The sequence below is a fragment of the Rhodococcus sp. IEGM 1307 genome (assembly GCF_030056915.1).
GTDB lineage: Bacteria > Actinomycetota > Actinomycetes > Mycobacteriales > Mycobacteriaceae > Rhodococcus_F > Rhodococcus_F opacus_D.
Genome location: NZ_JASHKW010000009.1, coordinates 114,273 through 170,190, shown reverse-complemented (window position 1 = coordinate 170,190; position 55,918 = coordinate 114,273). Strand labels below are relative to the sequence as shown.

The 55,918-nt window shown below is 67.3% G+C and carries 58 protein-coding genes (3 of these 58 cut by a window edge); 31 read left to right on the top strand and 27 right to left on the bottom strand.

Going from position 1 to position 55,918, the window contains the following annotated elements; translation table 11 throughout:
* Positions 1-3, top strand: the final stretch of a protein-coding gene (locus QM841_RS19515) for a sensor histidine kinase (protein WP_283333188.1). The gene continues 1,443 nt to the left of window position 1, outside the view; only the last 3 of its 1,446 coding nucleotides appear in the window; its start codon lies off the left edge, out of view; the stop codon is at positions 1-3.
* Positions 1-922 carry the 3' portion of a TAXI family TRAP transporter solute-binding subunit gene (locus QM841_RS19510; protein ID WP_283333187.1) on the top strand. It extends 5 nt beyond the left edge of the window, so the window shows 922 of its 927 coding nt (coding positions 6-927); the start codon falls outside the window, past its left edge; the stop codon is at positions 920-922. The genes QM841_RS19515 and QM841_RS19510 overlap by 8 nt, the downstream gene beginning before the upstream one ends.
* Before the next feature lie 117 nt (positions 923-1,039).
* Positions 1,040-2,230, top strand: coding sequence for a CaiB/BaiF CoA transferase family protein (locus QM841_RS19505; protein ID WP_283333186.1), 1,191 nt, complete (start codon positions 1,040-1,042; stop codon positions 2,228-2,230).
* A 9-nt stretch (positions 2,231-2,239) separates the two neighbouring features.
* Positions 2,240-3,019 (top strand): alpha/beta fold hydrolase, encoded by a 780-nt coding sequence (locus tag QM841_RS19500; RefSeq protein ID WP_283333185.1) that lies wholly within the window; start codon positions 2,240-2,242, stop codon positions 3,017-3,019.
* Between the two features lie 30 nt (positions 3,020-3,049).
* Here QM841_RS19500 and QM841_RS19495 read toward each other — a convergent pair whose 3' ends face one another.
* Complete coding sequence (locus QM841_RS19495; RefSeq protein ID WP_283333184.1) at positions 3,050-4,033, bottom strand: zinc-binding dehydrogenase; 984 nt, start codon at positions 4,031-4,033, stop codon at positions 3,050-3,052.
* A 512-nt stretch (positions 4,034-4,545) separates the two neighbouring features.
* Between QM841_RS19495 and QM841_RS19490 the strand changes: the two genes are divergently transcribed.
* Together QM841_RS19490 and QM841_RS19485 are read left to right on the top strand one after the other, a co-directional pair.
* The gene (locus QM841_RS19490) at positions 4,546-5,976 is read left to right on the top strand and encodes an MFS transporter (RefSeq protein ID WP_283333183.1); all 1,431 of its coding nucleotides are present in this window, start codon (positions 4,546-4,548) and stop codon (positions 5,974-5,976) included.
* A gap of 69 nt (positions 5,977-6,045) precedes the next feature.
* Positions 6,046-6,981 carry a LysR substrate-binding domain-containing protein gene (locus QM841_RS19485; RefSeq protein ID WP_283333182.1) on the top strand — a complete coding sequence of 312 codons (936 nt, stop codon included), beginning with the start codon at positions 6,046-6,048 and terminating at the stop codon, positions 6,979-6,981.
* A gap of 11 nt (positions 6,982-6,992) precedes the next feature.
* Here QM841_RS19485 and QM841_RS19480 read toward each other — a convergent pair whose 3' ends face one another.
* Positions 6,993-8,144, bottom strand: coding sequence for an acyl-CoA dehydrogenase family protein (locus QM841_RS19480; protein WP_283333181.1), 1,152 nt, complete (start codon positions 8,142-8,144; stop codon positions 6,993-6,995).
* Between the two features lie 52 nt (positions 8,145-8,196).
* Between QM841_RS19480 and QM841_RS43195 the strand changes: the two genes are divergently transcribed.
* Positions 8,197-8,727, top strand: a complete 531-nt coding sequence (locus tag QM841_RS43195) for a WhiB family transcriptional regulator (RefSeq protein WP_349307411.1) — start codon at positions 8,197-8,199, stop codon at positions 8,725-8,727.
* 41 nt (positions 8,728-8,768) lie between these two features.
* Here QM841_RS43195 and QM841_RS19470 read toward each other — a convergent pair whose 3' ends face one another.
* Genes QM841_RS19470 through QM841_RS19460 form a run of 3 tightly spaced genes read right to left on the bottom strand, consistent with a single transcriptional unit; the run spans position 8,769 to position 10,415 of the window.
* Positions 8,769-9,971 (bottom strand): fatty acid desaturase family protein, encoded by a 1,203-nt coding sequence (locus QM841_RS19470; protein WP_283333180.1) that lies wholly within the window; start codon positions 9,969-9,971, stop codon positions 8,769-8,771.
* Between the two features lie 42 nt (positions 9,972-10,013).
* Entirely contained in the window at positions 10,014-10,169 is a 156-nt protein-coding gene (locus QM841_RS19465) for a DUF6131 family protein (RefSeq protein ID WP_009476302.1), read from the bottom strand.
* 51 nt (positions 10,170-10,220) lie between these two features.
* Positions 10,221-10,415, bottom strand: a complete 195-nt coding sequence (locus QM841_RS19460) for a CsbD family protein (protein ID WP_280779476.1) — start codon at positions 10,413-10,415, stop codon at positions 10,221-10,223.
* A gap of 225 nt (positions 10,416-10,640) precedes the next feature.
* Here QM841_RS19460 and QM841_RS19455 point away from each other — a divergent pair, with 225 nt between their 5' ends.
* The 6 genes from QM841_RS19455 (at position 10,641) to QM841_RS19430 (ending at position 15,322) form a co-directional block, all read left to right on the top strand.
* A complete protein-coding gene (locus tag QM841_RS19455; RefSeq protein ID WP_283333179.1) occupies positions 10,641-11,348 on the top strand; it encodes a TetR/AcrR family transcriptional regulator C-terminal domain-containing protein in 708 nt (235 codons plus the stop codon).
* A gap of 144 nt (positions 11,349-11,492) precedes the next feature.
* A complete protein-coding gene (locus QM841_RS19450) occupies positions 11,493-11,864 on the top strand; it encodes a YciI family protein (RefSeq protein ID WP_283333353.1) in 372 nt (123 codons plus the stop codon).
* Complete coding sequence (locus tag QM841_RS19445) at positions 11,861-13,096, top strand: RNA polymerase sigma factor (protein ID WP_283333178.1); 1,236 nt, start codon at positions 11,861-11,863, stop codon at positions 13,094-13,096. Before QM841_RS19450 ends, QM841_RS19445 begins: the two co-directional genes overlap by 4 nt.
* Complete coding sequence (locus tag QM841_RS19440) at positions 13,093-13,977, top strand: carboxymuconolactone decarboxylase family protein (protein WP_283333177.1); 885 nt, start codon at positions 13,093-13,095, stop codon at positions 13,975-13,977. Before QM841_RS19445 ends, QM841_RS19440 begins: the two co-directional genes overlap by 4 nt.
* Before the next feature lie 113 nt (positions 13,978-14,090).
* Complete coding sequence (locus tag QM841_RS19435; protein ID WP_283333176.1) at positions 14,091-14,621, top strand: pyridoxamine 5'-phosphate oxidase family protein; 531 nt, start codon at positions 14,091-14,093, stop codon at positions 14,619-14,621.
* 53 nt (positions 14,622-14,674) lie between these two features.
* Complete coding sequence (locus tag QM841_RS19430) at positions 14,675-15,322, top strand: CG0192-related protein (RefSeq protein WP_283333175.1); 648 nt, start codon at positions 14,675-14,677, stop codon at positions 15,320-15,322.
* Between the two features lie 185 nt (positions 15,323-15,507).
* Here QM841_RS19430 and QM841_RS19425 read toward each other — a convergent pair whose 3' ends face one another.
* Together QM841_RS19425 and QM841_RS19420 are read right to left on the bottom strand one after the other, a co-directional pair.
* Entirely contained in the window at positions 15,508-16,311 is an 804-nt protein-coding gene (locus tag QM841_RS19425) for an oxygen-binding di-iron domain-containing protein (RefSeq protein WP_283333174.1), read from the bottom strand.
* Between the two features lie 11 nt (positions 16,312-16,322).
* Positions 16,323-16,793 (bottom strand): grhN, encoded by a 471-nt coding sequence (locus QM841_RS19420; protein ID WP_280779483.1) that lies wholly within the window; start codon positions 16,791-16,793, stop codon positions 16,323-16,325.
* A gap of 102 nt (positions 16,794-16,895) precedes the next feature.
* Here QM841_RS19420 and QM841_RS19415 point away from each other — a divergent pair, with 102 nt between their 5' ends.
* Positions 16,896-18,026: a helix-turn-helix transcriptional regulator gene (locus QM841_RS19415; protein WP_283333352.1), complete on the top strand. Its 1,131-nt coding sequence runs from the start codon at positions 16,896-16,898 to the stop codon at positions 18,024-18,026.
* 58 nt (positions 18,027-18,084) lie between these two features.
* Here the strand turns inward: QM841_RS19415 and QM841_RS19410 are convergent, their stop codons facing one another.
* The 3 genes from QM841_RS19410 to QM841_RS19400 form a co-directional block, all read right to left on the bottom strand.
* Entirely contained in the window at positions 18,085-18,321 is a 237-nt protein-coding gene (locus QM841_RS19410; protein ID WP_005254663.1) for a hypothetical protein, read from the bottom strand.
* An 87-nt stretch (positions 18,322-18,408) separates the two neighbouring features.
* Positions 18,409-18,738: a branched-chain amino acid transporter permease gene (locus QM841_RS19405; protein WP_280779484.1), complete on the bottom strand. Its 330-nt coding sequence runs from the start codon at positions 18,736-18,738 to the stop codon at positions 18,409-18,411.
* Positions 18,731-19,474 carry an AzlC family ABC transporter permease gene (locus tag QM841_RS19400; protein ID WP_280779485.1) on the bottom strand — a complete coding sequence of 248 codons (744 nt, stop codon included), beginning with the start codon at positions 19,472-19,474 and terminating at the stop codon, positions 18,731-18,733. Before QM841_RS19400 ends, QM841_RS19405 begins: the two co-directional genes overlap by 8 nt.
* Before the next feature lie 77 nt (positions 19,475-19,551).
* Between QM841_RS19400 and QM841_RS19395 the strand changes: the two genes are divergently transcribed.
* Positions 19,552-19,992, top strand: coding sequence for an Lrp/AsnC family transcriptional regulator (locus QM841_RS19395; protein WP_005254660.1), 441 nt, complete (start codon positions 19,552-19,554; stop codon positions 19,990-19,992).
* A gap of 1 nt (position 19,993) precedes the next feature.
* Here QM841_RS19395 and QM841_RS19390 read toward each other — a convergent pair whose 3' ends face one another.
* Genes QM841_RS19390 through QM841_RS19355 form a run of 8 tightly spaced genes read right to left on the bottom strand, consistent with a single transcriptional unit; the run spans position 19,994 to position 27,461 of the window.
* Positions 19,994-21,073: an MSMEG_0565 family glycosyltransferase gene (locus QM841_RS19390; RefSeq protein WP_283333173.1), complete on the bottom strand. Its 1,080-nt coding sequence runs from the start codon at positions 21,071-21,073 to the stop codon at positions 19,994-19,996.
* 1 nt (position 21,074) lies between these two features.
* On the bottom strand, positions 21,075-21,923 hold the full coding sequence (locus tag QM841_RS19385; RefSeq protein WP_283333172.1) for a carbon-nitrogen hydrolase family protein: 849 nt from the start codon (positions 21,921-21,923) through the stop codon (positions 21,075-21,077).
* A gap of 5 nt (positions 21,924-21,928) precedes the next feature.
* The gene (locus tag QM841_RS19380) at positions 21,929-23,185 is read right to left on the bottom strand and encodes an MSMEG_0569 family flavin-dependent oxidoreductase (RefSeq protein WP_283333171.1); all 1,257 of its coding nucleotides are present in this window, start codon (positions 23,183-23,185) and stop codon (positions 21,929-21,931) included.
* Positions 23,185-23,487 carry an MSMEG_0570 family nitrogen starvation response protein gene (locus QM841_RS19375; RefSeq protein ID WP_283333170.1) on the bottom strand — a complete coding sequence of 101 codons (303 nt, stop codon included), beginning with the start codon at positions 23,485-23,487 and terminating at the stop codon, positions 23,185-23,187. The genes QM841_RS19380 and QM841_RS19375 overlap by 1 nt, the downstream gene beginning before the upstream one ends.
* Positions 23,480-24,436 (bottom strand): carbon-nitrogen hydrolase family protein, encoded by a 957-nt coding sequence (locus tag QM841_RS19370; RefSeq protein ID WP_283333169.1) that lies wholly within the window; start codon positions 24,434-24,436, stop codon positions 23,480-23,482. Before QM841_RS19370 ends, QM841_RS19375 begins: the two co-directional genes overlap by 8 nt.
* Complete coding sequence (locus QM841_RS19365) at positions 24,433-25,866, bottom strand: MSMEG_0567/sll0787 family protein (RefSeq protein ID WP_283333168.1); 1,434 nt, start codon at positions 25,864-25,866, stop codon at positions 24,433-24,435. The genes QM841_RS19370 and QM841_RS19365 overlap by 4 nt, the downstream gene beginning before the upstream one ends.
* A 1-nt stretch (position 25,867) precedes the next feature.
* Complete coding sequence (locus tag QM841_RS19360; RefSeq protein WP_283333167.1) at positions 25,868-26,926, bottom strand: MSMEG_0568 family radical SAM protein; 1,059 nt, start codon at positions 26,924-26,926, stop codon at positions 25,868-25,870.
* A 10-nt stretch (positions 26,927-26,936) separates the two neighbouring features.
* On the bottom strand, positions 26,937-27,461 hold the full coding sequence (locus QM841_RS19355; protein WP_009476287.1) for an MSMEG_0572/Sll0783 family nitrogen starvation response protein: 525 nt from the start codon (positions 27,459-27,461) through the stop codon (positions 26,937-26,939).
* A 417-nt stretch (positions 27,462-27,878) separates the two neighbouring features.
* Between QM841_RS19355 and QM841_RS19350 the strand changes: the two genes are divergently transcribed.
* The 4 genes from QM841_RS19350 (at position 27,879) to QM841_RS19335 (ending at position 32,477) form a co-directional block, all read left to right on the top strand.
* The gene (locus QM841_RS19350; RefSeq protein WP_283333166.1) at positions 27,879-29,246 is read left to right on the top strand and encodes a hemolysin family protein; all 1,368 of its coding nucleotides are present in this window, start codon (positions 27,879-27,881) and stop codon (positions 29,244-29,246) included.
* On the top strand, positions 29,239-30,273 hold the full coding sequence (locus tag QM841_RS19345) for a CNNM domain-containing protein (protein ID WP_283333165.1): 1,035 nt from the start codon (positions 29,239-29,241) through the stop codon (positions 30,271-30,273). Before QM841_RS19350 ends, QM841_RS19345 begins: the two co-directional genes overlap by 8 nt.
* Positions 30,270-30,800, top strand: coding sequence for a hypothetical protein (locus QM841_RS19340; RefSeq protein WP_283333164.1), 531 nt, complete (start codon positions 30,270-30,272; stop codon positions 30,798-30,800). Before QM841_RS19345 ends, QM841_RS19340 begins: the two co-directional genes overlap by 4 nt.
* A 216-nt stretch (positions 30,801-31,016) precedes the next feature.
* On the top strand, positions 31,017-32,477 hold the full coding sequence (locus QM841_RS19335; protein WP_283333163.1) for a PepSY-associated TM helix domain-containing protein: 1,461 nt from the start codon (positions 31,017-31,019) through the stop codon (positions 32,475-32,477).
* A gap of 30 nt (positions 32,478-32,507) precedes the next feature.
* Here the strand turns inward: QM841_RS19335 and QM841_RS19330 are convergent, their stop codons facing one another.
* Together QM841_RS19330 and QM841_RS19325 are read right to left on the bottom strand one after the other, a co-directional pair.
* Positions 32,508-33,176 carry an AIM24 family protein gene (locus tag QM841_RS19330; protein WP_283333162.1) on the bottom strand — a complete coding sequence of 223 codons (669 nt, stop codon included), beginning with the start codon at positions 33,174-33,176 and terminating at the stop codon, positions 32,508-32,510.
* 21 nt (positions 33,177-33,197) lie between these two features.
* Entirely contained in the window at positions 33,198-33,674 is a 477-nt protein-coding gene (locus QM841_RS19325) for an Lrp/AsnC family transcriptional regulator (RefSeq protein ID WP_280779499.1), read from the bottom strand.
* A 135-nt stretch (positions 33,675-33,809) separates the two neighbouring features.
* Here QM841_RS19325 and pdhA point away from each other — a divergent pair, with 135 nt between their 5' ends.
* The 6 genes from pdhA to QM841_RS19295 all read left to right on the top strand — a co-directional run bounded on the left by pdhA (position 33,810) and on the right by QM841_RS19295 (position 39,581).
* Positions 33,810-34,946 (top strand): pyruvate dehydrogenase (acetyl-transferring) E1 component subunit alpha, encoded by a 1,137-nt coding sequence (gene pdhA / locus QM841_RS19320; RefSeq protein WP_283333161.1) that lies wholly within the window; start codon positions 33,810-33,812, stop codon positions 34,944-34,946.
* 4 nt (positions 34,947-34,950) lie between these two features.
* The gene (locus QM841_RS19315; protein WP_283333160.1) at positions 34,951-35,955 is read left to right on the top strand and encodes an alpha-ketoacid dehydrogenase subunit beta; all 1,005 of its coding nucleotides are present in this window, start codon (positions 34,951-34,953) and stop codon (positions 35,953-35,955) included.
* Positions 35,952-37,184, top strand: a complete 1,233-nt coding sequence (locus QM841_RS19310) for a dihydrolipoamide acetyltransferase family protein (protein ID WP_283333159.1) — start codon at positions 35,952-35,954, stop codon at positions 37,182-37,184. Before QM841_RS19315 ends, QM841_RS19310 begins: the two co-directional genes overlap by 4 nt.
* Entirely contained in the window at positions 37,184-38,557 is a 1,374-nt protein-coding gene (lpdA, locus tag QM841_RS19305) for a dihydrolipoyl dehydrogenase (protein WP_283333158.1), read from the top strand. The genes QM841_RS19310 and lpdA overlap by 1 nt, the downstream gene beginning before the upstream one ends.
* 74 nt (positions 38,558-38,631) lie before the next feature.
* On the top strand, positions 38,632-39,048 hold the full coding sequence (locus QM841_RS19300) for a TIGR03667 family PPOX class F420-dependent oxidoreductase (RefSeq protein ID WP_283333157.1): 417 nt from the start codon (positions 38,632-38,634) through the stop codon (positions 39,046-39,048).
* A gap of 98 nt (positions 39,049-39,146) precedes the next feature.
* Positions 39,147-39,581, top strand: a complete 435-nt coding sequence (locus QM841_RS19295) for a VOC family protein (RefSeq protein ID WP_283333156.1) — start codon at positions 39,147-39,149, stop codon at positions 39,579-39,581.
* Positions 39,582-39,593: 12 nt separating this feature from the next.
* On the opposite strand, the gene QM841_RS19290 is transcribed toward QM841_RS19295, so the two are convergent.
* On the bottom strand, positions 39,594-40,430 hold the full coding sequence (locus QM841_RS19290; RefSeq protein ID WP_283333155.1) for a nucleotidyltransferase domain-containing protein: 837 nt from the start codon (positions 40,428-40,430) through the stop codon (positions 39,594-39,596).
* 39 nt (positions 40,431-40,469) lie between these two features.
* On the opposite strand from QM841_RS19290, the gene QM841_RS19285 reads away from it, so the two are divergent.
* Positions 40,470-40,865, top strand: coding sequence for a VOC family protein (locus QM841_RS19285; RefSeq protein ID WP_283333154.1), 396 nt, complete (start codon positions 40,470-40,472; stop codon positions 40,863-40,865).
* 8 nt (positions 40,866-40,873) lie between these two features.
* Here QM841_RS19285 and QM841_RS19280 read toward each other — a convergent pair whose 3' ends face one another.
* The 5 genes from QM841_RS19280 to QM841_RS19260 form a co-directional block, all read right to left on the bottom strand.
* Complete coding sequence (locus QM841_RS19280; RefSeq protein ID WP_283333153.1) at positions 40,874-42,019, bottom strand: FUSC family protein; 1,146 nt, start codon at positions 42,017-42,019, stop codon at positions 40,874-40,876.
* A 181-nt stretch (positions 42,020-42,200) separates the two neighbouring features.
* Positions 42,201-43,850, bottom strand: a complete 1,650-nt coding sequence (locus QM841_RS19275; RefSeq protein WP_283333152.1) for a dipeptide ABC transporter ATP-binding protein — start codon at positions 43,848-43,850, stop codon at positions 42,201-42,203.
* Positions 43,851-43,864: 14 nt separating this feature from the next.
* Positions 43,865-44,797, bottom strand: a complete 933-nt coding sequence (locus tag QM841_RS19270) for an ABC transporter permease (RefSeq protein ID WP_283333151.1) — start codon at positions 44,795-44,797, stop codon at positions 43,865-43,867.
* Complete coding sequence (locus QM841_RS19265) at positions 44,794-45,753, bottom strand: ABC transporter permease (protein ID WP_283333150.1); 960 nt, start codon at positions 45,751-45,753, stop codon at positions 44,794-44,796. Before QM841_RS19265 ends, QM841_RS19270 begins: the two co-directional genes overlap by 4 nt.
* Before the next feature lie 43 nt (positions 45,754-45,796).
* Positions 45,797-47,401 (bottom strand): ABC transporter substrate-binding protein, encoded by a 1,605-nt coding sequence (locus tag QM841_RS19260; protein WP_283333149.1) that lies wholly within the window; start codon positions 47,399-47,401, stop codon positions 45,797-45,799.
* 346 nt (positions 47,402-47,747) lie between these two features.
* Between QM841_RS19260 and QM841_RS19255 the strand changes: the two genes are divergently transcribed.
* Complete coding sequence (locus tag QM841_RS19255) at positions 47,748-50,120, top strand: arylsulfatase (protein ID WP_283333148.1); 2,373 nt, start codon at positions 47,748-47,750, stop codon at positions 50,118-50,120.
* Between the two features lie 51 nt (positions 50,121-50,171).
* Here the strand turns inward: QM841_RS19255 and QM841_RS19250 are convergent, their stop codons facing one another.
* The gene (locus QM841_RS19250; RefSeq protein WP_283333147.1) at positions 50,172-51,254 is read right to left on the bottom strand and encodes a M48 family metallopeptidase; all 1,083 of its coding nucleotides are present in this window, start codon (positions 51,252-51,254) and stop codon (positions 50,172-50,174) included.
* Between the two features lie 334 nt (positions 51,255-51,588).
* Here QM841_RS19250 and QM841_RS19245 point away from each other — a divergent pair, with 334 nt between their 5' ends.
* The 4 genes from QM841_RS19245 to QM841_RS19230 all read left to right on the top strand — a co-directional run.
* Positions 51,589-53,928, top strand: coding sequence for a thiamine pyrophosphate-binding protein (locus QM841_RS19245; RefSeq protein ID WP_502943278.1), 2,340 nt, complete (start codon positions 51,589-51,591; stop codon positions 53,926-53,928).
* A 189-nt stretch (positions 53,929-54,117) separates the two neighbouring features.
* Positions 54,118-55,032: a 5-dehydro-4-deoxyglucarate dehydratase gene (gene kdgD, locus QM841_RS19240; protein ID WP_283333146.1), complete on the top strand. Its 915-nt coding sequence runs from the start codon at positions 54,118-54,120 to the stop codon at positions 55,030-55,032.
* 35 nt (positions 55,033-55,067) lie between these two features.
* Complete coding sequence (locus QM841_RS19235; protein ID WP_283333145.1) at positions 55,068-55,481, top strand: heme-binding protein; 414 nt, start codon at positions 55,068-55,070, stop codon at positions 55,479-55,481.
* Positions 55,482-55,636: 155 nt separating this feature from the next.
* Positions 55,637-55,918, top strand: partial view of an NAD(P)/FAD-dependent oxidoreductase gene (locus QM841_RS19230; protein ID WP_283333144.1) — the 5' end (the start) only. It continues 906 nt past the right edge of the window; the window shows 282 of its 1,188 coding nt (coding positions 1-282); its start codon is at positions 55,637-55,639; the stop codon falls past the right edge of the window.

The following is a 55,918-nucleotide window of genomic DNA, read 5'->3' as shown; positions in this document are numbered from 1 at the left end:
TAGCCGGCGACAGTTCATCGGTGGTGTGGCCGCAGCGGTCGCACTGTCGGGATGCGCTCGTGCCCAGCCCACGGGGACGTACGACATCGCGTCGGGTGAGCGCGACGGATTCCAGTCCGAGTTCGCCGAGTTGCTTGCGGACGTCCCGCCCGCCTCGGGTGGGGATCTCCGGTTGACGGTGCGCTACACCACCGGTTCCCTGGAGAACCTGTCGCTGCTGGCGTCAGGTGAGGTACTCATCGGGCTGACCCTGGCCGACTCCGCTGTCGAGTCGGCCACCCCGATCGTGGCCATCGGCCGGGTGTACGAGAACTATCTCCAGTGCGCGGTGCCGGCCCGCTCACCCTTTCACACGATGAAAGATCTTCGGGGCCAGACGATCAGCCTCGGCGCCCCGGGCTCCGGAACTGCGCAGACCGGAAGGCGGGTCCTCGAGGCGAGCGGTCTGACCCTCGACGACGTGACGGTGCGCCCGGTCTCACTCACCACCGTCCTCGACTCCCTCCGCGACGGCACGGTCGCCGCCGCACTGTGGGCCGGTGGCGTGCCCACCCCGGCGGCGATGCCGCGGCCCGGTCACGGTCCGGACGGCGGAATCCGGCTACTCGACCTGTCCGCCGAGTACGTCGAGATGCGCAAGACCTACGGGCCCATGTACGAACCGGTCTCGGTCCCTGCCCGGACATACGGTGACACTGCCGAGACCGCGACGGTAGGGGTTCCCAGCCTGCTCGTCGCCTCACCGCAACTGCCCGACGCCGTGGCCGGTGCCCTCGTCGACCTTCTCATCGATCGAGCCCAGGACCTGATTCCCGCCGACACCGTCGGCGCGCAGTTCCTCGACGCCCGATCACTGATCCAGACAGCTGGCGTCCCTCGCCATCCGGGGGCTGTCGAGGCGTACCGCCGTCACCACGGTTAGAAGGCGGACGGGTACCGCCGGCAACCTCAAGTACGTGTAAAACCTGGCCCCCACCCGATTGACTATGGCGCGTACATAGAGGCAAAATGGCCGTACATTTCGAGGAAGGCTGGCTCCATGGCATCGCAGACCGCCCTACCGCTCGCGGGGATCACCGTCGTAAGCATCGAACAAGCAGTTGCTGCACCCTTCGCGACCCGGCAACTGGCCGACCTCGGTGCCCGCGTCATCAAAGTGGAACGTCCCGACGCCGGCGACTTCGCGCGGCGTTACGACGAGACCGTGCACGGCGAATCGAGCTACTTCGTCTGGCTCAACCGCTCCAAGGAGTCGCTGACGCTGGACCTGAAGTCCGACGAGGGCCGCGACATCCTCGAAAAGCTGTTGTCCACAGCGGATGTCTTCGTGCAGAACCTTGCGCCCGGCGCCGCAGCCCGAATGAACCTCGACGCCCAGTCGCTCCAGCAGCGGTATCCCGCGCTGATTCCGTGCGACGTGTCCGGCTACGGCAACACCGGTCCCTGGTCCGATCGCAAGGCCTACGACATGCTCGTCCAGGGCGAATCCGGTCTGATGTCGCTGACCGGCCCCGACGAGTGCCCGTCCAAGGTCGGTGTGTCGATCGCCGACATCGCGGCCGGCATGTACGCCTACAGCGGGATCCTGTCCGCGCTGTACACGCGTGCAACCACCGGCACCGCCCGCGCGGTGGAGGTCGCTCTGTTCGAGGCGCTCGGTGAATGGATGGGATCGCCCGCCTACTACACCGAATACGGTGGCACGCAGCCCAGCCGGGTCGGGGCCGAACACGCGACGATCGCCCCGTACGGCCCGTTTCCCACCGCCGACGGCACGGTCCTGCTGTCGATCCAGAACGACCGCGAATGGTCCGCCTTCTGTTCGGAGGTGCTCGGCGACGAGTCGATCGCCACCGACCCACGTTTCTGCCGCAACTCCGCGCGGGTGGTGCACCGTGAGGAATGCAACGCTCTGATCTCCGCGCGGACGCGTCTGCTCAACACCGACGACGCCCTCGCCCTGCTCGACAAGGTGTCGATCGCCAACGGCAGGCTGGGCTCCGTATCGGATTTTCTGTCCCACCCATCCCTGGCCGGCCGTGACCGCTGGCGTGAGGTGGAGACCCCGGGCGGCCCGGTGCGAGCGCTGCTGCCGCCGGCGAACCTCAGTGGTGTGGAACCTCGATTCGATCCGGTTCCGGCTCTGGGTGCGCACACCGATGCCATTCTGGGGGAACTCGGTTACAGCGGCGCGGCGATCTCCGAACTGCGTACTGCCGACTCGATCTGAGGCTGGGCAGTGCCCCACGCAGTGGCGTCCGATGGAACTCGAATCGCGTACCAGGTCAGCGGCGAAGGACCGCCGCTGCTGCTGCTCGCCGGTCAGGCCAACAATCACCATTGGTGGGATCGTGTTCGCGCGGACTTCGACACGCACTTCCGCACCATCACGGTGGACTACCGCGGCACCGGAGCAAGCGACAAGCCCGAGACCGGGTACAGCACAATACTGTTCGCCGACGACGTGATCTGCGTGCTGGACTCCCTCGGAATCGGGAGGGCGCACGTCTACGGCACGTCGATGGGAGGCCGGGTGGCGCAGTGGGTCGCCGCGCGTCACCCGGAGCGTGTCGACGCCCTGATCCTCGGTTGCACCTCGCCCGGTGGAACGCACGCGGTGGAGCGCAGCCGGGAAGTCCGAGCGAGCCTGGCGCAATCCGATCCCGACCGGTCGCGCCGCGCCCTGCTGGAGTTGATGTACACGCCGGAGTGGCTCGGTCGAAATCCCGGTCCCTACAACACTCTCGGGGACCCGGACATGCCCGCGCACGCCAAGCTCGCCCACCTGCGGGCAAGCAACGGTCATGACGCGTGGGATGCGCTGCCGTCGATCAGTGCGCCGACCCTCGTCCTGCACGGGACCGACGACCTTCTGTCCCCGGCCGACAACGCACCCCTGCTCGCCGAACGGATCCCGAACTCCCGCGTGCACTTGCTCCCGGGCGCACGGCACGCGTACTTCGAAGAGGAGTGCACTGGCGCGGGCGCCGCGGCGATCGGCTTCCTCGTCGAACAGTAAGAGCGCGTTCGCGAGTGGGGTCGAGGCGCGCTAGTTGCCGGATCCGGGCATGACGATGCCGACCTTCGCCGCACCGAGGCCGTGGTCGCGGGCGGCGTCGAGTGCGGCGGGAGTGTCCTCGAGGTCGAACATCGTCTCGAGACAGTGGTCGACCTCGATCGTCCCGTTCTCGATGGCCTCGACTGCCGCCCGGAACGACAGCAGCCCGCCCTCGGACTGCGTACCGTTGACCCACTCCATGGTCAGGGACTTGCGGAATGAACGCTCCACGGGGAACGGGGAGTTGCCCGTCGATTCGGGGTAACCGAAGAATCCGATCGTTCCGCGAACGCGCGCGGCTTCGACCGCTGCGGCACGGGCGAGATCGTAGCCGGCGGCCTCGATCACCAAGTCCGCACCGACGCCGCCGGTCGTATCGAGGACGACCTCGGCGATCGACTCGACCGGTTCGAGGACGGTCCGCGCCGCGCCGAGCCGTTCGGCGACGGCGAGGCGATCCTTGTTCAGGTCTGCAATGGTGACCTTGAGGCCCCGAGCAATCAAGTGCTGCAGGTAGAACAATCCCGAGGAGCCGGCGCCGATGATCGCCGCCGTCCGCGGCATCCGCTCGACCGGTGTGTCGGCAGGTAGAAACTTCTTCATCCCGAAGAGGGTGGTACCGAGTTGCTGGGCGAGCAGCATGCGCCGAAGGTCTACGCCCTCGTTCAACGCGATCACGTGACTGGCGTCGACGGCCTGGAACTCGGCGAAACAACCACCGCGCTGACCGTGGGGGACGGTAAGCACCGGACGTCCGACTTCGACCCTCGAATCCTCGCTTCGAACAACGATTCCCACGCCTTCGTGGCCCGGATATCCGGGTCTCCCGAGGAGTACCGGGTCATGGAATCCGTCGAAGACGATGTGGACGTCGGAACCGCAGATCGAGGCGTATCGCATCTCCACGAGCACTTGGTTTGGCTCCGGGACCGGCCGGGGGAAGTCGCGAACTTCGACGACGCCGGGTGTGGTCACGCATGCTGCACGCATTCAGGCCTCGCTTGGGTGAGTCGGTGCTGGGAGTTGGAGGACGCATCGGATAGCCGCTCGGCGCGCCTTCCTGGATGGCGGTCACCGTATCGCACGCAGCCGGCGGCGGCAAGAGAAATCGCGTACGGGGCTGCCGGACAAATAGCGTCCGAACAATGTGCGGCGCAGTCGGTTTCACTCTGCTGGTAGCCATGCCTGCTCGTAATCAATCCATCAGAATTTGGCATTATCGCGCCAGGTCCATCAGGTAGCAGAATCACCAGAGTCACGACAACGAAGTGAGACCCAGATAACTACTTCGGGGTGAAGTATCGCAGGCTACAGAGGGCGTGGTGCATGGTCGATGTGCCTTCCTCGACGCCGAGCAATCACGGAACGTAGTGCATACCAATGGGTGTCGAAGTCCTGAGCCCCTGACGCGGTTCGTGACGGACCGGACCGTCGATCGGTGAAGCCCGCAGCCATTGCAGGATCCATTCCCACCACAAGGAGTCGCCATGACCCCCTCCACACCGCCGCACGCTCACAGAACCGATGATCGATCCGAGGAGCCGCCTCGCTCGCGCGGTCACTACGTCAAGTCGGTGCTGGTCGGTTCCATCGGCAACATGATCGAATGGTTCGACTGGTTCGTGTATTCGACTTTCGCAATCTATTTTGCCGGACAATTCTTTCCGAGCGACGACCGCACCGCGCAGCTCCTGAACACGGCGGCCATCTTCGCCGTCGGATTCCTGGCGAGGCCTCTCGGCGGCTGGTTGCTCGGGCGTCTGTCGGACCGCAACGGCCGTAAAGCCGGCCTGACGGTGTCCGTCGGAATGATGTCTGCGAGCGCCTTGATGATCGCTCTCGCGCCGAACTACGAGACGGCCGGCAATCTGGGAGCCTGCCTGTTGGTCACCGCGCGCATCCTGCAGGGACTGTCGGTCGGTGGCGAGTATGCCGCGTCGGCGGCGTATCTGACCGAGGTATCCAAGAAGGGCTGGCGGGGTCTGGGGGCGAGTTTCCAATACATCTCCGTCACCCTGGGGCAGCTCGCCGGCCTGCTGGTCCTCATCGTCTTGCAGTTCTCCTTGTCCGACGAACAGCTGACGTCGTGGGGTTGGAGAGTGCCGTTCGCGATGGGTGCCATCGGTGCCGTCGCGGTCTTCTACCTGCGGCGCGGAATGCACGAGACGACGGCCTACTCGGTTGCCGAAACGGTCGATACCGAAGATCGCCGGGGAACACTGGCCGAGGTATGGCGCAACCGGCGCGCCGCCGTCGTCGTCTTCACCCTGACCCTCGGGGGCACCGTCGCCTACTACACCTACACCACCTACCTGACCAGCTACTTCGTGAACAGCGTCGGCCTCGAGAAGTCGCAGGCCTCGACGATCAGCTTCATCGGACTGGTGGTGTTCCTGGTCCTCTTGCCGATCGGTGGGTACGTCTCCGACCGCATCGGCCGGCGGCCCGTCCTCATCTTCTTCGGCATCGGCACCACGATCGGAACGTATCCGATCCTGCAGGGAATGCAGAACAATCCCACGTGGCTCACCTGCCTGGTGCTCACCGTCCTCGGTCTGGTATTCGTGGTCGGGTACTCGTCGGTCAACGCGGTGGTCAAGGCCGAACTGTTCCCCACCGGGGTGCGGACGGTCGGTGTTGCCATCCCGTACAGCATCGCCACCGCCGTGTTCGGAGGAACTGCCCCATACATCGCTCTGGCGTTCCGCGACGCGGGCCGGGAGAGTTGGTTCTTCATATACGTCTCGATCTGCGCGGCCATCTCACTGATCACCTACGTGTTCATGCGTGAGACCAGGGACGTCAACCTCATCGACGAGACGGTCGCCCCGGGACCACACGACCGCGCGCAGCACTCGGCCTCGAACGGGACACCGATCAAAACCGTTCAGGTTGACCATTGCTATTCTTCGTTGTGATCGATGTCGCTCTTGCATATCGCCTGCTGATGGTGCGGGACGGCGGTAGCTCGGGAAGGTGGTCGTCCGGTGGACGTCAAGCAGTTGACCGCACTCGTTGCGGTGGCGGACGCCGGGAGCGTGACCCGCGCAGCCGAACTACTCCACTTGGTTCAGCCGGCGGTGACACGCCAAATTCACACGCTCGAGCAGGAACTGGGTGTCCCGCTGTTCGAACGTAGCCGTGCGGGAATGGAATTGACGGAGTCCGGCCGGCTCATGCTCGAGCGCGCCCGGAGGGTGCTGTCCGAACTCGAGCGTGCCCGGGCCGAGATCCGCCCGAATCCGGGGGTGCTGCAAGGGATCGTGACGGTCGGACTTCTGTCCTCCACCTCCGAACTGCTCGCCGAACGACTCGTCGCGGCCGTGTTGCAGGAGCATCCGGCCGTCCGGTTGCGAATAGTGTCCGGGTACGCCGGACACGTGCGGCAGTGGCTCGATGCCGGTGACATCGACCTCGGTCTGCTCTACAACCTGAAATCCACGTCGTCGCTCAACGTGCGAGCATTGCTCGCCGAAAACCTGTGGGCGGTTGCCCCGCCCGACGGCGGGCTCGACACCGGACGACCGGTCACCCTCGAGGAAGTGGCGACCCACCCGGTCGTGATGCCCAGCGCGCCCCACGGAATTCGCACATTGGTTGCGGAGGCGTGCGCGAGACTCGACATCGGTCTGAACATCGTCGTCGAGACCAACGAGGTGAGCATCCAGAAGAGACTCGTGCGAGCCGGTCACGGCTGGACGATCCTGCCGGGCATCGCCGTTGCCGATGATGTCGCCGGCGGTCTGCTCAGTGCGGCGCCGCTCCATTCCCCGGCGGTCGAGCGCACCGTCGTGCTCGCGTTACCGAGCGCCCCCCGGATCCCGCCTGCCGTCCATGCGGTGGCCGATCTGCTCGTCCGCCAGATGCGCGACGCCGTCGAGCGCGGTGAGTGGCCGTCCGCTCACTGGAAGCCGGACAACTAGTCGCACGCGAATCAGAGCCCTCCGCGCGACACGAGTTGCGAGACGATGACGTTGCGCTGGATCTCGTTGGTGCCCTCACCGACGATCATCAACGGAGCATCCCGGAAGTACCGCTCGACGTCGTACTCGGTGGAATAACCGTAGCCGCCGTGGATGCGCACCGCGTTGAGGGCGATGTCCATCGCCACCTCGGACGCGTACAGCTTCGCCATCCCGGCCTCCATGTCGCACCGATCACCGCTGTCGTACTGCTCGGCCGCATGCCAGGTCAGCTGCCGGGCCGCGGTCAGCTTGGTCGCCATGTCGGCGAGGTAGTTGCCGATCGACTGATGCTTCCAGATCGGCTTGCCGAAGCTCTCCCGCTGCTGTGCGTAGGCGAGGGAGTCCTCGAGTGCCGCCGTGGCCACACCCAGCGCCCGGCAGGCCACCTGGATGCGGCCGGTCTCGAGGCCCTTCATCATCTGCGCGAACCCCTTGCCCGGGGTACCGCCGAGGATCGCCGTGGCCGGGGTCCGGTAGTTGTCGAACGACAGCTCACAGGTTTCGACACCCTTGTAGCCGAGCTTGGGCAGATCCCGTGACACCGTCAGACCGGGACCGTGCTCGACCAGGACGATCGAGATGCCCTTGTGCTTGGGGGACGCGGCCGGATCGGTCTTGCACAGCAGCGCGATCAGCCCGGACCGGCGGGCGTTGGAGATCCACGTCTTCGACCCGGTGATCACCAGGTCATCGCCGTCGGACTTGGCGTTGGTGGACATCGCCTGCAGATCCGACCCGCCGCCGGGCTCGGTCAGCGCCATCGTGGCCCGGATCTCACCGGTCGCCATCTTCGGCAAATACTGCCGCTTCTGCTCCTCGGTGCCGTACAGCGACAGCAGCTTCGCCACGACGGTGTGCCCGCCCATCGCCCCGGCCAGGCTCATCCACCCGCGGGCCAATTCCTGGGTCACCTGCGCATAACAGGGCATCGACACCGGTGATCCGCCGTACTCCTCCGGAACCGCCAGACCGTAGATCCCGATCTGCTTCATCTGCTCGATCCACTTCTCGGGGTACTCGTTGGCGTGCTCCACCGCCTGCACCGTCGGCATCACGTCGCGGTCGACGAAGGCGCGCACCGTCTCGACCAGGTACGCCTCTTCCTCGTTCAGCTTGCCCATCACTCCACCTCGCACTCGCACAACATTTGTACGGCCATATTCTCGGATATGTATGCTTCCGTCAAGTCCCGCATTGACATTCACCCGCGATCGGTGCCACCATCTAGTCCGGATCGGCACCATCTCCGCTGTTCAGAGGCTAGGAACGCGACTACAGGCGTCGACCGACCTAATGGCCGTATTTACCGTCCCTTCACATACTGAAGGGACGCAAGTACCCCAGCGGTCGCCAACACCTCGCGTCGAGCGAACACCGTTTCTCACGAAAGAGGCGACCAGGATGTCTCAGCACAGGTTCGAACTCCGGCCGGTCGCGCCCTCCGCGTCGAACTGGGATTGGCGGATGCACGCGCGTTGCCGGTCCATGGACACAGAGCTCTTCTTTCCGTGTGAGGGGGAAGGGCAGGGCGCACGCATTCGGCGAGAACGAGCCGCAAAGCATGTCTGCGAGCCCTGCCCGGTGCTGACCGAGTGCCGAAATCACGCATTGATCACCGGTGAGCAGTTCGGCGTCTGGGGTGGCACGACGGAGAAGGACCGCCGGTATCTTCGACCGCCCCGACTCGGTCGATACCGTTCCTGACGGCGTAATGCCCGCGGTGTCACCGCTCGTCCCGTATCGGCTCATCGGCGGTGCGCGCGCAGCGCGGTGCGGAGTCCTTTGCGGCGCCCGGTGGCTCCGTCGGCGGGCGTGGTGGATGCGGTGCGGAATCTCAGTTCGGACGCGGTCTCGGGAGCATCGTCGGCGGTCGCGGATAGAAACCGGTCCGGGAGTGCCAACTTGTGGATGGTGCGCAGGGTCAAAAGGTATTGCCTGGCTAGCGAACCGGTGGTGTAGGGCAGATCGTACTTCTCGCACAGTACGCGGACCCGCGTCGCGATTTCCGGGTAGCGGTTGCTGGGGAGGTCCGGGAACAGGTGGTGCTCGATCTGGTAGCAGAGGTTGCCGCTGAGGAATGCGAGCACCGGGCCGGCTCGGAAGTTGGCGGTGCCGAGCATCTGGCGTAGATACCATTCCGCCCGGGTCTCGTTTTCCAGTTCGGTGGGGGTGAACTTCTCTGCGCCGTCCGGGAAATGTCCGCAGAAGATCACGACGTAGGCCCACAGGTTACGCAGTAGGTTGGCGGTGAGGTTCGCCTTCAGCGTCCGTCGCCACCGCCGCCCGCTGACGGCGGGAAAGAGTACGTAATCCTTGCCGGTCTGCCGGACGATCTTGCCGATCAGCGCTCGGGTGTGGCCGGACTTCTCGGCGGCGGTGCCGGCACGCTCCTGTTCGGAATACAACCCGTGCAGGGCGATGCCCCATTCGAACGTGGTCGCCAGCAACAGGTTCCGCAGCGGTTGCAGCAGGTTGTCCGGTTTCCACGGCTGGTCGCGGGTGATGCGGATGACGCCGAACCCGAGGTCGTCGTCCATCCCGATCACGTTGCTGAACACATGGTGGCGATAGTTGTGGGAGTACTGCCACTGGGACGACAGACCCGCCATGTCCCACTCCCAGGTGCTGGAGTGGATTTCCGGGTCGTTCATCCAGTCCCACTGGCCGTGAGACACGTTGTGCCCGATCTCCATGTTCTCCACACTCTTGGCCACGGCGAGAGCCGTGGTCCCGAGTGCCCATCCGACGCGCGTCCGGCTTGCGTGGATCACCAGCCGCGCAGCGGCATCCAACCCGCGCTGGAAGGCGATCGTGCGGTGGATGTAGGTGGCATCGCGCTCACCGAGTGAATCGGTGATGTCCCGCCTGATCGCGTCGAGTTCGGTGCTGAGCGCCTCGACGTCCTCCGCTGTGAGGTGCGCATATTCCTTGATGTCGGATATCGCCATGGTCTACTCCAGATTCCGGACCCACCCTGGACCGGCTGTGCGTCAGTAGTAGTGGCGTCGGCCCGCGACCGCGTGCCCGGCCATCCCCATGACCTCGAGCACCACTCCGATGATGATGAGCGCAATCCCGATGTACAGGAGCGCTGGGACGCTGAGGACCAAGCCGACTATGGCGAGGATGATGCCGAGAATGATCATGATGAGGCCTGATTTCGGGACGGGGGTCGAGATTCGGACTGGTGTGGAGGGTCAGCGTGTGAAGATTCTTTTGATCTTCCGGCCTGCCTGCTTGATCTGGTCGCCGGCTTGCTTGGCTTTGCCCTTGGCTTCCTGCGCACGTCCCTCTGCCTCCATGCGCTCGTTTCCGAGCGCCTTCCCGACGGTCTTCTTGGCGGCGCCTTCAGCGGTTTCAGCTTTGTGCCGAAGCTTTTTCCCGATACTCATGGCGATGCTTCTCGTTTCTCGGTTACGCGGCGGGTGCGGATCAGGCGTCGTTCGTGAGCGGGAATGCGTCGCCGCTGGAGTTCAACACGCTTGCGCCTCCGACGATCTCGGACGATCATGACGGCCTCCTGTGGCCCACGGTGCATAATCAAGTCAACGCCGGATTCCGTCGCAAGTCAACACTGTAGATCTACGGTTTAGGCCTACAGTTGAACGCGAGGGAAGGTGGCGAAGATGCCCGAGCGTCGTTCGATCCACTCCGACGATGGCCCGATCACCCGTGAGCGGATACTCGAGTGCGCGCTCGGGATCATCGACGGTGACGGCATCGACGGCCTGTCCATGCGCCGCCTCGGCAAAGCACTCGGCCGCGACCCGATGACCCTGTACCGCCACGCCCCGAACAAGGCCGCGCTGCTCGACGGGGTTGCCGAGCGTGTCCTCGAAGAACTCGAGGTCGACACCGACGACGGCGACTGGGCGACGCAGCTGCGGGAGGTCGCGCGGGGCTTTCGCCGGTTGGCCCTCGCTCATCCTCAGGTGGTCCCGCTATTGGTCACCAGGCCGCTGTCGACGCCGCTCGGGCTCAGGCCGCTCGGCACCCTGCGTCCACTCGAGGACATCCTGACCCTGCTCACCAAGGCGGGCTTCACCGACGCCGATGCCTTGCACGTCTATCGGGCATTGTTCGGCTTCCTCTACGGCCACGTCCTCAACGAACTGCAGGAACTCGTCGAGCGTCCCGACGAGTCCGACGACCTTCTGCGCCTCGGCCTTCACCGCCTGCCGATCGCCGAGTTCCCTCTGATCCGGGGCCTGGCGCCGGTGCTGGCGTCCTACGACGGCGCCGCCGAACTCGAACGTGGCGTCGACATCCTCCTCGCGGGCCTGACCGCGACGTCGACGCAGCCCGACTCTCCTCCGTCCCGGTGATGTGAACGCGCTCGGACGTCGAGCCGGTTCGGTCGAGGGCATCGACATCGAAACCGAGTGGGCCGAAAAGTCGAGATAGGGTTGGCTCGTTCGTCATTCTCTACAGCCGAGTTGTCACGGGTGAGAGGAGGACCTGTGCAGTACATGCTGTTGATCTACAACTGTGAGCGGCCCGAACCGGGCGATCCGGGTTTCGCCGATGCGCTGGCCCGGGTGAACGCATTCGCCGACGAGTGCCGCCGCCGCGGAGTCTTCGTCTCCGGGCACCCGCTGCAGCCGGAGCACACCGCCACCACGGTCAGCGTTCGGGACGGTCGGACGCTGATCACCGACGGCCCGTTCGCCGAGACCCACGAACACCTCGGCGGCGCCTATGTCCTCGACTGCCGCAATCTGGACGAAGCCCTGGAGCTGGCCGCCTTGTGCCCGTTGGCCGAGCTGGGGTCGATCGAGGTGCGGCCCATCGTCGATGTGCCGGGCCTGGATCACCGTCCGGCGACAGTCGTCGGCGAATGAACGTCGAACCGGGGCTGCAGCAGGTCTACCTGGAACACAGGGCCCGGATGCTCGCAGCTCTGATCCACGTGCTCGGCGACTTCGAACTCGCCGAGGATGCGCTGCAGGATGCGTGTGCACTCGCGTTGCGCAAGTGGGGCGATACCGTCCCGAACGACCCAGTGGCCTGGCTGCTCACTGCGGCCCGGAACAGCGCGATCGACCGGCTGCGGCGGGCCAGGCTCGGCCGGGAGAAGCTCGCGCAGGTCGGTGAACAGTCCCGGGTGGTGACCGTGATGACGGACGTCGGGCAGGACAGGCTGCTGCGCATGGGTGATGAGCGGTTGAGCCTGATCTTTGCGTGCTGTCATCCCGCCCTGGCCGAGGACGCGCGGGTCGCCCTGACTCTGCAGGCCGTGGCCGGGCTGACCGCCGGGCAGATCGCCCGCATGTTTCTGATCGGCGAGTCGACGCTGGCGCAGCGCTTGGTGCGGGCGAAACGCAAGATTCGCGACGCCGGCATCAGTCTGGATGTGCCCGCCGATCACCAACTGCCCGAGCGGGTTTCCGGCGTTCTCGCGGTGGTGTACCTGATTTTCACCCAGGGCTACGCCCCCGGTCGGCTCGAGCAGAGCACGCTGTGCGAGGAGGCGATCAGGCTCGCCGAGCTCGTCGCCACCCTCATGCCCGACGAACCCGAAGCGCTCGGACTGGTCGCGTTGCTGCTGCTGCAACACTCGCACCGCGCCGCCCGCTACGATTCCGCCGGCGACGTGGTGCTGCTGTCGGATCAGGACCGCTCACGATGGGATCGCGCCGAGATCACCGAAGCGATCGGCGTACTGGACCGGGCGCTACGCCTCGGCAGACCGGGTCCGTACCAATTGCAGGCCGCGATCGCCGCGTTGCACGCCCAGGCTGCTTCGACCGATCACACGGACTGGCCAGGCATCGCCGCCCTGTACACCCAATTGCTCGCGGTCGATCCGTCACCGGTGGTGGCGTTGAACCACGCCGTGGCCACGGCAATGGCGACCGGCCCGGAGGAGGGGCTCGCGCTGATCGACGAAATCAACGGAATCGACCGCTACCACCTGCTTCATGCGGCACGAGCCGATCTCTTGCGCCGTCTCGGCCGCACCACGGAGGCGGCAATCGCCTACCGGCGAGCACACGAACTCGCCGGCAATCCCGCAGACCGGCGATTCCTCGCCCGACGTCTGCTCGAACTCGACCTCACGGAGTCCCCATGAGACTGTCCATTCTCGACCACGGCCACAGCCGACGCACCAAACTGTTCCTCACGCTCACGTCCACCATGTCGCGCGTGGACAGCCCCGACATCGTGAAGCTCCTGCTGTACCGGCCGGGCTTCCTCACCCGTCCGCTGTTGGAGCTCACCGCCGACGCGATGCGCGGGCCGTCGTACTGGACCGCCGCGGAACGGGAGTACCTCGCGATGTGCACCGCGCAGTTGCACCGCTGTCCGTTCTGCATCGACACGCACGCCGAACTCACCCGCATCGCCGGCCACGGTGAGATCGACCCGGATCGTCCCGCGTCGGCACGGCCCCCACTGAGCGCCGTCCGCGAGTTCCTCGACACGATCAGCCGCACGCCGGACCGTGCCGACCCCGCCGGAGTCGCCGACCTGCCCGAACAGGCGCTGGTGGAGGCATTGCGTGTCAACCTGGTGTGGAACATCGTCAACCGCCTGGCCAACGCGTTCGGCTTCACCCTCCGAGAAGGCCAGTTGCACAGCGGTACCCGCGCCCTGCACCGATTCGGCTATCGCTTCCCCGGATTCCTGCTCGCCGACGGCGCGAGACCCGACGGCAGTGACGATGCCGTGGCCGACCTCCGCCACTCGGTGTTGCACCGGCCTGCCACCACCGCCCCCGCCCTGCGTCTCGCCGCCGCGTCCGGCGACCCGCTTCCCGAACCGTGGCAGGCTTACGCGGCGGCGGTCCGCGACGCCTCCTACACGATCACCGACAGCGACATCGACAAACTTCTCGCCGCCGGACCAAACGAGGATCAGGTCTTCGAGGTCACCGTCGCCGCGGCGGTCGGCGCGGCCCTGGAGAGTTTCGATGCCGGAATGTCCGCACTGGGACACACGTCCACGAGCTGAACCGAGCAGATCGACGGAAAAACCTGACACAGGATGTCAGGGTCTCGGTGCGAGCATGGTTTCACCGTTCGGCACCGGGCCCCGGATCGACATCGACACAGACAAGGACCTCCATGCGCGAAACACGAGAAGAGCTCGACGAGCTCCAAACCCTCCTCGACGCCTCCCTGTCCCGCTCCACCGCACACCTGCGTTCGATCATCGGCACCGAGAGCACCCTGACCGCAGAACAGCTCACCCAGATCGTCACCGGCATGTGCACCCTCGCCCTGTCCACCGTCACGGCGAAGGGCGAACCGCGGATCAGCGGTGTCGACGGGCACTTCCTGCACGGGAAGTGGCACTTCGGCACGGCGCGCGGCGCCGCCAAGGCCCGCCACCTCGCCGCCCGTCCCGCCGTCAGTGCTGCGCACCTGCGCGGTGAGGACCTGGGTGTGTTCACGCACGGGACGGTGGAGATCCTCAACCCCCAGGACGGCGAGCCGGCCGCGGACTGGCCGGACCTGCTCGCCTACTTCACAGACTTCTACGGCGAAGACTTCTTCGACTGGGACAACGACGTGGTCTACTACCGGCTGCATCCGCACTGGATGACCGTCTACGCCGCCGACATCGCCAAGCTCACCGCGGCGCCGCGGTCCTGATCGGCACTGTCGACCCAGCACCGATTGCCGGGTGACGCGGTACCGTCGGCCGCGTGGCTCTCATCCATCACGCTCAGCTGTCCCCGTCCAAGGCCGAGATGCTCGGTGACTGGGTTCCGCGCCAGCCCTGGATCGGGTCCGCCGACGCGTCGTCCGTCGAGGTCGTCGGTGCGTACCGGTTCGACGATCCGGCCGGGGAGGTCGGCATCGAAACCCACCTGGTCCGGACGGCGGACGGGCAGGTCGTGCAGGTGCCGGTGACCTATCGCGGTGCCCCGATGGCCGGTGCGGAGGCGTCGCTGATCACCACGATGCAGCATTCCGTGCTGGGTGAGCGCTGGGTCTACGACGCGTGCGCCGACCCGGTGTACGCGAATGCGCTCGTGACGGCGATCCTGACGGGAGGGACCGAGGCGGAACTCCAGTTCGACATACCCGGCGAGCGCCGAAAGGTGACGACCAAGGTGTCGGGTAGCGGCTCACCGGGCTCGACCGTGCCGGTCGTCGATGCCGTGAACTGTGCGAATGAGGGAACGACCACCGTCATCACGACGGACCGGATCGGCGTGCGGGTGTTCCGCGTGATCGATCCGGATCGGGTCGCGCCTGTCGGCTCGCACACTCTGGAGGGCACCTGGCCGGGCCGAGGTGCGCCGGCGCTGCTCGCGATCGCGCATCCGACGGCGAACCACGACGTGTGACGCGGGAGGGGCGGAATATCTCCGAGGACGGTACAGTTGAACCCGTCGACGGTGTCGGACATACCCCGGGTACCACATTAAAATTGTCGCCGAGAGCGACCACTTGCCGAGAGGCGATATGACGGCACCGTCGCAGAAGCCGCCGGCACCATGTGGTGCCGGCGGTTTTCGTTCTGCGGTGGACCTCACCCGACAGGCTCGAATCCGGCCAGCATCTGCTCGAGTGCGGCCTGGTCGGGCCCGATGAAGGGGTCTGACTTCGGTGCCTCGGCGAGCATGTCCAGAAACTCGGCGGTGCGTCCGTCCGCCGGGGGGAGGTGGGTGCCGAGGATCCATCGCGGGTCGAGCGCTCGGAGCGCGGCGACGGTGCGCAGGAACTTCGTCTCGTCCACCAGATGCACCCAGGGACTGTCGACGGTGGCCCACAGGTGCTGCGCGGAACGGACGGCGTTGGGTGTGGAGTACCCGACGTCGTTGGCCGTGGCGAGTTCGGCGGTCTCCATCGGCGCCCCGAAGCAATCCGACGAGAAGTAGGCCTCGCTGCGGTCGTCGTAGAAGCCGACGGTGCTGGGATTGTCGAACAGCGGGGGCCGTAGCGCCGTCAGTGTCCGATCGCCGACGTCGAGGGATTGACCCGGATTGAGCAGGTAGACCCGGTCCATCGGGACGGGCCGTGCGCAGGACATGATGCCTACGCCCGCGAAGGTCGTGATCAGGCGGGCGCGCGGCGCCGCGTCGAGCAAGTCGAACAACGCGCCGGTGTGATCGCGGTCCGGATGCGTCAGCCAGATCCACTCGACGTCCGCGGGATCGAGCACCGAGCCCAGGGCTTCCATGAAGCCGCATCCGGGCAGGCTGAGTCCGGTGTCGACGACGACGGGTTCGGCGGCGTGGAGAACGTACGCGTTCACCGGTAGGTGCCCGATCCCCGGTACTTCCAGTTCGTCACTGAGAGCGGTGATATCACGTCGGATATTGTTGATACGCATGGGAACTCTCCTCAGTCGTCGTAGTCGACGCGGATCAGTGACCGGGCGATCGTGGCCAGGTCGGCTTCGGTCGGCTCGTATCCCCGCGGGACCTTCAGGCCCAGTTCGAATGGGGTGGCCCCGTCGTCGAGCGCGGCACGGAATGCGGCGCCTGCCTCGGCGGGGGTGGCCTCCAGTAGCAGGGCCCGGCCCCGACGGACACGGCCCCGGTGGGTGACCGTCACGGGTGCGCCGCCGGCGAAGTTGCGCCGCCACGGACGCTCGGTGAACACGAGCGTCTGACCGTCGACGTCGTGCAGGCACACCGGCACCCGCAGGGTGCGCCCGGTACGACGGCCGGTGAACTCGATCAGCCCTTGGCGCCGGATGCGCCGCCCCAGTGACCGGGTCGTGAGGACCCGCCGGACCAACGGGTTGACCAGCCGCATCAATTGGGGTGGCGGCGGGCTCAGCCGCACATTCGTGGTATCGATTTTGGACATGTCACCGACGCTAGGAGCGATGGAGCGGGCGCACCATTCCACAATTCTGGTATTTCCGGCGCCGATCCGCGCTCGTACGATTGACTCGTGAGCGTGGATTCCGTGCAGTGCGCGGCAGACAAGGTCGCACGATTGTGCGCCGCACCACGCGGCCTGGTGTCGCTGTGGCGGGACGCGTCGGACGTCGTCGCCGGTGTCGTCCCGTATTACTGGACGCCGTGCTGGTTCACTCTCGACCCCGTGTCCATGCTGATGACCAGTCACTATCACTTCGGCATGGACGAATTTCCCGGGGAATGGCTGGCCGCCGAGTATTACGAGGACGACGTTCAGTCCGTCCCCGACGTAATGCGTTCGGCCGAAGGGATTTCCACGTTGCACGAAGCCGCGCACGGTGATCCGTCGGGAAGTCCGCGCTGGCGCCGGAACCGGACACTCGGCGGCGACCAGGAGCTGATTGCGCGGTTACGCACGCGCTCGGGAGAAACGTGGGGAGCGCTGAGCCTCTATCGCGACGAGGGGATGCCGATGTTCTCGGAAACCGAGAAGTCGTTCGTGCAGGAGATAGCGCCGGTCCTCGCGGGCGGTGCCCGCCGCGCACTGCTGTACGGGCAGGCCGAGGAACCGGAGTATGCCGATTCGCCGGGTTTGCTCGTCCTCGACGAGAACTGGAACATCGAATCCGCGACGCCCGGAGTCGACCGGTGGATGGTGGATCTGCCGGGCGGGGACTGGGATCGGGGGGAGTTGCCGGCCGCGGTGATCACTCTCGCCGGTCGTGTATTGCGGTGTGTGGAAGACCGCGACCGGCTGGGCGACGTGGCCATCTCGCGGGTGCTGTCGAGGTCGGGGGCGTGGTTGGTGCTGCATGGGGCATGCCTGACGTCGACGGGCAGGCGGCGGATCGCGGTGATCGTGGAGCCGGCGCATCCGAGCCGCCTGTATCCGCTGCTGATGTCGGCGTACGGGCTGACCGAGCGCGAGAAGGAGGTCACGTCGATGGTGTTGCAGGGGGCGTCGACTTCGCAGATCTCCGCCGAACTACATGTGTCGGCACAGACCGTGCAGCAACATCTGAAGAGCATCTTCGACAAGACCGGCGTGCACAGCCGACGCGACCTGGTCGGCAAGGTGTTCTTCCACCACTACGAGCCGCGGTTTCGCGACAACGAAAAGCGGACCGCCGCGGGCAGGCCTGTCCGCGGCGATCCCTGGCATACACAGAGCAGCTGAGCCCGGGAATCCGGTTACACCGGCGGATGGGTTCCGATCCGGGCCGTAGTCCGGTGGCCTACTGTTCCTTCTTCAGGCGGGCGGCCAGCATGGCCTTGCCCAGATCGCCACCCTTCCGGCTCACGGCTTGGGCGCGGCGGAAGAAGTCGGCCAACTCGGCGTCGCCGTCCATGTCGGCATCCGAGATGTAGCCCTCCAGACGCAGAGCGTTGCTCAGTGACGCTTCGACGAACCAAATCAGGTTGTAGTCCTTGTCCCGAACACCGGTCACCGAGCGTGCATCTTGTTCACTCATCAGTGCGTCCTTCCCGAGAAACGGCCGACTGTCTTGTGGTTCCTGCCTACCCGTGTGGTTGCATCGTAAACGTGAGGCGCGCCGGGCTCAGGCGAATACCCAGTTCATCAGGACGACGTACAGCCCGGTCCCGAGGACGATCGAGAGCACCGCATTCTTGCGCCACAGGTGCACCGCGGCCGTCGCCGCCACCGCGATCAGTTCGGGGATCCCGTGCGACGGGGCGGTGACGGACACGTTCTTCAGGGAGTACGCCACCAGGATCAGCATGATCCCGGCGGGCAGGTAGACACCGAGGTAGCCGACGAGTGCGGACGAGCGCAACGGCATGACGATCGCGAAGGGAACGGCGCGCAGGGCGAACGTGACGATCGCCATGATCGCGATGGCCGCGAGGATGTAACCGGCGTCAGGCATCGGTGCGCACCTTTCGCCGGGTGACGAGGTAGCGGATGACGAGCAGGCTCACGAAGGCGCCCATCGCTATCGGCAGCATGTGTTCGGGGTCGACGAGTCGCGCGATCAGCGCGCACATCACGGCCATCGAGGGAACCGCGAAACCACGCTGGGCCCGGATGGCCTCGATGGACAGCACGACGAACAGCGCGGTCAACGCGAAGTCGAGGCCGACGATGTTCTCCGGGATCCATTGCGCCGCGGTCGCTCCGAGCATCGCTCCACCGATCCAGTACGCGTGGAGATACAACTGCGAGTACACGATCACCCGGCCGGACATCGACTTCCGGTCGCCGGTGACCGTCATGGCGTACGCCTCGTCGGTCAGCGCGAACATGCTGTAGAAGCGGGCAAGCCGGCCCTTCACCCTGTCGAGGGGAAAGCTCAAGGCGTAGAACACGTGCCGGAAGTTCACCAGCAACGCGGTCAGCGCGATGTACGGGAGAGGCGTCATCGCGGCCACCATGCCGACCGCGATGAATTCGAGGGAACCGGCGTAGATCAGCGAGGTGAAAACCATCGCCCACCACGGGTTGAGCCCCTGCTGGACGACGAGCACCCCGAGGGCGATCCCCAGCGGGACCAGCCCGATTCCGACGGGGAGCGACGCCTGTAGGGCGCGACGCCACTCCGGGGCCTGCCGGGGGTCGGAGTCGACGACTGCGGTCGTCGCGAGGGTAGCTGGATCGATCACCACGCAAATCTATAGCAACCATCCAGGTGTGCGATTGCGAGAGAATGCCCATTCGGCATAGTCTGCGCAATAATAGTTCAATGGACGACATAGATCACGCAATTCTCGACCATCTGCGCAACGACTCGAGTCTGACCAACACGGAATTGGCGGATCTCGTGGGTCTCACACCCTCCCCGTGCCTGCGCCGGGTCAAGAAGCTCGAGGCGGACGGCGTCATCACCGGCTACCGCGCCATCGTCAGCCAGGAAGCGCTCGATCGGGGGTTCCAGGTGATCGTCACCGCCGAGATCGGTGTGAACGACCAGGCGACCATCGAACAGTTCGAGTCCCGGGTCGCCGCCTTCGACGAAGTGATCGAATGCCGGAGGCTGTTCGGGATCCCCGACTACTTCATCCGGGTGGCGGTCCGCGACCTCGCGACGTACGAGAACTTCATGGCCACCAAACTCAGCGGGCTCCCCGCGGTCTCGCGGGTCACCTCGTTGATCACGATGAAGACCATCAAGAGCGCCGACTGAGTCAGCGGTGCGCCGCGACCTCCCGGTAGAACTCGAGGTGTTTCTGCGCGACGTTGTCCCATCGATGTGAGCGAGCGAAGGCGCGCCCCTCGTCGAGGGAGGCGCCGTCGGCAGGTTCGGTCAGGGCGCGTGCCATCTCCTCGTGGGTGGACGCGTACCGGACCGTCCCGCGAAAGACCTCCCGGAGGACCGGCAGGTCACGTGCGACGACGGGAACGCCTGCCGCCAGGGCTTCCATCGCGGCCAGCCCGAATCCTTCCTTGGTGGAGAGGAAGGCGAACGAGCGGGCCTGGGCTACCAGCGAGGGGAGTTCGGCGTCGTCGATCGTTCCGAGGATGGTCGGTGTCACACCCAGCTCTGCGGCCCGCCGGTCGAACTCGTCCCGGTACCCCCGGTAGTCGAACAGGGTCTCGCCGCCGGCGAACACCAGCCGCAGGTCCGGTTGCTCCTTCACGAGCAGTGCGTAGGCCTCCACCAGGTCGATGCTGCCCTTGCGCGGTTCGATACCGCCGACCGCCAACACGTAGTCGCCCAATTCACCGGCCCACCTGCGGCGGCGCTCGGCGTCCTCGCGGGCTTCCTCGAATCGGGCGGCGTCCACGCCGTTCGGAATGACGGCGCACTCGAGACCCCACCCGGCGGAGACCTCCGCGGCGACGGCGGCGGACACGCAGATCCGCGCGTACGGATCCACGATCGCGCGCTCGTGGCAGGCGGCGAGCGCGGGCGTCGTGAACTGGTCGAGATGGTGGATGGTTCGCACGCACCGTCCGACGGCGTTGGCACTGATGCAGTCCTGCGCGTGGACGATGTCGTAGGCCTCCGGTGTGAAGGCGGCGCGCATCGTCTCGATGGATCGGAGGATCCGGTCACCGACGGTCTCGTCGTCGACGTGTGCGAACGGCACCACCCGCACGGCGACAGTCGGGTCGACCGGACGGAAGAAGGCGGCGTCGCCGTGCCTGCCCAGGGTCCAGACCGTCACGTTCGCGCCCTGCCGGGCGAGGGCCTCCGCCAACGCCAGCGTGTGCACGACTCCCCCGCGCGGTTTGGTCGAATAGGTCAGCAGCGCGATCCGCACGTCAGTGTTCTCCTCGGTCCAGCAGTCTCCGGTAGGTGTCGATGCGGCGTTCCTCCAGGTGCCGAAGCACCTTCCTGGCCCGATTCACCTCGTAGTCGACGTCGAGTTCGGCGACGGCGAGGCCACCCTTCGTTCCCGTTCGCGCGAGCACGTCGCCGCCCGGACCCACCACCTTGGCCTGACCTAGGAATCGCAGTCCACCCTGGATTCCGGTCTGGTTGGACGACACGAGGACCACCTGGTTCTCGGCGGCCCGGGCCGAGTCGTAGAGATCGAACAGGCGTGATTGCCGGTCCTGGGTCATGCGCGCCGCCCGGTCCGTGATGCTGGCCGGCCACGCGGACAACGCGGCGATGATCCGTGCGCCGTCGAGCGCGAGGGTGCGGGCGGATTCCGGGAACGTCTTGTCGTAGTCGATCAGCATCCCGATCCGTCCCACCGGTGTGTCGAAGGCGGTGAAGGAGTCACCCGCGGCGTACGCCAGGGATTCCCCGGCCGGCTGATGAACCTTGCGGTGATTGCCCAGCACTCCGTCGCCGGTCACGCAGGCGGCGGCGTTGTAGCGCACCCCGTCGCACAGTTCCGTGTACCCGATGCAGACCGTCATGCGGCCCGCCATCTTCGCGACGGCCCTCAGCTCCGGGCTGTCCGCGGCGAGCGCGGGCGGGAGTTCCTCCGTGTCCGGCCGCCGGAGATCCGAGATGTAGCCGCCGAGGCAGGCGTCGGGCAGGACCAGCAGGTCCACGCCGTCGTTCGTCGCACTCTCGATCAGCGCCTGCAACTTCAGGAGCGCGCGATCGATGTCGCGGCCGAAGTGCCCCGCCAACGCTGCCAACCGTGTCGTCACCATAGGCGTCAGGCTAGTGTCGCCGTCGCCGGCAACACACCCGCTTCGAGTTCGATGCGGTCCGCCAGATACTCCCCGTCCCGCGCCACTCCCGCGAACCGTCCCGAACCCCACGTGTGCTGCCACGGAAGGCCGAGGAAGTACAGCCCGGGCACTGCGGTGACGCCGCGGTTGTGGGTGGGATGGCCCGCACCGTCGAAGACGCCCGCGTGGAGCCACCGGTAGTCGGTCCGGAAACCGATGGACCACACCACCGACGTGATGCCCGACGTCGGCAGTTCCAATTCGGTGACCTCACGTTCGGGACGCCAGACCGGCACGTACCGTTCCTCGCGCGGCGCATCGATGCCCGCGCGGTCGATGTAGGCGTCGATGGAATCCTTGATGCTCTCGCTCACGGCGTCGGCGGCATCCAGCGACGACTCCAGAGTGGGCGCGAACCGCAGGGCGCCGTCCGCGACGTCGAGCAGCCGCCCGTACAGACGCATTCCCGCGAGCGCGAAGGCACGGAGGTCGATGTCGCGGCCACCGTCCCGGCCGGTGACGTAGTGGTTGGTGTTCTCCCGCTTGCCCAGACCGCCCGGGTGATCGGCGATCGAGACGTCGTAGGTGCCCATGTCGTGCAGCCAGGCCACGCAGTCCCGGCCGCGGTAGAACCGCGCGACCCGCGGCGCCCCACCGGTGACGAGGTGGACGGTGCGACCCGCCAGGTGAAGATCCTCCGCGATCTGGGCGCCGGACTGGCCGTTGCCCACCACGAGAACCTCGCCCGCGGGCAGCGCGCCGGCGCTCCGGTACTGCGACGAGTGCAATTGCGTGATGTCGGCGGGAAGCCGTTCGGCGAACCGGGGAACGACCGGAGTGTGGTACCCGCCGACCGCGACCACGACGTGGTCGGCGTGCATCGGGCCTTCCGTCGTGTCCACGTCGAACCCTCCGGAACCCGACTGCCGCACCGCCACCACCGCGACCCCTTCGCGCACAGGCGGATCGAAGGTGTCGGCGTACCCGCGCACGAACTGGTAGGTCTGCTCGCGGTTCATGAACCCGTCGGGATCGCCGCCCGAGTAGGTGTATCCCGGAAGGGTGCACTGCCAGTTCGGAGTGACGAGAGTGAAGCTGTCCCAGCGACTGTCGCGCCACTCGTGTGCGATCGACTCTCGTTCGAGCACCACGTGGTCGATTCCACGCTGCACCAGATGCCAGCTGATCGACAGGCCCGCCTGGCCGCCGCCGATCACGACGACTGTGTGTTGTTCGGTCATCACGACTCTCCGGGGAGTGAAGCCGGGTTCATCTCGAGGACCCGGACGAGGGATTGGGGGTCGAGGGTGCGGCCGGCGCGTTCGAGTTCCTGCATCTGCTCGGACGCGGACGTGCAGTACATCCCGAACTTGGCACGGACTCGCTCACTGGCCTCGGTGAGCGCCGTCGTGGTGCGTGTGAGGAATTCGGCGACCGTGTAGTCCTCACCGGCCACCAGGTGGTCGTGCATGACCAGCGACGGCGAGTAGCAGGACTGGGTGCGTCCGTTCGGCCACCGCACCGTGAACGTCATCTCAGGCATCGACGGGCTCCAGTTCGGCTGTCGTGGTGCGGAGGAACGACGGTCGCGCCGACGCGTCGAGCCGCGTGCCGCTCACCCGGTTCTCCGCGACGACGTCGTCGTACAGTTCCGGCCGGCGGTCCCGGAGGTTGTACATCCCGCCGCTGCGAATCGCGTCCAGTTCGGCTTGCACATCCAGCGTGGCCGAGGCGAGGCCGGGTTCCACGCCCGTGGTGGCGAGGATTTCGCCGCCCGGGCCGACGATCTTCGCGCTGCACACGAACCGGAGCGATCCGAACGTTCCCGCCTGATTCGACGCCACCCAGACCACCTGGTTCTCCGTGGCCCGCGCGCGGTCGTAGATGTCGAATCTCTGCTTCCACCGGTCGTCTTCGGGATTCTCGACGCGGTTGGTGCGGGCGGTGGGCCACGCCGACAGCGACGTGATGATCTCCGCGCCGTCGAGGGCGAGCGTCCTCGCGGCCTCGGGAAAGGCCTTGTCGTAACAGATCTGCATGCCCATCCGTCCGACCGGTGTGTCGAACGCTTCGTACTTGTCGCCGGCGCGGTAGCAGAGGTTCTCCCCCAGCGGCTGGTGCACCTTGCGGTACGAGCCGAGTATCCCGTCGCCGTGCAGCGTCACCGCGGCGTTGTACCGGTCGGCGCCGTCGGCTTCGCAGAATCCGAGGGTGATCACCAGGTCGCCGGCCATGTCGACGACCCGCCGGACCTCGGGCCCGTCCAATTCCAGTGCGGGCGGGAGGCTGCGGAGCCGCCGCTGCCGCTGCTCCTCGGTTTCGTCGCCTCCGCCCAGGCTGGGCAGGTAACCGCCCAGGCAGGCCTCCGGAAGCACGAGTAGCGAACTCCCAGCCGCCCGCGCCTGCTCGATCAGTTCCCCGATCGTGCGATACGCCTGTTCCATGTCGCGGCCGAACTCGGCTGCCGCAACGGAGATTCCGATGTCAGTCATGCTCTTCCCAATCCTGTGACCGTGGAGTGCACCACGCGTGTCGTTACGCCGTCGGGCCAGCGAAGGCTGACCCCCGGCTCAAATGTCAATTCCCCGCAAACGGCCGAGGTGGCCGGCCCGGCGGGCGCCACCGCGCTACCCCGCCGATCGGCGGTGATCATCGCGAACCCGGGGAAGCACGTCATCCAGTCACCCGCCGTCGCAGCGGGTGGCCGGGGGACCGATGCGACGTCGAGGACGGCGCCGAGTCCGCTCGCCTCGGCGAGCATCCCGGTAGTGCCCGCGATCCCCGCCATGCTGATGTCCTTCGCCGCGGCGGGGCGGGTGCGGGCGACGAACGAGGCCATGTCCCGCAGTTCGTCCGAGCTGCGGTGGGACGTCGAATCCCACTGCTGTCCGGTGTATCCCGGCCTCCACTGCCCGTCCAGGTCTGCTGTCAGCGTGAGCTCGTCGCCCACCCGGCCACCACCCGCGGGCACCGGATCCGCGGTGCGCCCGAGCGCCGTCACCGACAGCGCCGCGGGAACGCCGAGCTGAGTGTGGCCCCCCAGTACCGGTACGTCCCACGCTTCCGCAGCCCGGCTGAGCCCACGGATCACCTTCGTCAGGATCGACGTGTTCGGTGCGCCGACGGTGTCGAGCATCCCGACCGGGACGGCACCCATCGCCGACAGGTCGTTGAGGTTGACGAGGGCGGCGCACCATCCGGCCCACTCGGGATCGCGCTGAACCATGGCAGGCAGGATGGCGTCACACGCCGCGATCAGGTCGCTGCCCGGAACCGGTGCGCCGTCGTCGCCGCGGAACCCGCTGCCGCCGAGCGCATCACCGTGCGTGCCGAAGGGTGCCAGGGTGTGGGCCAGACAGGACTTCGTGCTCTGGACCAGACGCTCGACGCGATCGATCGGCCACGTCATGTGCACGTGCGGCGCGCCCGCCACCGTGACGTCACCCATCCGCGTCCAGCCCAGGTGGGCGAACATCGTTTCGTTCCGGCTCTGCACGGTGGCGTCGAACCGCAACACGCCGCGTGATTCGGCGTGGGCGCAGGCGGCGCGCACGAGCGCCTTTCCGATTCCTCTGCTGTTCCGGACGTTTCGACCCACCACGAGTCGGCTTCCCGCCCACCACCCGAGGTCGGTGCCGTCCGTCATCGGTGCGAGGCGAACACCGCCGAGCACCTCGCCCGTGGTGCTGATCGCCACGAGCACCACGGTGCGGGGATCGTCGTCGACATCGTCCCGGTCGCTGGCGGTGAACAGCCCCTGTTCCACGACGAACGTCTCACGCCGCAGTCGCCGGTACGCCTCGGTCATGACCCGACCGGTGGCGGGTTGCACGAGTAAGCTCTGCTGCGACTCCTGAATCGACGGCCCGGTGAGGACGGCGAAGTCGGAAGGAGTGCTCTCGGCGGTCGGTAGGTCCCACATGTCAGCCTCCGGCGTTCTGAAGGACGCTGCAGGCCCCACATGCCGCGCAGCCCGCTTTCTGGTCGGCGCCGCGCATGCCGCCCGCCTGCAGTTCCTTCGCCACCCGCGAGGTGACGTCGGCGAGCAGGGCAGGCGACGGCGCCTGCGCCCCGTCCTCGACCGCCAGCGTGCCGGCGAGCGGCCGGAACGGGACGACGAACGGGTAGACGCCCATGTCGATCAATTCGGCTGCGCCCGCGACCAATTCGTCGGGGTCTTCACCCAATCCGACCAGCAGATAGGTCGACACCTGATTCCGTCCGAAGACCCGTACCGCCTCCCGCCACGCCGCCCGGTACTCGTCCAGCGGCACCGTCGCCTTGCCCGGCATCCAGCGCCGCCGAACCTCCTCGTCCAGGGACTCCACGTGGATGCCGATGGAATCGGCCCCCGCGTTCCGGAGATCCGTGATGGTCCCGAGATCGCCGGGCGGTTCGCACTGCACCTGGATGGCGAGATCCGGGGCCGCCGCCTTGACGGCCGCGACGCATCGCGCCAGGTGACGGGACCCGCGATCCTTGGCCGCGGACGTGCCGGTGGTCATGATCATCTGTGTGACGCCGTCGAGACGGACGGCGGCTTCGGCGACCTCGGCGAGTTGTTCGGGCTTCTTCACCGCGATGGTCGAGCCGGACTGCAGTGATGCCTCGATCGAGCAGAACCGGCACCGCTGCTGCGGGTCGTACCGAATGCAGGTCTGGACCACGGTGGTGGCGAGGACGTTCGTCCCGTGCAGCCGGGCGATCTTCTCGTAGGAGATGCCGTCGGCAGTGTCCAGGTCGTAGAACCGGGGCCGGCGCACCGGCTCGATCTCCACCCCCATGTCGGTGCCGTTCATCAGCAGGCGGTTTCCGCTGACTTCGTACGGGCTGTCGGACCGGATGGGGATGGCGCCGCCGATCCCGCCGATCAGTACGTGACCGTCATCGCTGGGGCCGGCGCCGGAGGTTCGGGTGACCGGGACGTTCAGTGACCGAATCCCACGTACTGCTACGTCAACTCGTGTCGAGAGATCGCTCATCGTTCACACCTCAGACCATGTAGGTGGAGTTGATGATGGCGCCCTTGCGGGAGTAGTGAATGATGGCGTCCTGCACATCGAGGGGATGTGCGGGCACGACGCCCTCGATCAGGTCCTCTTCCCTGCCGCCGTGCAGCGCGAGACCGAAGCGGCACGCGAAGACGGTTCCACCTTCGGAGATGAACGTCGCGAGCGCGTCGTTGATGTTCTGCTCGCCGGGGAACCCGTTGTCGCCGGTGGTCGGAAAGCCACGTGTCGCAAGGCAGTTGAGCGCTCCGGGACCGTAGAAGTAGATCGCGGACTCGAAACCCTTGCGCAGTGCGCGGGTTGCCTGCAGGACGGCGACGAAGCTGACGGAGGATTCGTGCGCGATGCCGTGCACCAGCGTGAAGTAGGACTCGCCGTCCTCGGCCTTGTAGTCCGGGAAGATTTTCGTCGACCCGTAGATGTTGCTGCCCTTGGGCAGTGCCGGGTGGGGAATCTCGCCGAGCGACTTCTGGATGTTCGCGGCGATGGTGTTCTCGATGTCGGTCACAGGGGACTCCTGGTCGGTCGTGGGGCGGAGGCGCCCGAAGGGCCTGAACGCGCTGATGAGATGCTGTGGGTGACGGCCCGGGCGTAGACTTCGATGTCTGTTCGCTCTGCGTGGGGAGAGTGCGTTGCGCACTCCGTCGACCTGAAACAAGTACACGGTTCGGCGATTTCCGAATGGTCACGCGCGGAACAAGCTCAGGTTTCGTAACCCTCACCGCGGCCCGAATCCGGAAATCCGGTCGTAACACCAACCGGGTGACTCTGCGCACCCGCCGGTCGCAAAGGTAAAGAGTCCTTTACTATGGGTGTTTCATATCCCGAATACAGAGAGAGCCATGACCAGCGCTTCGCGCCCCCGAAGACCCAGCCCGCCCCAGAGTGATCACCGCAGTCCCGGATGCAGGGCGCGGGTGAACGCATGGTGACCGTCCTGAGCATCGGCTTCGGCGTCGTCGTCGTATTACTGATCACCGCCCTGACCGGCTACTTCGTCGCCCAGGAATTCGCGTACATGTCGGTCGACCGCTCGCGGCTCAAAGCCCGGGCCGAGGCGGGAGACTCGGGCGCCGCCCGCGCCCTCGGCGTCACTCGCCGCACCTCGTTCATGCTCTCCGGCGCCCAGCTGGGCATCACCGTCACCGGCCTGCTCGTCGGTTACGTCGCCGAACCCCTGATCGGACGCGGCCTCGGTGAGCTCCTCGGCGGCGTCGGCATCCCGACCGCGGTCGGGATCGGTGTCGGCGCCGTCCTCGCCGTCCTGTTCTCCACCTTCGTCCAGATGCTCTTCGGGGAGCTCTTCCCGAAGAACCTGGCGATCGCCCGGCCGGAACCGGTGGCGCGTTGGCTCGCGCTGTCGACGACGATCTACCTGAAACTGTTCGGCTGGTTGATCTGGCTGTTCGACCAGTCGTCGAACCTGCTGCTGCGCGCGCTGCGGATCGAGCCGGTCCACGACGTCGAACACTCGGCCACGGTGCGGGACCTCGAACACATCGTCGCCGAATCCCGCGACGCCGGTGAGCTGCCGCGGGAACTCTCGACCCTGCTCGACCGGATCCTCGACTTTCCCACCCGCACCGCCGGGCACGCGATGATTCCCCGCGCCCACGTCGACACCGTCCGGGCCCACGATTCCCTGAGCAGTGTTCGCGAGAAGATGGGCGCGGGCCACACCCGATACCCCGTGGTCGGAAGTTCGTCCGACGATCTGCGCGGCGTCATCCACCTCCACGACCTGCTCGGCGAGCAGGCCGACGGTCCGGCCGCGTCCCGGGCCCGTCCGGCCGTCGTCGTGCCGTCGTCGCTGCCTCTGCCAGACGTGCTGGAACAGCTGACGGCGGCCCGGGACGAAATGGCCCTCGTCGTCGACGAGTACGGCGGATTCGCCGGCGTCATCACGATCGAGGACCTCGCGGAGGAACTCGTCGGTGAGATCGCCGACGAGCACGATCCCGACGGTGACGCGTCCGTGACGGGCTCGGAGTCCGAAGGCTGGACGATGCCCGGCGATCTGCACATCGACGAGGTGGAGCGCATCCTCGGACACGACCTGCCGCCCGGTGACTTCGAGACGCTCGCGGGTGCCGTCATCACCGAGTTCGGCGGTCTCCCCGTCGTCGGTGACGTCGTCGCGATCCGATTGAATCCGGATCCGGCCGACCTGATCAATGACGCCGACCCGCCCGTCCGCAGCCTCGACGCCGAGGTGCGGGCAGTCGACAAGCACGTCCCGTCCTCGCTGTTCGTGAGGCTCCGCGTCCTGGAGAGTGACTCGACCGATGAGTAATCCATGGGTCATCGCGCTCGTCACCGTCGGGTTGATCGCGGCCAGCGCGTTCTTCGTGGCGATCGAATTCGCGTTGATCGCCGCCCGCCGCCACCGGCTCGAGGACGCCGCCCCCACCAGCAGGGCCGCCCGCGCGGCTCTGCGCAGCGCCTCCGAGTTGTCCATGCTGCTGGCCGGATCCCAGCTGGGCATCACCGTCTGCACCCTCGCGCTCGGCGCCGTCACGAAGCCGGCCGTGCATCACTGGCTCACCCCGGCCTTCGCAGGTTGGGGTGCCCCGCTGTGGCTGGCGGACGTGCTCGGATTCATCCTCGCTCTGATCATCGTCACGTTCCTGCATCTCGTCGTCGGTGAGATGGCACCGAAGTCGTGGGCGATCGCGCACCCGGAGAAGTCGGCGACCCTGCTGGCGATCCCGATGCGCGGGTTCATGTGGGCCACCCGCCCGCTGTTGCTGGTGCTGAACCGGATGGCCAACCGGTGTCTGCGGAAGTTCGGCGTGGAACCGGTCGACCAGGTGGGGGCCGGGCAGGATCCCGACGCGCTGCGGCACCTCGTCGAGCACTCGGCGACCGTCGGCACGCTCGACGAGCGGTACCACGGTCAACTGACCAGCGCCCTGGAACTCCAATCGCTCGCCGTGCGAGACATGGTGCGGCCGAACACCGCCCCCAGCAGCGTCGCCCCGGACGCGTCTGCGGCTGCGATCAGGGCGGTCGCGGATCGAAGCGGCCACCTCCGACTGCTCGTGCGCGATGAGGACGGGATCAAGGGGGTGGTGCACGTTCGTGACAGCCTGCGGACCGGCGACGCAGCCACGGCCGCCGACCTCATGCGCCCGGTGCTGACCCTCGAAGCGGACGCCGCCGTGTACGACGCACTGCGCACCATGCGCGAGACTCGCAGCCACCTTGCGATCGTCACCCACAGCGAGCAACTGATCGGTGTCGTCACCCTGACCGACGTCCTCGCGCGTCTGCGCCCCGCGGCCGGGGTGGGCCACGGAAGCGGTACCCTCGCGGGGTGAATTCACGGTTGGATGTGGTCGCGCGGGTGCGCGGCTCCGTCGTGGGTTCACTGTCCGGCGCGGTCAGCATCGCCGCGCACGGCATCGGTGGAGGCGGAATGCCCCCGAGCGATGGCTCGGTGGTGCTGCTCCTCGCGGCGTGCGCCGCGGTCGGGGCGTCGGTCGCCGCTGTCCGGGTGGCCACCCGGGAATGGCTGTTCGTGTTGTCGGTGCTCGCTGCGGGTCAGCTGATCGGCCACACCACGCTGGCCTTGGCCGCCGATCATTCCCATGGGCTGGGGCTTTCCACCCCGATGATCGCCGCGCACCTCGCCGCGATCGCGGTGGCCGCTGTACTGGTCCGGTCCGCCGAACGCGCCTGCCTCAGGGCATTGGCCGCGTTGTCGCGGATCGTTCTCGCCGTCCTGGCCCCGCTGCAGGTCGATACCGGCACCTGGACCGCGACCCCGGTCTACCGCGCGAAGCTGTCGTTGTGGCTGCTGGTCGCCGCGGGGGCCGGCACCCGCGGACCACCCGCTCTCGTCTAGTCGAATCCTTTCTCACCGCCTTCCCGGCGCACACCAGACGTGTGGTCGCCGGTCCGGCGTGTTCTCACACGGCACCAGCGGACCCCCGGCGGGTCCCGGTGCGGTCCCTTCCTGAGTCGGCGCATCCCTGACCTCGAGTTGCCCAGCGCACCCCCGGACGTGCGCGGCCTCGACGGCGCTGGGTGCTCGTCTCACCCGATTCGAAGCGAGATCGTCATGTCCATCCCTGACCTCGAACGCGACACACCGGTCGCGTCCTCCCCGGCGTCGAAGGTCTCCCCGCCGCCACGCGGTTTCCGGCCACTGATCCTGCGCCTGCACTTCTATGCGGGGATCCTGGTGGCCCCGTTCCTGGTGATCGCCGCCGTCAGCGGCGGCCTCTACGCTCTCGCGCCGTCGGTCGAGCAGCTGGTCTACCGCGACTACCTGCACGTCGATTCGACCGGCCCGGACCTGCCGATGTCCGAACAGGTGCGGGCCGCGCAGCAGGTTCGCCCGGACCTCACTGTCGCCGCCGTGCGCCCGGCGACCGAAGCGGGTGACACGACGCAGGTGATGTTCACCGATCCCACCCTGGGCGAGTCCGAGCGCCGCGCGGTCTTCGTCGATCCCGTCACCGCGGAGTCGGTGGGCGAGCTCGTCGTCTACGGCAGCAGCGGGGCGCTGCCGATGCGCACCTGGATCTCGCAGTTGCACCGGCACCTGCACCTGGGCGAGCCCGGCCGCCTCTACAGCGAGCTCGCCGCGTCGTGGCTGTGGGTCATCGCGCTCGGTGGCGTGTACCTGTGGGTGCAGCGCTACCGCACCACCCGCGCCCGCAACGCGGACGCCGCCAGGCTGTGGACGCTCGACCGGTCGAGCCGCGGACGCAACCGCACCCTCAGCTGGCACGGGGTGGTCGGCATCTGGATCGCAGTCGGCCTGGTGTTCCTCTCGGTCACGGGCCTGACCTGGTCGCGGTACGCGGGCGAGAACGTCGGCGAACTCCGCTCCGCACTGAGCTGGACCACCCCCAAGATCGACAAGAAGCTGGACTCGGCGCCCGCTGCCGGCGCTGCCGCATCGGGCGGTCACGACGGGCACGGCGCCGGGCACACCCCCGCGTCGGATCCGGGAACCCTCGACCGCAACGTGGGCGAACTCGACACCGTCCTCGAGGTGGCGCGGCGGGGCGGTGTCACCGGTGCCGTCGAGGCGACCGTTCCCGCCGACGCGGGCACCGCGTTCACCGTCACCCAGACCCGCGAATCGTGGCAGTTCTCGACCGACGCGATCGCGGTCGACGGGGCGACGGGCGCGGTGACGGACGTGTCGCGATTCGGTGACTGGCCGCTCGCGGCGAAGCTGACGTCCTGGGGGATCGCCCTGCACATGGGGTTGCTGTTCGGCCTGCTCAACCAGCTGGTCCTGGCCGTCCTCGCGGTGGCGTTGCTCGCCGTGATCGTCCGCGGCTACCTCCTGTGGTGGCGCCGCAGGCCCACCCGCGGCACCACCCGGGCGGTGGGCAGGCCGCCGGTGCGGGGCACCTGGCGGCGAATCCACCCGGCCGCGGCGGTGGCCGGGGCCGCCTGCGTCGTCCTCGTCGGCTGGTTCGTTCCGCTGCTCGGCGTCAGCCTCCTCGCGTTCCTGCTCGTCGACGTCGCGGTCGGCGCCCTCGCCCGCACCCGGGCAGGGTGAGTGACCGGGGCACCCGTGCAGCCGCGGCGGTTACGGCTTGGGAACCGGGTGCCCCTCCGAGGCCTGGACGACGACGATGCCGCTTCCGGTGAGGCACAGCTGATATGCCTCACCGGAACCGCGGCCGATCGCGGCGCCCATCTTCGCGGTCTTGCGGATCGTCGAGTGCAGGCCGGTCGACCACAGCACCGCACTCTGCATGTCGACGTACGTGGGGGTGTCCACGTTCAGGACGACGGGAGTGCCGTAGATGGTGACGGCGAGGACACCGCGGCCGGTGAACGTGGTGTTGAACAGTCCGCCGCTGAGCATCGACGCCCCCTCGACGCGGTTGATGTCCCAGCTGAGGGAGCTGTCGAACGCGAGGACGTTGGAACCGCTGACGGTCACCGACTCGTCCTCGAGTTCGAGCAGGAAGATCTCGTCGGCGTCGCGGGCGAGGAACACGTCGCCGCTGCCGGAGACCTTCATCAGCGACATGCCCTCACCGGTGAATGCCTTTTTGAAGAACTTCCCGACACCGCCGCTGCCCTGGTAGGCGAAGTCGACGTCGCCCTGGTAGGCGACCATCGATCCCTGCCGGGCAAAGAAGTGACCGCTGGTTCCGGCCAAGTCCACCTTGAGCATTCGGGGATTCTGTAGCACGAAGGTGCCCGGGTCACCACTGCGTTCCGCGTTCTTCATCAGGTCGCTGCGCATGACGGAATCCTATCCGTCCCGTCAACGAACCCATTCCGGTCCGGGCCCGTTGTCTTCTTCGAAGATCAGCCACGTCTTGGTCGACTGCACACCCTCGAGGCTCTGCAACCGTTCGAGGACGACATGACGCAGTGCGCTGTTGTCCGGTGCGCGCACCAGGACGAGAACGTCGAAATCGCCGCCCAACAGCGAGAAGTGCTCGACGAAGGGCAGTGTCCGGAGCTGGGTGGAGATCCCCCGCCACGAGTCCTGCCGAATGGAGAGGGCGATGAACGCGGACGAGCCGAGTCCCGCCTTGGAGTGCGAGATCCGGGTGGTGAAGCCTTCGATGATCCCCGCCTCCTGCAACCGCTCGATTCGGACGTAGGCGTGCGCGCGGGAGATGTGCGCCTTCTCCGCCAGCGCCCGCATCGAGATGCGGCTGTCGGCGACCAGTTCCTTGATGATGCGCCGGTCGATGGCGTCGAGTTCATACGTGTCCGCTGTGCCGCCGGCCATCTGTCCATCCCTACTGTGGTCGCTCACACTCCGGTGAGACATTCTGCCCTCAATGAGCCGATTCTAGACCGTTTGTCTCTGATTCCGCCTTGTCGTTGTCGATAGGTCGTTCAGTTGCGAGCATTGACGAACACAATGCATCTGGAGGTAGACGTGACGCTCGTAGAGCCGCCCCTGGCGACGCCGTATCGGAAGTTCCTTCCCGCCGAGTGCGCGGTGCAGTATCTGGACGCGGCCGGTGAGCTGACCGAAAGCGAGGCCCGGTATCCGAGGCCGAGCGACGATCGTCTGATCGAGATGTACCGGAACATGGTGCTGGGCAGGCGCTTCGATCAGCAGGCGACGGCTCTGACCAAGCAGGGCCGGCTGGCCGTGTACCCGTCGTCGCGTGGTCAGGAGGCCTGCCAGATCGCGGCGGCGATGAGCCTGCAACCCGGCGACTGGATGTTCCCCACGTACCGCGACTCGGTCGCGCTCGCCGCCCGCGGCATCGATCCGGTCGAGATCCTCAGCATGCTCGCCGGCAACTGGCACTGCGGCTACGACCCCGCCGCCCACCGCAGCGCCCCGCAGTGCACCCCGCTGGCCACCCAGCTCCTGCACGCGACGGGTGTGGCCTACGGCGAACACCGCAAGGGAAACGACACGATCGCCCTGGCGTTCTGCGGCGACGGCGCGACCAGTGAGGGCGACTTCCACGAGGCCCTCAACTTCGCCGCCGTGTTCAAGGCGCCGGTCGTGTTTCTGGTGCAGAACAACGGATTCGCGATCAGTGTGCCGCTCGCCCGGCAGAGCGCGGCGCCCACGTTGGCGCACAAGGGGGTCGGCTATGGAATCGGCTCCGAGCAGGTGGACGGCAACGACCCGGTCGCCATGCTCGCCGTGATGGACGAGGCCGCGAACTTCGTCCGCGCCGGCAACGGTCCCGTCATCGTCGAAGCCCACACCTACCGGATCGATGCGCACACCAACGCCGACGACGCCACCCGCTACCGCGACTCGGCCGAGGTGGAACAGTGGCTCGGCCGCGACCCGCTGGCCCGGCTGGAGAAGTACCTGCGCGGGAAGGGCCTGCTCGACAACGCATCGTCTGAGGCCCTCACCGCGGACTCCGAGGCCGCCGCATCCGCGCTGCGTGCCGGCATGAACGTCGACCGGCCCACCGACCCGATGGACCTGTTCCGGTACGTCTTCGCCGAACAGACCCCGCAACTTCGAGAGCAGCAAGCGCAGGCGGAAGCCGAACTGGCCGCCGAGTCCGAGGAGAACTGACACCATGCCCGTGCTCACCATGGCCCAGGCCCTGAACACCGCACTGCGCGACGCCCTCACCGCCGACGAGAACGTCGTCGTCTTCGGCGAGGACGTCGGCGCCCTCGGCGGCGTCTTCCGCGTCACCGACGGCCTGACCCGAGACTTCGGTGCCGACCGGTGCTTCGACACCCCGCTCGCTGAATCCGGCATCATCGGCTTCGCGATCGGCATGGCGATGTCCGGGTTCAAGCCGGTCGTCGAAATGCAGTTCGACGCGTTCGCCTACCCGGCGTTCGAGCAGATCGTCTCCCACGTCGCGAAGATCCGGAACCGCACCAAGGGTGCGCTGTCCGTGCCGATCGTCATCCGGATCCCGTTCGCGGGCGGCATCGGCGGGGTCGAGCACCACTGCGACTCCAGCGAGGGCTACTACGCCCACACCCCCGGGCTGAAGGTCGTGGCCCCGTCCACCGTCGAGGACGCCTACACCCTGCTGCGCGAGGCGATCGACGACCCGGACCCGGTGATCTTCCTCGAACCGAAACGTCTGTACTTCTCCCGCGCCGACGTCGACCTCGCGGTCGGCGCACCGATCGGACAGGCCGCCGTCCGGCGTCCCGGCCGGGACGCGACCATCGTCGCGTACGGGCCGTCGGTGACCGTCGCGCTCGAGTCTGCCGAAGCGGCCGCGGCGGAGGGGCACGACATCGAGGTGATCGACCTGCGGTCGATCGTGCCGTTCGACGACGAGACCGTCATGGCGTCGGTCCGGAAGACCGGCCGCTGCATCGTCATTCAGGAGGCGCAGGGGTTCGCCGGTGTCGGCGCCGAGATCGCCGCCCGCGTCCAGGAACGCTGCTTCCACCACCTGCACGCGCCGGTGCTGCGGGTCAGCGGATTCGACATCCCCTACCCGGCACCGAAACTCGAACGCCTCCACCTGCCGAGCGTCGACCGTGTCCTCGACAGCGTCGACCGGTTGCAGTGGAACGACTCCGTCGACACCCGCTGGGCGGTGACCGCATGAACAACCAGGTCTTCCTGCTCCCCGACCTCGGCGAGGGACTCACCGAGGCCGACATCGCCGAATGGAAAGTCCGGGTCGGCGACACCGTCACCATCGACCAGGTGGTCGTCGAGGTCGAAACCGCGAAAGCCGCGGTCGAGGTGCCGATTCCCTTCGAGGGCACGGTGATCTCCCTGCACGGCGACGAAGGCTCGACGCTGAAGGTGGGCACCCCGCTCATCACCGTCAGCGGAACCCCCGCCGCACACGAGCAGTACCGCGAAGAAGAAAAAGCCGGCTCGGGCAACGTCCTGATCGGGTACGGCACCAGCGAGGACATGCGACGGCGTCGCCGACGGGTCGGCGTGACACGCGAGGTCACACGACCGGAACCGAACCGTACCGGTGTTGCGCCACGGGTCATCTCGCCGGTCGTCCGCAACCTCGCGCGGCAGAACGATCTCGACCTGTCGCGGCTGCCCGGGAGCGGTCCCGGCGGTGTGATCAACCGCGCCGACGTCGAGAAGGCACTCGCCGCCACACCCGAGACAGCCGACGCGCAGCGGATTCCGATCAAGGGCCTGCGGAAAGCGGTCGCCGACAAGCTGTCGACGAGCCGACGCGAAATCCCGGACGCGACAACCTGGGTCGACGTGGACGCCACCGACCTCCTCGCCGCCCGCCGGGCAATCAACGCCACTCTCGACGCCGACGCCGGCGTGAGCCTGATGGCCCTGCTCGCGCGTCTGGCCCTCGCGGCGCTGAAGCAGTACCCGGAACTGAACTCGACCGTCGACACCGAACGCAACGAGATCGTCCGATACGGACACGTCCACCTCGGCATCGCGGCGCAGACACCGCGCGGCCTGGTCGTCCCGGTGATCGGAAAGGCCGACTCGCTCACCACCGTCGAACTGGCCCGGCAACTGCGGGACACGACGGCGCTGGCCCGTGAGGGGACGCTCCCGCCGGCACGACTGACCGGTGGCACGTTCACCCTCAACAACTACGGCGTCTTCGGTGTGGACGGCTCGACCCCGATCATCAACCATCCCGAGGCCGCGATCCTCGGCGTCGGCCGCATTATCGACAAACCGTGGGTGGTGAACGGGCAGTTGGCCGTTCGGAAGGTCACCCAGGTGTCGCTGAGCTTCGATCACCGCGTATGCGACGGCGGTGTCGCGGGCGGGTTCCTCAGACTGTTCGCCGACTACCTCGAGAACCCGATCACCGTGCTGGGAAGGCTCTGATGACCACCACCCACAGTGACGTCCTGATCCTCGGTGGCGGTTCCGGCGGTTACGCCTGCGCCTTCCGAGCCGCGCAGCTCGGCCTGTCGGTCACACTGATCGAAGCCGACAAGATCGGCGGAACCTGCCTGCACCGGGGCTGTATCCCGACCAAAGCGCTCCTCCATTCCGCCGAGGTCGCCGACACCGCGCGGACCGGTGCCGCGTTCGGCGTGCGAACGACGTTCGACGGCATCGACATCGAGGCGGTGCACCAGTACAAGAACGACACGATCGACCGGTTGCACAGGGGACTGCAGGGCCTGGTCGCCCAGCACGAGATCAGCGTCGTGAGCGGGCACGGAAAGTATCTCGGAGACAGGACGATCGAGGTGGACGGCACCCGCTACACCGGGACGTCCGTGGTTCTCGCGACCGGCTCCTACGCCCGGACGGTGCCGTCCATCGAACTCGGTGAGCGCATCGTCAACAGCGACGACGCATTGAATCTCGGGTTCGTCCCGAAGAAGGCCATCGTTCTCGGCGGTGGCGTGATCGGCGTCGAGTTCGCCAGCGTCTGGGCCTCGTTCGGTGCGGAAGTGACTGTCGTCGAGGCGCTCCCCCGCCTGGTCGCGGCGGAGGATCCGTGGTGCTCGAAGCAACTCGAACGCGCGTTCCGCAAGCGCGGTATCGCCGCCCGCACTGGGGTGACGGTCGCGGCGGCGAAGGAAACCGCGGACGGCGTTCTCGTGGAACTCGACGGCGGCGACACCCTCGAGGCGGAGATCCTGCTGGTGGCGGTGGGGCGCGGACCGTGCACCGGTGACAGCGGGTTCGCGGAACACGGCATCACCCTGGACCGTGGGTTCGTCGTCACCGACGAGCGGCTGCGCACCCCCGTCGACGGTGTGTACGCCGTCGGCGACATCGTGGCCGGACTTCAACTGGCGCACCGCGGCTTTCAGCAGGGTGTGTTCGTTGCCGAAGAGATCGCCGGCCTCGATCCCGTTCCCGTGGCCGAGCATCTCGTTCCGCGGGTGACGTACTCGCACCCCGAGGTCGCGTCCGTCGGACTCACCGAGGATGCCGCCCGCGAACGGTACGGCGACGTCACGGCCGTCGTGTACGACCTTGCGGGCAACGGCAAGAGCCAGATCCTGAAGACGTCGGGCGGAATCAAGGTCGTCCGAGCCGGGCACACCGGCCCGGTGGTGGGTGTGCACATGGTCGGCGACCGCGTCGGCGAGCTGATCGGCGAGGCCCAGCTGACCGTCGCCTGGGAGGCCCTGCCCACCGACGTCGCACCGTTCGTCCACGCGCACCCCACCCAGAACGAAGCACTGGGCGAAGCGATGCTGGCGTTGTCGGGAAAGCCGCTGCACGCGCACGGCTGAACGCATTCGATCCGCGTCGGGGAAGATCGCGCACCGGTCCGCGGTTGATATCGGAAACGACACAGGAGAACGCCATGACTCTTTCAGCGTCCGCGATCACCGAACCCGTCGCCGACCGGTTGGCCCACGAAGCCATCGTGTGGTTGACGACCGTCGGTCGCAACGACACGCCGGTTCCCACCCCGGTGTGGTTCAGCTGGTCGGGCACCGAATTCCTGATCTTCAGTCAACCGGGCACCGCCAAGCTCGCGAACATCGGCAGGAATCCGCAGGTCGCGCTGAACTTCAACAGCAGCCCCACGGGTGGTGACGTGTCGGTGTTCACCGGGAAGGCCCGCGTCGACGCGGACGGTCCCTCGCCGGAGGAGTGGGAAACCTACGTCGAGAAGTACCGCGAGGACATGGCCGGTCTGGACTACACGCCCGAGAAGTTCCGGCAGGACTACTCGACGCTCGTCCGCGTCACCCCGGACCGGTTGCGCGGCTGGTAACCCAGAGTTCTGGGCAGAACGACGGCACCGACGTCCCCGATGCGCCACCATCTGATGCGGAGCAATTCGCTCCCCACCGATACGGAGGAACTCGCATCATGGACTGGACACTCGAAGTGGTCGTTCTGCCCGTCAGTGACATCGATCGTTCCGTCGCGTTCTACCGCGACAAGCTCGGCTTCCATCTCGACCACGACACCACCAACGAGCACATGCACGTCGTTCAGCTGACCCCCACCGGTTCGGGCTGCTCGATCGTGATCGGCGACCTCCCGTCGCAGACGGAGATGGCACCCGGGTCGATGAGGGGACTGCAGTTGGTGGTCGCCGACGCCGCCGCGGCCCGCCAGGAGTTGCTCGATCGGGGTGTCGAGGTCAGCGAGATCACCGTGTTCGACGAGCGTGACGGGGGAACTTTCTTCGGATTCGCCGATCCCGACGGCAATACGTGGGCGGTCCAGCAGATCAAGGCGCGGGCGGAGAAGCCCCTGATTCCGGTCGAGGCCCGCGGCCGGTTCGGGGAGAACGGCTGAGGGTTCGCACGCTCACGTCAGGGGACAGGCGTTGCGGGTGTCGTCGACGAGTTGTTCGGCCAGGGTGAGGGCGGCGGTCAGTTCGTCGTGCGTCGTTCCGAGTCGGCCGAGGACGGCGTGAGCGCGAGCGGTGAAATCGGTGGGTGCGTTCGGCAGGGCACCGGCGGCAGCCACGGCGCCCTTCTCGTTGATCACCCAGCGCCGGGCGTGCGCGTGTAGGGCGTGGGCGCACAGGCACACCGCACGGAACAGGCATCCCGCCACATACGTCGCATCGGCACGCGGGATCGCCTTGCGGGCCAGCACGGTGACGAAGTCCGCCTCCCACAGTCGCCGCACCAGGGCTTCGCGCAGCGGGTCCGGGTAGTGCTGCATGCCGGCGTGAAGAGCAGCGATGCGTCCGGACGGATCGGCGAGGATCACCGCCGACGCGAGTTCGCCCGCGTACGCGAAGTCCGCGAACCCGAACGGGTGACCGGTCTGGGCGTGAAACCCGTACACACCCTGCTGGGTGTCCTGCCACACCGCGGTCACCCGGTCGAGGTCGCGATACAGCCAGTCGACCGCCCGGCCGTCGATCGACAGCCACGCACCGCCGTCGACCCACGGTCCCCACTCACCCGTCCGGGTCGCCGATGCCGAGGCGCCCGCCCACTCCCGCGCGAGGTCGTTCAGCCCGCCGGTGTCGAGCGCCCCGCGGTAGTAGACGCCCAGGTCGTAGTCGGATTCCGCCGTGTGCGTCCCTCGGGCGCGGCTGCCGCCGAGGGTGACGCCGACGACGCCATCGACGCGGCACAAGCGTTCGGCCAGGGGGCGCAACACCAGGTCGTCGAATTCCACACCCCACATCGTCCACCGCCGGCCCGGCGCAGCGGATAAATTCGGTTCATGCTCATCTTGGGAACGACCGTGATCGGAGCACGCGACATCGGGCGTGCAACCAGGTTCTGGACCGAGGCACTCGGATTGACGGCGCTCCCGCCCGTCGGCGACAACGACTTCACCAACCTGACGCTGCCCGACGGCCGACCACTGCTGGCGATCCAGCAGAGCGAACACGACGCGGAGCCCGAGCCTCGGCTGCACCTCGACCTGCACGCCCGCGACAGCGAGGACCAGGCCGCGGAAATCGAACGACTCGTCGGTCTCGGCGCGCAGCGGGTGCCGTGGGACCGGTACCCCGAGGACTCGGACTTCGTGGTGCTGGAGGACACCGAGGGCAATCGGTTCTGCGTCATCGACAACTCTCGCGCACCCGAACAGTGCCGACTCGAGATGTCCTGAGTCTTGCGCTACGCGGCACCCGCGTAGTGGGCGGGGCGGGGCAGCATCGGCCGGCAGACGGCGCGCGGGATGCCGCACACTTCGAAGAAGTCGATGACGATGGATCGGACCTGCGCGGAGACGACCGCTGCGGAGAACCCCGCCGAGACCTCCTGCTGCGGCAGTGAGCGGGCGAATCGTTCGAGTTCGTCGCTGATCTGGATTTCGTTGGGTTTCTTCGCGGGAGTCGCGAGAATCATCAGCCGCATCCGGTCGGCGTGGTGCGCCAGATCGGAGACGGCGTCCGCCAATTGCGGGTCGACTCGCTCGCCGTCGTACGTGGCGATCAGGGCGCGCCGCACCAGGACCCGGGTGTTGCGTGCGGCGTTGTCGATCGGGTCGGCAATCGATGCCAGCCGGCCGATGCGGCGACGTCCCCGCCAGTGAATCGGCGAGATCCGGGCCACCTCGGATCCGGAGCGGAGTTCGACGCGCATGCTGTCGATGGTCGACTGCGTCGAACGGGCAAGTGCGAGAGCATCCTCCAGAGCGGAGACGTCACCCGCGGCCAGGCCCTTCGACGTTTGACGGAGGGCCGCGGCCACGCTGTCCAGCACAGCGGCGGCGCACCGGCGTGTCCGTCGCACCGGGTCGGTGGGCAACACGGACAGCGCCACCAGGCTGAGCGCACCCCCGATCAGTGCGTCCACGACACGGTCGAACGGGTGGGCGCTCGTAGCGGATGCCATGGCTGCGACCAACGCCGCCGACGAACCCGCCTGCAGGACGATCACCGAACCACCGTCGAGGAGCACCGCGAAAGACATCGCCACCGCCACCACGAGGCAGATCTGCCACGGCCCGTTGCCGATGTACCGCACGACGACGTCCGAGACGATCGTTCCGATGGTGACGCCCGCGATCAACTCGCCGGCCCGGCGGCTGCGGGCGCCCCGCGCGACGCTCAGGCACACGACCGCCGCCAGCGGGGCCAGCAGCGGCTGTTCGTGACCGGCCACCTCGACCGACACCCACCACGCCGCCCCCGCGGTGACCGCCGTCTGCGCGATCGGCACCAGGTACCCCGCGAAGCGGAGCAACGCGGCGCGCACTGACGGCAGTGCGGTGGAACCGACCTTCCTGAGAAGGGCGAGTATCGAGATGAGCTGGAGCACAGTGGTACAGCTTTCTGGACGGTCACACGTGGGCAGGAGCACATTCTGTAGAGCCCGCCGCGGCCGACGATCGCCGGTGGACAAGCCTTCGCAAGCTTGTCCTGGATTTCTTACGCCCGTGTAAAAGTCGCCGCTTTCATAGCGCAGATCACGTTATCCACGTGGTTTCGGGCGATGCGGGTCACAACGCTGCCGTCGCTTGTCGCCGGGCACGCTGCGCCACGGGGTCCGGGATCGGGAGAGCGGCCACGAGTCGTCGCGTGTAGTCGTGTCGAGGGTGGGTCAGCACGCTGGTAGCGGGGCCGGTCTCGACCAGTTGCCCGGCCCGGAGCACGGCGACCGTGGTGGATACCCGCTCGACCACGGCGAGGTCGTGGCTGATGAACACCGCCGCGAAGCCGAGCTCACGCTGGAGAGTGGCGAACAGTTCGAGCACGTCGGCCTGCACGGAGACGTCCAGGGCGCTGGTCGGTTCGTCGGCGATCAGCAGGGTGGGCTCCAGCACGAGGGCCCGGGCCAACGCGACCCGTTGGCGCTGCCCGCCGGACAACTCGGACGGCAGCCGCGTGGCGAACGACGCCGGCAGCCGGACCGCATCCAGCAGGTCGACAACCTTCTTGCGTCGCTCGGCGCGGGTGCCGACCCGGTGGATGTCGAGGGGCTCGGCGATGCTCTCCTCGAGCGTGAAGCGGGGATCGAGCGAGGCGGCGGGATCCTGCGGTACGAACGCCAGCCGACGACGCAGTTCCCGCAGCGCGGATCCGCGGGTGGCGGCGACATCTCGGCCGTCGACGCGGATCGCCCCGGTCGCCGGAGTAATCAATCCGGCGATCGCGCGACCCAAAGTGGTCTTTCCCGAACCGGATTCGCCGACCACGCCGAGCACCTCACCCGCGGCCAGCTTCAATGACACGTTATCGAGCGCGCGGAACGCCGCCTGACCGCGCCGACCCGGGTAGACGACCGACACGGTGTCGACGTCCAGGACCGGGGTGCCTGCTTCCTCGACCCCGGCGACCGGTTCTGAATACTCGCTCGGCTGCGGAAGGCGGAGGACCGAATCGAGCAGATGCCGGGTGTACTCGTGCTCAGCTCGAGCGAAAATCTCGGTGACCTCACCGCGTTCGACCACCTCGCCGAGCTGGAGCACCACCACGCTGTCAGCGATATCGGCGACGACACCCAGGTTGTGGGTGATCAGCAGGATGCCGGCATTCGTTCGGTCTCGCAGCCGACGGAGCAGGGAGAGGATCTCGGCCTGCACCGTGACGTCGAGCGCGGTAGTGGGTTCGTCGGCCAGGAGCAGGACGGGGTCGTTGGCCAGGGCCAGGGCGATGACCACACGCTGCTTCTGGCCGCCGGAGAGTTGGTGCGGGTAGTAGTCGATGCGTTTGTCCGGTTCGGGGATCTCGACCAGGGCCAGCAGTTCGATGGCGCGTTCACGCAACCGATTTCGGCCTGAATGACCGTGGGCACGTAGGGCCTCACCGATCAGCCAGCCGACGGTGCGCACAGGATTGAGCGCCGTCTGCGGCTCCTGGAAGACCATCGCGACCCGTCCGCCGCGGATGGCCTCGAGTTCGCGTTCGGATGCGCCGAGCACCTCGACGCCGTCGACCTTCACGGAACCGGTCGCGATTGCGGTGTGCGGGAGCAGTCCCATCGCGGCGCGGGCGGTGATCGACTTGCCGGATCCGGATTCGCCGACGAGCGCGACGATCTCGCCCCGGTTCACGCGGAGACCGATGCTCCGGACGGCGGGGCGCGGATGGCTGAACGCCACCTGCAAGTCCGTCACGTCGAGGGCGGGAGTGGAGGATGCTGCGGTCACGAAGGTGGTCCTTTCTACAGGCGCCGCGCGTGCGCGAATGCCTGGGAGATCAGCAGAAAGCCGAGTGTCAGCAGGGAGACGACCACCAGGGGACCGACCGCGAACAGCGGGTTGGTCTCGAGATAGCGGTTGCCGTCGCTGAGGATGGAGCCGAGCGACGGAGTCGGTGGCACCACACCGATGCCGAGGAAGCTCATCGCACCCTCGATGAACACGGCGACCGACATCGACAGCGCCAGTTGCACTCCGAGTGGTTCGATCGAGTTCGGCAGAACGTGCTTGCGCAGAACCCAGCCGGTGCTCGCACCCGAGACCACGGCGGCCTCGACGTAGGGAAGTTCGCGCACCCTCAATACAGACGTACGTATGAGCCGACCGAACACGGGTATCTCGGCGAGGACGATCACCAGCACGATCGCGCGGACCCCGGGCCCGAGCACGGCGGTCAGGGCGATCGCCAGGACGAGCGCCGGGAACGCGAGGATCACGTCGAATACGCGCTGCGCGACGACATCGGTGTAGCCCCGGATGACGGCCACCAGACCGATGAGTGATCCGAGTATCGCGCCGACGGGCACAGCGACGAACACGATCACCAGGTCGGCGCGAATCCCGAACAACACCCGGGACAACACGTCGCGGTTCACATCGTCGGTGCCCAGCCAGTGTGTGGAACTGGGGCCGAGGAGGAATGACGCGTCCAACTGCTCGTCCGGCGCGAAGGGAGCCAGCACCGGGGCGAGCGCCCCGAGGAGCACCACGATCCCGACGAGTACCGCGCCGGCCAGACCTCGGCCATGCGTCAGACTGCGCCACAACGGTTCCGTGCTGCGACGTGGATCCCGATCCGCCGGGGTTTCCGGGACCAGGCCAGGCCGCAGGTCCGCGGGGCCGCCGGGAAGCGACGATTCCGGTGTCGTCACATTACGATCGACCAGCTCACTCATGCCTGTCCTCCCAATCGGATACGGGGATCCAGCCAGGCGTGGGCGACGTCGGTGAGCAGCTGCAACACCACGAACACCGCGACGGAGAGGACCAGCAACACCTGCACGAGCGGATAGTCACGGCTGTTGATCGCCTCCTCGGTGAGAAGCCCCAGGCCGGGCCAGACGAAGATCGATTCCACGAGCACGGCCCCGCCGAGCAACCCGCCCACGGTCAGTCCGAGAACGGTCAACACCGACGGCAGCGCATTCGGCAGCGCGTGCGCCAGGACGATGCGCCGACGGCTGACACCGAGCGACTGTGCCGTCACGACGTACGGTTGCCGCAGCTCGGTGTGCAACGCCTCCACCAGGAATCGGGTCAGGGCGGCCCCCGCCGGTATCGCCAGGGTGATCGCCGGAAGAACCAGATACTGCGCGGCGATGTCGGGCCGGGTCAGGAACCCGTCCGGTGGGGTCCCACCCGACGGCAGGATCGGCCAGAGGATCCCGAACACGAGCACCAGCAGCGTCCCGGTGATGAAGATGGGCAGCGCCGCCGCGATCGAGTTGTTCACCGTCACAACGGCGTCGAGCAGCCGATTGCGGAAGATCACCGAAGCGGTGCTGACGACGAGCGCGTACACCACCGCGATCAGCAGCGCGGACGCCGCCAGCACCACCGTGTTCTGGGCACCGTAGGCGATCAGGTCACCGATCGACCCGCCGACGATGTAGGACTTGCCGAGGTCGAAGCGGAACAGGGAACCGAGCCAGGACAGGTACTGCGCGACCAACGGCCGGTCCAGACCGAGATCAGCACGCACGGCCGCCAACTGTTCCGGGGAGGCGTCCGCACCGGCGAGTGTCTCCTCCGGGCTGCCGGGAACCAGGCGGAGGATCGCGAAGATGAGGAGTGAGGCGAGGAAGAGTACGAGGACGGCCGACGGGAGCCGCCTGGCCAGATAGGTCACCATGATGTCGAGTCCTGTGTCGGTGGGTGTGCGGGCGGTCGTCGGATCAGGTGCGCAGCAGGTACGTGGAATCGAAGCGCGGATCGTTGGTGCGGGACCAGTCGAATCCGCCGAGGTCGGTGGACACCACGACCTCGGTCTGCACCACCCCGATCTCCACCAGGAACAGCGACTCCAGCAGGTCCGCGTTCAGCGCGCGGTAGGCGTCGATCGCCGCGGGTGACGTGGGGTCCTGCTGCTGCCAGGCCGCCACCGCATGCGCCTGGTACTCCGGGTCGAGGAAGTTGGAGGCGTTCTTCACCGCGTTGAACGGGAAGGCCGCCACGGCCAGGGTGGACGGGGTCATCTGCGCGAACCCGTGCTGGGTGACCCACAAACCCGGGAACTGGCCGGCCACCAGCAGACTGGTCATCTGGGCTGCGTCGGTGGGGATCAGGTCGACGTCGATGCCCACGTCGCGAAGGTTCGCCTGGATGATCTCCGCGATGATCCGGGAGGTGCGGTCGGCGGGGTAGTTCAGCGGGATGGTCGGGACGTCACCGATCTCGGCGACGAGTGCGCGCGCCCGTTCCTCGTCCCGGCCGTAGGTGTTAGCGGTCTGTTCGTCGTAGGCGGGCGAGGTCCGCGGCCACGGCAGGCTGGACGCGTAACCCTTGCCGCGGTAGACGTCGGTGAGGATGCGGTCCCGGTCGATCGCGTACGCGATCGCCTGCCGGACCCGCAGGTCGTTCAGTGGCGGTGCGGAGACGTTGATCCCGATGTACTGGTCGGACTCGGCGCCCTCCAGTACGTGGGAGCGGAACCCGCCCCGGGAGACGGCGAGTTCGGCGTCGAGGGAGGGCAGATCGTAGGCGGCGTCGATCTGGCCGGTCCGCAATTTGGTCACCAGCGCCTGATCGTCGGAGACGACGGCGAACGTCACGCCGTCCAGGTGGGGCGGAGCACCCCAGTAGTCGGGGTTGCGGGCCAGCGACAGCGAGACCTTCGGCTGCCAGGAGAAGAACGTGAACGGTCCGGTGCCGTTGAACACCCGCCCCTCCTTCAGTCCGTCGACCGTGTCGCCGTCGAGGATGGGCGCGACCGCCAGGAGATCGAAGATATTCCCGGTCGGCTGCGACAGGGTGAGCACGATGCGGTGCGGGTCGCTGGTGTCGAACGCGGTGATCGCCGCCGCGGTCCGCCGGAACTGCGCGTTCCAACTGGGATCCGTGTAGGTCCGCAACGTGAATTCGACGTCCCTCGAGGTGAATTCCTTGCCGTTGTGGAAGCGGACGTCGTCACGCAGCGCCAACTCCAGACGACGTCCGTCGTCCGACAGCTGCCACGAGGTGGCCAGCCGGGGTTCGGGCTCGAGACTGCCGTGCGGGTACTGGACCAGAGTGTCGAAGACGTTGGCCGAGACCCCGCCGTTGGTGGGGTTGTTGCCCAGCGACAGGAACGTCGCGGGGATGAGGTCGGCACCGACACCGATCCGCGCCGTCCCGCCCGTGGGCACGTCCTCTCCCTGCTGGAGCACCGATTCCGTACCCGACCGCTGCAGGCCGACCGCCGAGGTGCACCCGGTGACCAGCATCACGAGGGCAGCGACAACCGCCGACACGACAAGGCCCCGTCGCGGGTGCGTGGTCGACGTGCGGAAACGAGAAGACATGGCTGTGTCCTAAGGGTCACCCGAAGGGAAGTGGAAAGGGCAGGAGAGACGCGGAACCCGTGAACACCCCGGATCGAGTTGTCCGGATGACGAGAGGCGTGAGGGGACGTTCAGCTACGGCAGCGACACCGCATGGAGGCGCGGTCGCAGCTGGTCGGGGTACCCATGGGATCGAAGCTAGCACCGGCTCGGAGGCCCGACCAAGTTCGATCAGTGGTTGAAATCTGCATGATTCTAACTACTCGGCGGGCTCCTGGGCGACCGTAGTATTTCCCGAATTGCACGGGGAAATATTTCTCCGATTCTATGGGGAAACACGCCTCGGATAGTGAAAGGGATTGTGATTGTGACGGATTCGGCAACCAGCGGAGACGGGCAGGGATCCGGGGGACAGCAGCTCCCTCCGGGCGCGCGAGGGTACGACGGATTCGGCGGACATATCGGGCGGACGAGTGCGGAGTCGACGCCGTGGTGGGCGCCGGAGACGAAAGCCCCCGCCGGCGCGCCGAACATCGTGGTCATCCTCATCGACGACATGGGCTACTCGGACATCGGACCGTTCGGCTCCGAGATCGACACCCCCAACCTGAACCGGCTCGCCGACAGCGGCTACCGGCTGTCGAACTATCACACCACCTCGGTCTGCTCACCGGCTCGCGCGGCGCTGCTCACCGGCCTGAACCCGCACCGCGCCGGCTACGGCAGCGTGGCCAACTTCGATCCCGGCTTCCCCGGACTGCGCATGGAACTCGCCGACGACGCGCTCAGCCTCGCCGAGATTCTGCGCGCGAACGGGTATGCCACGCACGCGGTCGGCAAGTGGCATCTCGCGCGCGACACCAACCTCGCGCCGGGCCGCACCCGTGACTCCTGGCCCCTGCAGCGTGGATTCGACAGCTACTACGGCTCGCTCGAGGGGTTGAACTCGTTCTACTACCCGAACGAGCTGGTCTCCGACAACTCCGTGGTCGACGTCGAGGAGTATCCGTCGGACTACTACGTCACCGACGACATCACCGACAAGGCCATCTCGCGCATCAAGAGCCTGCGCGCCCACGACGCCGACAAGCCGTTCTTCCTGTACTTCTCGCACATCGCGATGCACGGACCGCACCAGGCCAAGCCCGAAGACCTGGCCAAGTACCGCGGCCGCTACACCGAGGGCTGGGACGCAGTGCGACGCAGCCGCTTCGACGCGCAGCTCGAGGCAGGGTTCTTCCCGCCCGGCACCCAGATGGCCGAACGCAACACCGAACCCGGCTACGACGCGCCGCCGTGGGACGAGCTCACCGAAGAGGAGCAGCTGCGGTTCGCCCGGTACCAGGAGGTCTACGCCGCGATGGTCGACAGCATCGACCAGAGCGTGGGGCGGGTGCTCGACACCCTCGACGAACTCGGCGAGACCGACAACACCATCATCGTGTTCACGTCCGACAACGGTGGCACCGCCGAGGGCGGCGCGGCGGGAACGCGTTCGTACTTCAGCCAATTCGTGCACGGACCGGTCCCGTCGGACTGGGTGCGCGACGTTCCGCACGACGAGGAACTGATCGGCTCGGAGAAGATCGGCGTCCACTACCCGCGCGGCTGGGGGCAGGCGTCGAATACCCCGTTCCGGTTCTACAAGGGCCAGACGTTCGCCGGTGGTGTCCGGGTGCCGTTCCTGCTGTCCTGGCCGGCCGGTCTCGGGCGTGCCGACGGCGACACCGGACTGCGCAAGCAGTACTCGTACGTCACCGACATCACGCCGACGCTCCTGGATCTCGCTGGACTCGAAACTCCGAGCCACCGGAACGGGCTTCCCGCCCAGGAGCGTGACGGTGTCAGTATCGCCGACGTTCTGCGTGACGCCGCGCAGCCCACCCCGCACACGGAGCAGTACGCCGAGTTCGGTGGTCACCGCGGGTTCTACCGGGACGGCTGGAAACTGCTGTCGCTGCACACGGATCCGACCCGGGTCGACGATCCACAATGGCAACTGTTCGACGTCGAATCCGACCCCGCCGAAACCACGGACGTCGCGCATCTCTTCCCCGAGAAGGTCCGCGAACTCGCCGAGGCGTGGGATCGGGCGGCGTGGCACAACACCGTGTTCCCGATCCTCAACGACCGCAAGGCCGTGCAGCGGCGACCCGACGAGCGTCGCCTCGCGGAGCCGGTGAAGATCCTCGCGGGCACGCCGACGCTGGAACGCTATCGGTCCAGTGTGCTGATCCAGTACCGCGACTTCACCATCGACGTCGCCACCCACCCGATCGCCGCGGGCGACGAAGGTGTCCTCGTCGCGCACGGTGACCCGCACGGCGGATACGTGCTCTACGTCGAGGACGGCCGGATCGTGCTCGCGGTCAACAGCTACGGCCGCGTCGCGCACACCTCCGCGCCCCTCGGTGCGGATGTGGTGGGCGTGCAGGTGCGGGCGGACGCCACCGAATCCGTCCGGTGGAACTTCACCGTCACCCTCACCGACTCGGCCGGGGTCACCACCGATGTGGCCACCCTCGATGACCAGTTCCAGCTGGTCGGCATGGCGCCGTGGACCGGGATCTCGGTGGGCGTCGACGCCCGCGGACCCGTCGTGTGGGATCTGCGTGAACGCCGCGGAACGTTCCGATTCACCGGCAGGCTGCGGTCGGTCACTTACACCCCCGGGCCCGTGCGGGTGCCCGAACCGGTCATCCAGGAGGTCGAGGAGCTGGCCGAGGCCATGGCCGACTGATCGAAGAGGTCGGGCGCGCGAGAACGCGCCCGACCTCCGCTGGGTTACCGGTCAGCTGTCGCCGTCGGAATCCTTCTTGCCGTCGGAATTTCTGCGCCAGTGGGTGAAGCGCTCCTTGATGTCCGCCGCGACGTCGCCGACGCCGTTGCCGACGGCGTCCACGGTGGTGCCCAGTCCGCTGCCGATCTCACGGAGCATGCGGATCAGCGGGTCGTTCGAGGTGTCGAAATTCTGTTTGTACGATTTCGCGGCCTTGCGGAATTCCTCGCTGATCTTGGCGTCGTCGTCCTCGCCGCGGCGCGGGTACTCCCCGCGGAGTATCGCCGCGTAGGCGCCGCTGTCCACCCACTTCTTCAGCTCGGCGGCGCGCAGCACCGAGAACGGATGGGTGAGCAGTTCGATGTTGAGGAGTTTGAGCACGCCGTCGCGCAGGTCGCCGCTGGCGTCGTACTCCGCGGCCTGGGCCAGGAAGGCGTCGGTGTCGATTTCGCTCACCCGAGAGCCGCCTGCCAGCTTCAACTGAACGCGGAGGGCGGTGTGGACGTCCTGCCCGCACAGCAAACCGGCACGGTCGCCGGACAGTTCCGATTTGCGCTGCCACTCCATGAGGGCGGCGATGATCGCGCGCAGCGCCCACCCGCCGATCGGGATCCAGCCGATGGTCCCGGCCAGGCGCATCAGATGCATGAGGATCGTGCGATACACCGCGTGCCCCGAGAGCGCGTGCCCGAGCTCGTGGCCGATGATGAACCGCTGCTCCTCGTAATTCATCACGTCCAGCAGTCCGGTGGTGACCACGATGAACGGACGGTCCATGCCGATGGTGAAGGCGTTCACGACCGGGGTCTGTAGCACGAACAGCTCGGGCGTCTCGTCGGCGCCGAGAATCCGCACGCAGTCGCTGCGGAGGTCGTGGAGATCGCTGAACTGCCGTTCGTCGACGCGCACGGACGTGGCCAGGTACATCAGCCGGTGCTGGCGCTCCTGCAACAGACCCGAGATGGTTCGGAAGACTGTGTCGAACCCCTTCAAGGTGCGCAGGGTGACGAGCGCCGCGCGATCCGCCGGGTGCTCCCACGCACGCGAGCTGATGTCCGGGAACGCCGTGCGAACGCGGTCTGGTGTGGTGGTCAAGCTTTCCCCCTGGGTCGGTGTGCGCGGTGCAGAGCCCTCCCGGTCAGGGTAGCGCCGGAGGGTAGCGGCGGCGGTCGTGCTGGGCAGTTTGCCAACCGCCGACCACGGCGGCTGCTCCGAACATGCGCAGGATGCTCAAATGCGACGCTCGGTATTGCTCAAAGTGCGTTCCGATGGTCGACTGTTGTGCGAGATCTGCACACGAGACCTCGAAGATGCGGTGAGGTCGGTTCCCACAGGTCCGCCTGCCCGTCACCGCCGATCCGCCTCGCTCACGAACTGGGCCGAGGAGGATCGGATTCGGTGCCAGGAACTCACAGGCAAGGACGAAACGATGAACGACGCCCGTACGATCGACGACCACACGGCGCAGCTCAGCCCGCGCGCGACCACTCCGGAAGCGCTCGTGGAGATCGAGAAGCGCGTGCTCTGGTTGGCGACGTCGATGATCCACCACGCCAACCGGGTTCGCCCGAATCCGACGGGGTTGAAGGTCGGTGGGCATCAGGCGTCGTGCGCGTCGATGGTCTCGATCATGACGTCGTTGTGGTTCGAGCAGTTGCGGCCGGGGGATCGGGTGTCGGTCAAACCCCATGCCTCGCCGGTGCTGCACGGCATCAACTACCTGCTCGGTGAGCTGGACGAGAAGTATCTGACGACGCTGCGGGAGTTCGGTGGCCTCCAGTCGTACCCGAGCCGGTCGAAAGATCCTGATCCGGTGGACTATTCGACCGGGTCGGTCGGCATCGGTGCGACGGCCCCGATCTGGGGTGCCATCGCCCGCCGCTACGTCGACACCGCCATCGGCGGCGCCGGGACGGGCCGCCAGTACTCGCTCGTCGGCGACGCCGAACTGGACGAGGGAGCCGTGTGGGAGGCGATCCTCGACACCTCCGTGTCCGAACTCGGTGAGATCGTGTGGATCGTCGACCTCAACCGGCAGTCCCTGGACCGGGTGGTCCCGAATATCGCCGCGGGCCGGCTCGAGGCGATGTTCGCGGCCGCCGGGTGGCAGGTGATCACCGTGAAGTTCGGGACCCTGCTCGAGTCTCTGTTTACCCGGGCCGGTGGTGCGGCGTTGCGGAACCGGATCCTGGACATGCCCAACCCCGAATACCAGCGGCTGCTGCGCTGCGACGCCGAGCAGGTGCGGGGGCGGCTGCCCGGGGACGGCCCCGACGCCGCCGCGATCGCGTCGCTGATCGCCGGCCTCGACGACGACACCCTCCTCAACGCGATCCGGAACCTCGGCGGTCACGACCTCGACGCCCTGCGCGCCGCGTACGCGCAGATCGACGACACCCGCCCGACGGTGATCATCGCCTACACGATCAAGGGTCGCGGCCTGCCGACGCAGGGGCATCCGCAGAATCACTCGTCGCTGCTGACCGTCGAGCAGTACGAACAGCTCGCCGCGGAACTGGGCATGGACCCGGCGAAACCGTGGGCTAGGTTCGACGCCGACAGTGCGGCGGGCCAGGTGTGCGCGGCGACTGCGGACAGGTTGCGGCGGAACCCCGTCGAACCGGCAACCCCGCCCGCGGTCCCGGCCGATATCGGCCGCACCCCGTCGGGGACGTCCACGACGCAGGCCGCCTTGGGCCGGGCGCTGCTGGACCTGTCCCGGGAGGCCCCCGACGCTGCGAAACGGGTGGTCACCGTCAGCCCCGACGTCTCCTCGACCACGAATCTGGCCGGCTGGCTGAACAAGGTGGGGGTGTGGTCGCCGAACGAGCGCCGCAACTGGTTCGACGACGACGCCGAGACGATCATGCACTGGCGGGAGAAGCCCACCGGGCAGCACATGGAACTCGGCATCGCCGAGACGAATCTGGTCGGCCTGATGGGTGAGCTCGGTGCCACCTGGAGTCGCTGGGGGCAGCCGCTGTTCCCGATCGGGGTGATGTACGACCCGTTCGTCGAACGCGCCCTCGAACCCTGGTCGTACGGCATCTATGCGGGTGGGCAGTCGATCCTGGTCGGCACCCCGTCCGGGGTGACCCTCGCGGCGGAGGGTGGGGCGCATCAGTCGATCAAGACCCCGTCGATCGGCCTCGAGCAGCCCGGGTGTGTGAGTTACGAGCCGGCGTTCGCGATCGACGTCGAGTGGACGCTGCTCGACAGCATCTCCCGCCTGGGCCGGCCGGACGGCTCCTCGTCGTATCTGCGGCTCTCGACCCGCCCGGTCGATCAGACTCTCGCCGCCGTCCCCACCGATCCCGCCGCGCGGGAACGCCGCCGCCGTCAGGTGGTCGCCGGGGCGTACACCCTCCGGCACAGCGACAAGCCGGCGATCACGCTGGTCGGCATGGGCGCCATGATCACCGAAACCCTCTCCGCCGCGGACCGGTTGGCCGAGCAGGGGATTGCCGCCGACGTCGTGTGCGTGACCAGTCCCGGGTTGTTGTTCGAGGCAGTGCAGGCGCGCCGCGGCCTCGCCGACGGCCCGACGTGGATCCTCGATCAGGTGTTCCCCGCCGGCCGGGCGGCGCCGATGGTGACCGTCCTCGACGGGCACCCGCACACCCTCGCGTTCCTGGCCGGGATCAACCACGTTCCCGGTGCGGCGCTCGGTGTCAGCCGGTTCGGGCAGGTCGGGTCCCTCGACGACGTCTACCGCTACCACGGCATCGACACCGACAGCATCGTCCGCGCCGCACTCGACATCTCCTGAACGAACGGGACGCTCGTCGCGTCAGATCGAACGAGCGTCCCGTTGGTTCAGCGCAGACGGCACCGACGATACTTTTTGGGTATCAGAAGATCCATAACTAGTGTTGGACTTGAATGGTTGAGGCTCCTAGCCTGGTGGACACAGCGCGCACCGACGGCGGCGCGATTGCGAACGAGGAGAACGAAACCCATGGCCACTGCGTCCCCCCACGAGATCGCCCACAAGCTCGGCTCCGGTCTGTTGTCGTTCCCGGTCACCCACTTCAAGGATGACCACTCGTTCGACGAGGCCGCGTATCGCGAGAACATCGGCTGGCTCGGGCAGTTCGACGTCTCCGGGTTGTTCGCCGCAGGTGGCACGGGTGAGTTCTTCTCGCTCACCCCGCCCGAGGTGGAGCAGGTGGTCCGGGCAGCGGTGCAGGAGGCACCCGACGGTCTCCCGGTGATCGCGCCCGCCGGTTATGGCACGGCCACGGCCGTGCAGATGGCCCGGTCGGCGGAGAGCGTCGGCGCGCACGGCATCCTGCTGCTTCCCCCGTATCTCACGGAGGCGAGCCAGGACGGCCTCGTCGCCCACGTCAAAGAGGTGTGTGCCGCAACCACTCTCGGGGTGACGATCTACAGTCGCGCCAACGCCGTCTACACCGAGGCCGCTGTCGCGGAGCTCGCGGACAGCTGCCCGAACCTGGTCGGGTTCAAGGACGGGGTCGGCAACATCGAGCAGATGACCCGCATCTACGCGAGTCTCGGTGACCGGCTGACCTACGTCGGCGGACTGCCCACCGCCGAGATGTTCGCATTGCCGTATCTCGCGCTGGGCGTCACCACGTACTCCTCGGCCATCTACAACTTCGTTCCGAAGTTCGCGCTCGACTTCTACAACGCGCTCCGCAGCGGAGACAACGCATTCGTCATCAACGCACTCAACGAGTTCGTGATCCCGTACTGCAACCTGCGCAACAAGAAACAGGGTTACGCGGTCAGCATCATCAAGGCCGGCATGACGGCGATCGACCGACCCGCCGGCCCGGTGCGCGCGCCTTTGACCGACCTCGATTCCGTCGAACTGGCCGAGCTCGCCGACCTGATCAAGAAGGTGAGCTGAGCCGCACAATCCGCGATCGATCATCGGAGAACGCCATGACACTCACCGCAGCGCGTGCGCAACTCGCCCTCGATCTGGCTCGGCGCCATGCCGCGACACTCGACGCCGCCGTCGCCGTCAGCGTTGCCGACGACGCCGGAAATCTGATGTGCTGCTCCCGGACCGACGGCGCCGCCGCGGAACTGCTGGACTCCGCGACCCGCACTGCGCTCGGCACCGCCCGGCGAATGTCGGGAACGACTGACGGGCACGGGGTAGAGCCGGCGCCCGGCGTGACGGTCGACTGCGGGATGGTCCCCGCGTGGACACCTCACCCGGCCGACAAACCCAGTGCGGTAGGCATACTCGCGGTCGCAACCTCCGTCGGTGGTGCCGGGCCACACATCGTCGAGACCGTCATCGACGCGATCCACCGGTTCGACGAGCGACACCGCCGCAACATTTCGTGACACCGGCCCCGGCAGCGACCGTTGCCCCGCTGGAAAGTCGTCTGTGACTATCTCGTCGCCCGCAATGCCGCATAGACTTGCCCGGTCGTGGCTTCGCGCAAGGCGTCAACTTCCTCGGACATCGGAACGTCGCGAGCTGAAGGATAGGGAATGCGATGATGAATTTTCGATCCGACACCCAGTGGAATTCGGTGAGCGCCTGGGACGACGATCCGGTGGTCGCGTCGTGGAACGGTCTTCCGGTGTTGGAACAGAACGTCACGGCCGACGTGTGTGTCGTCGGCCTCGGCGGGTCGGGTCTCGCGGCGATCGGCGCCCTGGTCGAACGTGGGCTGCAGGTTGTCGGCGTCGACGCCGGGCGGGTCGCGGCCGGCGCGGCGGGGCGCAACGGCGGCTTCCTCCTGGGCGGCCCGGCGACGTTCCTCCACTCGTCCCTC

Excerpts from the sequence above, each read along its gene's own strand:
- QM841_RS19365 (WP_283333168.1), bottom strand. The coding sequence starts at position 25,866 with ATGTGGGACCTACCGACCGCCGAGAGCACTCCTTCCGACTTCGCCGTC.
- QM841_RS19450 (WP_283333353.1), top strand. The coding sequence starts at position 11,493 with ATGCTGTTGATCTACAACTGTGAGCGGCCCGAACCGGGCGATCCGGGT.
- QM841_RS19265 (WP_283333150.1), bottom strand. The coding sequence starts at position 45,753 with ATGGTGACCTATCTGGCCAGGCGGCTCCCGTCGGCCGTCCTCGTACTC.
- QM841_RS19245 (WP_502943278.1), top strand. The coding sequence starts at position 51,589 with ATGAACGACGCCCGTACGATCGACGACCACACGGCGCAGCTCAGCCCG.
- QM841_RS19360 (WP_283333167.1), bottom strand. The coding sequence starts at position 26,926 with ATGAGCGATCTCTCGACACGAGTTGACGTAGCAGTACGTGGGATTCGG.
- QM841_RS19285 (WP_283333154.1), top strand. The coding sequence starts at position 40,470 with ATGCTCATCTTGGGAACGACCGTGATCGGAGCACGCGACATCGGGCGT.
- QM841_RS43195 (WP_349307411.1), top strand. The coding sequence starts at position 8,197 with ATGCTTCCGTCAAGTCCCGCATTGACATTCACCCGCGATCGGTGCCAC.
- QM841_RS19330 (WP_283333162.1), bottom strand. The coding sequence starts at position 33,176 with ATGCGCAGCGACCTGATGAAGAACGCGGAACGCAGTGGTGACCCGGGC.
- QM841_RS19410 (WP_005254663.1), bottom strand. The coding sequence starts at position 18,321 with ATGAGTGAACAAGATGCACGCTCGGTGACCGGTGTTCGGGACAAGGAC.
- QM841_RS19380 (WP_283333171.1), bottom strand. The coding sequence starts at position 23,185 with ATGACCGAACAACACACAGTCGTCGTGATCGGCGGCGGCCAGGCGGGC.
- QM841_RS19385 (WP_283333172.1), bottom strand. The coding sequence starts at position 21,923 with ATGGTGACGACACGGTTGGCAGCGTTGGCGGGGCACTTCGGCCGCGAC.
- QM841_RS19395 (WP_005254660.1), top strand. The coding sequence starts at position 19,552 with ATGGACGACATAGATCACGCAATTCTCGACCATCTGCGCAACGACTCG.
- QM841_RS19260 (WP_283333149.1), bottom strand. The coding sequence starts at position 47,401 with ATGTCTTCTCGTTTCCGCACGTCGACCACGCACCCGCGACGGGGCCTT.
- QM841_RS19425 (WP_283333174.1), bottom strand. The coding sequence starts at position 16,311 with ATGCGTATCAACAATATCCGACGTGATATCACCGCTCTCAGTGACGAA.
- QM841_RS19370 (WP_283333169.1), bottom strand. The coding sequence starts at position 24,436 with ATGACTGACATCGGAATCTCCGTTGCGGCAGCCGAGTTCGGCCGCGAC.
- QM841_RS19470 (WP_283333180.1), bottom strand. The coding sequence starts at position 9,971 with ATGGCGATATCCGACATCAAGGAATATGCGCACCTCACAGCGGAGGAC.
- QM841_RS19375 (WP_283333170.1), bottom strand. The coding sequence starts at position 23,487 with ATGCCTGAGATGACGTTCACGGTGCGGTGGCCGAACGGACGCACCCAG.
- QM841_RS19335 (WP_283333163.1), top strand. The coding sequence starts at position 31,017 with ATGTCCATCCCTGACCTCGAACGCGACACACCGGTCGCGTCCTCCCCG.
- QM841_RS19345 (WP_283333165.1), top strand. The coding sequence starts at position 29,239 with ATGAGTAATCCATGGGTCATCGCGCTCGTCACCGTCGGGTTGATCGCG.
- QM841_RS19290 (WP_283333155.1), bottom strand. The coding sequence starts at position 40,430 with ATGTGGGGTGTGGAATTCGACGACCTGGTGTTGCGCCCCCTGGCCGAA.
- QM841_RS19270 (WP_283333151.1), bottom strand. The coding sequence starts at position 44,797 with ATGAGTGAGCTGGTCGATCGTAATGTGACGACACCGGAATCGTCGCTT.
- QM841_RS19235 (WP_283333145.1), top strand. The coding sequence starts at position 55,068 with ATGACACTCACCGCAGCGCGTGCGCAACTCGCCCTCGATCTGGCTCGG.
- QM841_RS19315 (WP_283333160.1), top strand. The coding sequence starts at position 34,951 with ATGCCCGTGCTCACCATGGCCCAGGCCCTGAACACCGCACTGCGCGAC.
- QM841_RS19480 (WP_283333181.1), bottom strand. The coding sequence starts at position 8,144 with ATGGGCAAGCTGAACGAGGAAGAGGCGTACCTGGTCGAGACGGTGCGC.
- QM841_RS19405 (WP_280779484.1), bottom strand. The coding sequence starts at position 18,738 with ATGCCTGACGCCGGTTACATCCTCGCGGCCATCGCGATCATGGCGATC.
- QM841_RS19505 (WP_283333186.1), top strand. The coding sequence starts at position 1,040 with ATGGCATCGCAGACCGCCCTACCGCTCGCGGGGATCACCGTCGTAAGC.
- QM841_RS19490 (WP_283333183.1), top strand. The coding sequence starts at position 4,546 with ATGACCCCCTCCACACCGCCGCACGCTCACAGAACCGATGATCGATCC.
- QM841_RS19440 (WP_283333177.1), top strand. The coding sequence starts at position 13,093 with ATGAGACTGTCCATTCTCGACCACGGCCACAGCCGACGCACCAAACTG.
- QM841_RS19435 (WP_283333176.1), top strand. The coding sequence starts at position 14,091 with ATGCGCGAAACACGAGAAGAGCTCGACGAGCTCCAAACCCTCCTCGAC.
- QM841_RS19325 (WP_280779499.1), bottom strand. The coding sequence starts at position 33,674 with ATGGCCGGCGGCACAGCGGACACGTATGAACTCGACGCCATCGACCGG.
- lpdA (WP_283333158.1), top strand. The coding sequence starts at position 37,184 with ATGACCACCACCCACAGTGACGTCCTGATCCTCGGTGGCGGTTCCGGC.
- QM841_RS19420 (WP_280779483.1), bottom strand. The coding sequence starts at position 16,793 with ATGTCCAAAATCGATACCACGAATGTGCGGCTGAGCCCGCCGCCACCC.
- QM841_RS19310 (WP_283333159.1), top strand. The coding sequence starts at position 35,952 with ATGAACAACCAGGTCTTCCTGCTCCCCGACCTCGGCGAGGGACTCACC.
- QM841_RS19460 (WP_280779476.1), bottom strand. The coding sequence starts at position 10,415 with ATGAGTATCGGGAAAAAGCTTCGGCACAAAGCTGAAACCGCTGAAGGC.
- QM841_RS19300 (WP_283333157.1), top strand. The coding sequence starts at position 38,632 with ATGACTCTTTCAGCGTCCGCGATCACCGAACCCGTCGCCGACCGGTTG.
- kdgD (WP_283333146.1), top strand. The coding sequence starts at position 54,118 with ATGGCCACTGCGTCCCCCCACGAGATCGCCCACAAGCTCGGCTCCGGT.
- QM841_RS19295 (WP_283333156.1), top strand. The coding sequence starts at position 39,147 with ATGGACTGGACACTCGAAGTGGTCGTTCTGCCCGTCAGTGACATCGAT.
- QM841_RS19465 (WP_009476302.1), bottom strand. The coding sequence starts at position 10,169 with ATGATCATTCTCGGCATCATCCTCGCCATAGTCGGCTTGGTCCTCAGC.
- QM841_RS19350 (WP_283333166.1), top strand. The coding sequence starts at position 27,879 with ATGGTGACCGTCCTGAGCATCGGCTTCGGCGTCGTCGTCGTATTACTG.
- QM841_RS19445 (WP_283333178.1), top strand. The coding sequence starts at position 11,861 with ATGAACGTCGAACCGGGGCTGCAGCAGGTCTACCTGGAACACAGGGCC.
- pdhA (WP_283333161.1), top strand. The coding sequence starts at position 33,810 with ATGCATCTGGAGGTAGACGTGACGCTCGTAGAGCCGCCCCTGGCGACG.